The 56,627-nt window shown below is 64.7% G+C and carries 49 protein-coding genes and 2 pseudogenes (1 of these 51 running past the window's edge); 25 read left to right on the top strand and 26 right to left on the bottom strand.

All coding sequences use genetic code 11. The features are described from left to right. The 4 genes from rfbD to ACK6AU_RS07680 all read left to right on the top strand — a co-directional run. Nucleotides 1-658 carry the 3' portion of a dTDP-4-dehydrorhamnose reductase gene (rfbD, locus tag ACK6AU_RS07695; RefSeq protein WP_185697303.1) on the top strand. 224 nt of this gene lie to the left of the window's left edge, so 658 of the gene's 882 nt are visible here — the last part of the coding sequence; the start codon falls outside the window, past its left edge; it ends in the stop codon at nt 656-658. 34 nt (nt 659-692) lie between these two features. Beyond that, entirely contained in the window at nt 693-2,501 is a 1,809-nt protein-coding gene (locus ACK6AU_RS07690) for an ATP-binding protein (RefSeq protein WP_185697302.1), read from the top strand. 79 nt (nt 2,502-2,580) lie between these two features. Beyond that, nucleotides 2,581-3,987: a sigma-54-dependent transcriptional regulator gene (locus ACK6AU_RS07685; RefSeq protein WP_409298585.1), complete on the top strand. Its 1,407-nt coding sequence runs from the start codon at nt 2,581-2,583 to the stop codon at nt 3,985-3,987. Nucleotides 3,988-4,025: 38 nt separating this feature from the next. Continuing rightward, complete coding sequence (locus ACK6AU_RS07680) at nt 4,026-4,481, top strand: YiiD C-terminal domain-containing protein (protein WP_022644228.1); 456 nt, start codon at nt 4,026-4,028, stop codon at nt 4,479-4,481. A gap of 48 nt (nt 4,482-4,529) precedes the next feature. On the opposite strand, the gene cysQ is transcribed toward ACK6AU_RS07680, so the two are convergent. Beyond that, nucleotides 4,530-5,372, bottom strand: coding sequence for a 3'(2'),5'-bisphosphate nucleotidase CysQ (gene cysQ, locus ACK6AU_RS07675; RefSeq protein ID WP_185697300.1), 843 nt, complete (start codon nt 5,370-5,372; stop codon nt 4,530-4,532). Nucleotides 5,373-5,383: 11 nt separating this feature from the next. Next, nucleotides 5,384-5,950: an ADP compounds hydrolase NudE gene (nudE, locus tag ACK6AU_RS07670; protein ID WP_185697299.1), complete on the bottom strand. Its 567-nt coding sequence runs from the start codon at nt 5,948-5,950 to the stop codon at nt 5,384-5,386. A gap of 212 nt (nt 5,951-6,162) precedes the next feature. On the opposite strand from nudE, the gene yrfG reads away from it, so the two are divergent. Further along, nucleotides 6,163-6,831, top strand: a complete 669-nt coding sequence (gene yrfG, locus ACK6AU_RS07665; protein WP_185697298.1) for a GMP/IMP nucleotidase — start codon at nt 6,163-6,165, stop codon at nt 6,829-6,831. Nucleotides 6,832-6,876: 45 nt separating this feature from the next. Here yrfG and lysM read toward each other — a convergent pair whose 3' ends face one another. Next, nucleotides 6,877-7,317 carry a peptidoglycan-binding protein LysM gene (gene lysM / locus ACK6AU_RS07660; protein WP_185697297.1) on the bottom strand — a complete coding sequence of 147 codons (441 nt, stop codon included), beginning with the start codon at nt 7,315-7,317 and terminating at the stop codon, nt 6,877-6,879. Nucleotides 7,318-7,452: 135 nt separating this feature from the next. Between lysM and ACK6AU_RS07655 the strand changes: the two genes are divergently transcribed. The 3 genes from ACK6AU_RS07655 to ACK6AU_RS07645 all read left to right on the top strand — a co-directional run bounded on the left by ACK6AU_RS07655 (nt 7,453) and on the right by ACK6AU_RS07645 (nt 11,655). Then, on the top strand, nt 7,453-8,340 hold the full coding sequence (locus tag ACK6AU_RS07655; protein ID WP_409298581.1) for a LysR family transcriptional regulator: 888 nt from the start codon (nt 7,453-7,455) through the stop codon (nt 8,338-8,340). 267 nt (nt 8,341-8,607) lie between these two features. After that, nucleotides 8,608-10,956 carry an FdhF/YdeP family oxidoreductase gene (locus tag ACK6AU_RS07650; protein ID WP_409298579.1) on the top strand — a complete coding sequence of 783 codons (2,349 nt, stop codon included), beginning with the start codon at nt 8,608-8,610 and terminating at the stop codon, nt 10,954-10,956. A 225-nt stretch (nt 10,957-11,181) separates the two neighbouring features. Next, entirely contained in the window at nt 11,182-11,655 is a 474-nt protein-coding gene (locus ACK6AU_RS07645; RefSeq protein ID WP_185697294.1) for a YMGG-like glycine zipper-containing protein, read from the top strand. 170 nt (nt 11,656-11,825) lie between these two features. On the opposite strand, the gene ACK6AU_RS07640 is transcribed toward ACK6AU_RS07645, so the two are convergent. The 5 genes from ACK6AU_RS07640 to ACK6AU_RS07620 all read right to left on the bottom strand — a co-directional run bounded on the left by ACK6AU_RS07640 (nt 11,826) and on the right by ACK6AU_RS07620 (nt 18,104). Further along, nucleotides 11,826-12,254: a thioesterase family protein gene (locus ACK6AU_RS07640; RefSeq protein WP_185697293.1), complete on the bottom strand. Its 429-nt coding sequence runs from the start codon at nt 12,252-12,254 to the stop codon at nt 11,826-11,828. Between the two features lie 56 nt (nt 12,255-12,310). Continuing rightward, nucleotides 12,311-13,537 carry a 3-hydroxyacyl-CoA dehydrogenase NAD-binding domain-containing protein gene (locus tag ACK6AU_RS07635; RefSeq protein ID WP_409298576.1) on the bottom strand — a complete coding sequence of 409 codons (1,227 nt, stop codon included), beginning with the start codon at nt 13,535-13,537 and terminating at the stop codon, nt 12,311-12,313. 132 nt (nt 13,538-13,669) lie between these two features. Next, nucleotides 13,670-15,601, bottom strand: coding sequence for an ATP-dependent DNA helicase RecQ (locus ACK6AU_RS07630; RefSeq protein WP_409298574.1), 1,932 nt, complete (start codon nt 15,599-15,601; stop codon nt 13,670-13,672). A gap of 139 nt (nt 15,602-15,740) precedes the next feature. After that, entirely contained in the window at nt 15,741-16,871 is a 1,131-nt protein-coding gene (locus ACK6AU_RS07625) for a polysaccharide deacetylase family protein (RefSeq protein ID WP_409298572.1), read from the bottom strand. 69 nt (nt 16,872-16,940) lie between these two features. Then, a complete protein-coding gene (locus ACK6AU_RS07620; protein ID WP_409298570.1) occupies nt 16,941-18,104 on the bottom strand; it encodes a tetratricopeptide repeat protein in 1,164 nt (387 codons plus the stop codon). A gap of 234 nt (nt 18,105-18,338) precedes the next feature. Between ACK6AU_RS07620 and ACK6AU_RS07615 the strand changes: the two genes are divergently transcribed. Both ACK6AU_RS07615 and ACK6AU_RS07610 read left to right on the top strand, forming a co-directional pair. After that, a complete protein-coding gene (locus ACK6AU_RS07615; RefSeq protein WP_185697288.1) occupies nt 18,339-18,707 on the top strand; it encodes a DUF1493 family protein in 369 nt (122 codons plus the stop codon). Nucleotides 18,708-18,734: 27 nt separating this feature from the next. Next, entirely contained in the window at nt 18,735-19,589 is an 855-nt protein-coding gene (locus ACK6AU_RS07610; RefSeq protein ID WP_185697789.1) for a DMT family transporter, read from the top strand. A 112-nt stretch (nt 19,590-19,701) separates the two neighbouring features. On the opposite strand, the gene ACK6AU_RS07605 is transcribed toward ACK6AU_RS07610, so the two are convergent. Together ACK6AU_RS07605 and hslO are read right to left on the bottom strand one after the other, a co-directional pair. Further along, entirely contained in the window at nt 19,702-21,243 is a 1,542-nt protein-coding gene (locus tag ACK6AU_RS07605; RefSeq protein ID WP_185697287.1) for a phosphoenolpyruvate carboxykinase, read from the bottom strand. Nucleotides 21,244-21,424: 181 nt separating this feature from the next. Continuing rightward, nucleotides 21,425-22,327 carry an Hsp33 family molecular chaperone HslO gene (hslO, locus tag ACK6AU_RS07600; RefSeq protein WP_185697286.1) on the bottom strand — a complete coding sequence of 301 codons (903 nt, stop codon included), beginning with the start codon at nt 22,325-22,327 and terminating at the stop codon, nt 21,425-21,427. A gap of 99 nt (nt 22,328-22,426) precedes the next feature. On the opposite strand from hslO, the gene ACK6AU_RS07595 reads away from it, so the two are divergent. After that, the gene (locus ACK6AU_RS07595) at nt 22,427-23,239 is read left to right on the top strand and encodes a phosphatase PAP2 family protein (protein ID WP_409298567.1); all 813 of its coding nucleotides are present in this window, start codon (nt 22,427-22,429) and stop codon (nt 23,237-23,239) included. A gap of 48 nt (nt 23,240-23,287) precedes the next feature. Here the strand turns inward: ACK6AU_RS07595 and ACK6AU_RS07590 are convergent, their stop codons facing one another. After that, on the bottom strand, nt 23,288-23,698 hold the full coding sequence (locus ACK6AU_RS07590) for an RNA-binding S4 domain-containing protein (protein WP_409298565.1): 411 nt from the start codon (nt 23,696-23,698) through the stop codon (nt 23,288-23,290). Between the two features lie 368 nt (nt 23,699-24,066). Between ACK6AU_RS07590 and ACK6AU_RS07585 the strand changes: the two genes are divergently transcribed. Together ACK6AU_RS07585 and rimK are read left to right on the top strand one after the other, a co-directional pair. Then, the gene (locus ACK6AU_RS07585; RefSeq protein ID WP_185697283.1) at nt 24,067-24,549 is read left to right on the top strand and encodes an ATP-dependent zinc protease; all 483 of its coding nucleotides are present in this window, start codon (nt 24,067-24,069) and stop codon (nt 24,547-24,549) included. After that, the gene (gene rimK / locus ACK6AU_RS07580; RefSeq protein ID WP_185697282.1) at nt 24,546-25,451 is read left to right on the top strand and encodes a 30S ribosomal protein S6--L-glutamate ligase; all 906 of its coding nucleotides are present in this window, start codon (nt 24,546-24,548) and stop codon (nt 25,449-25,451) included. The genes ACK6AU_RS07585 and rimK overlap by 4 nt, the downstream gene beginning before the upstream one ends. Nucleotides 25,452-25,513: 62 nt before the next feature. Here the strand turns inward: rimK and ACK6AU_RS07575 are convergent, their stop codons facing one another. Continuing rightward, complete coding sequence (locus ACK6AU_RS07575) at nt 25,514-26,827, bottom strand: ATP-binding protein (RefSeq protein WP_409298562.1); 1,314 nt, start codon at nt 26,825-26,827, stop codon at nt 25,514-25,516. A gap of 101 nt (nt 26,828-26,928) precedes the next feature. Further along, nucleotides 26,929-27,669, bottom strand: a complete 741-nt coding sequence (ompR, locus tag ACK6AU_RS07570; RefSeq protein WP_185697280.1) for a two-component system response regulator OmpR — start codon at nt 27,667-27,669, stop codon at nt 26,929-26,931. 350 nt (nt 27,670-28,019) lie between these two features. On the opposite strand from ompR, the gene ACK6AU_RS07565 reads away from it, so the two are divergent. From ACK6AU_RS07565 to tauD, 7 genes are all read left to right on the top strand, one after another. Continuing rightward, the gene (locus ACK6AU_RS07565) at nt 28,020-30,344 is read left to right on the top strand and encodes a Tex family protein (protein WP_409298560.1); all 2,325 of its coding nucleotides are present in this window, start codon (nt 28,020-28,022) and stop codon (nt 30,342-30,344) included. Then, on the top strand, nt 30,344-30,727 hold the full coding sequence (locus ACK6AU_RS07560; RefSeq protein ID WP_185697278.1) for a PaaI family thioesterase: 384 nt from the start codon (nt 30,344-30,346) through the stop codon (nt 30,725-30,727). The genes ACK6AU_RS07565 and ACK6AU_RS07560 overlap by 1 nt, the downstream gene beginning before the upstream one ends. Nucleotides 30,728-30,943: 216 nt before the next feature. Beyond that, nucleotides 30,944-32,527, top strand: coding sequence for a glutamate--cysteine ligase (gshA, locus tag ACK6AU_RS07555; RefSeq protein WP_185697277.1), 1,584 nt, complete (start codon nt 30,944-30,946; stop codon nt 32,525-32,527). 216 nt (nt 32,528-32,743) lie between these two features. Continuing rightward, nucleotides 32,744-33,721: a taurine ABC transporter substrate-binding protein gene (tauA, locus tag ACK6AU_RS07550; RefSeq protein WP_409298557.1), complete on the top strand. Its 978-nt coding sequence runs from the start codon at nt 32,744-32,746 to the stop codon at nt 33,719-33,721. A 30-nt stretch (nt 33,722-33,751) separates the two neighbouring features. Continuing rightward, nucleotides 33,752-34,543 carry a taurine ABC transporter ATP-binding subunit gene (gene tauB, locus ACK6AU_RS07545; RefSeq protein ID WP_185697275.1) on the top strand — a complete coding sequence of 264 codons (792 nt, stop codon included), beginning with the start codon at nt 33,752-33,754 and terminating at the stop codon, nt 34,541-34,543. After that, nucleotides 34,540-35,376 (top strand): taurine ABC transporter permease TauC, encoded by an 837-nt coding sequence (tauC, locus tag ACK6AU_RS07540; RefSeq protein ID WP_409298555.1) that lies wholly within the window; start codon nt 34,540-34,542, stop codon nt 35,374-35,376. The genes tauB and tauC overlap by 4 nt, the downstream gene beginning before the upstream one ends. Nucleotides 35,377-35,469: 93 nt before the next feature. After that, nucleotides 35,470-36,309: a taurine dioxygenase gene (tauD, locus tag ACK6AU_RS07535; RefSeq protein ID WP_185697273.1), complete on the top strand. Its 840-nt coding sequence runs from the start codon at nt 35,470-35,472 to the stop codon at nt 36,307-36,309. Between the two features lie 57 nt (nt 36,310-36,366). On the opposite strand, the gene lpdA is transcribed toward tauD, so the two are convergent. Genes lpdA through ACK6AU_RS07495 form a run of 8 tightly spaced genes read right to left on the bottom strand, consistent with a single transcriptional unit; the run spans nt 36,367 to nt 45,096 of the window. Beyond that, complete coding sequence (gene lpdA / locus ACK6AU_RS07530) at nt 36,367-37,821, bottom strand: dihydrolipoyl dehydrogenase (RefSeq protein ID WP_409298552.1); 1,455 nt, start codon at nt 37,819-37,821, stop codon at nt 36,367-36,369. Further along, entirely contained in the window at nt 37,818-38,744 is a 927-nt protein-coding gene (locus tag ACK6AU_RS07525; RefSeq protein WP_185697271.1) for an alpha/beta hydrolase, read from the bottom strand. The genes lpdA and ACK6AU_RS07525 overlap by 4 nt, the downstream gene beginning before the upstream one ends. A 37-nt stretch (nt 38,745-38,781) precedes the next feature. Next, nucleotides 38,782-38,979, bottom strand: a complete 198-nt coding sequence (locus tag ACK6AU_RS07520) for a rubredoxin (protein WP_022644198.1) — start codon at nt 38,977-38,979, stop codon at nt 38,782-38,784. 7 nt (nt 38,980-38,986) lie between these two features. Continuing rightward, the gene (locus ACK6AU_RS07515) at nt 38,987-40,951 is read right to left on the bottom strand and encodes an alpha/beta fold hydrolase (protein WP_409298550.1); all 1,965 of its coding nucleotides are present in this window, start codon (nt 40,949-40,951) and stop codon (nt 38,987-38,989) included. 18 nt (nt 40,952-40,969) lie between these two features. Then, on the bottom strand, nt 40,970-41,290 hold the full coding sequence (locus ACK6AU_RS07510; RefSeq protein ID WP_022644195.1) for an acyl carrier protein: 321 nt from the start codon (nt 41,288-41,290) through the stop codon (nt 40,970-40,972). A 53-nt stretch (nt 41,291-41,343) separates the two neighbouring features. Next, entirely contained in the window at nt 41,344-42,300 is a 957-nt protein-coding gene (locus ACK6AU_RS07505; RefSeq protein WP_409298547.1) for an acyl-CoA desaturase, read from the bottom strand. A 31-nt stretch (nt 42,301-42,331) separates the two neighbouring features. Then, nucleotides 42,332-43,240 carry an acyl-CoA desaturase gene (locus tag ACK6AU_RS07500; RefSeq protein WP_409298545.1) on the bottom strand — a complete coding sequence of 303 codons (909 nt, stop codon included), beginning with the start codon at nt 43,238-43,240 and terminating at the stop codon, nt 42,332-42,334. Next, nucleotides 43,237-45,096, bottom strand: coding sequence for a fatty acyl-AMP ligase (locus ACK6AU_RS07495; protein WP_409298543.1), 1,860 nt, complete (start codon nt 45,094-45,096; stop codon nt 43,237-43,239). Before ACK6AU_RS07495 ends, ACK6AU_RS07500 begins: the two co-directional genes overlap by 4 nt. A 292-nt stretch (nt 45,097-45,388) precedes the next feature. Here ACK6AU_RS07495 and ACK6AU_RS07490 point away from each other — a divergent pair, with 292 nt between their 5' ends. Next, a complete protein-coding gene (locus ACK6AU_RS07490; RefSeq protein ID WP_409298541.1) occupies nt 45,389-46,435 on the top strand; it encodes a GlxA family transcriptional regulator in 1,047 nt (348 codons plus the stop codon). Between the two features lie 6 nt (nt 46,436-46,441). Here ACK6AU_RS07490 and ACK6AU_RS07485 read toward each other — a convergent pair whose 3' ends face one another. After that, the gene (locus tag ACK6AU_RS07485; protein WP_185697266.1) at nt 46,442-48,034 is read right to left on the bottom strand and encodes a DHA2 family efflux MFS transporter permease subunit; all 1,593 of its coding nucleotides are present in this window, start codon (nt 48,032-48,034) and stop codon (nt 46,442-46,444) included. A 76-nt stretch (nt 48,035-48,110) separates the two neighbouring features. On the opposite strand from ACK6AU_RS07485, the gene ACK6AU_RS07480 reads away from it, so the two are divergent. After that, nucleotides 48,111-49,298, top strand: coding sequence for an HlyD family secretion protein (locus tag ACK6AU_RS07480; RefSeq protein WP_409298538.1), 1,188 nt, complete (start codon nt 48,111-48,113; stop codon nt 49,296-49,298). 77 nt (nt 49,299-49,375) lie between these two features. Here ACK6AU_RS07480 and mgrA read toward each other — a convergent pair whose 3' ends face one another. Together mgrA and ACK6AU_RS07470 are read right to left on the bottom strand one after the other, a co-directional pair. Beyond that, on the bottom strand, nt 49,376-50,413 hold the full coding sequence (mgrA, locus tag ACK6AU_RS07475; protein WP_409298536.1) for an L-glyceraldehyde 3-phosphate reductase: 1,038 nt from the start codon (nt 50,411-50,413) through the stop codon (nt 49,376-49,378). 1,052 nt (nt 50,414-51,465) lie between these two features. After that, nucleotides 51,466-51,593, bottom strand: a pseudogene (locus ACK6AU_RS07470) (LysR family transcriptional regulator); the annotation flags it as partial. 17 nt (nt 51,594-51,610) lie between these two features. On the opposite strand from ACK6AU_RS07470, the pseudogene ACK6AU_RS07465 reads away from it, so the two are divergent. After that, a pseudogene (locus tag ACK6AU_RS07465) lies at nt 51,611-51,801 on the top strand (SDR family oxidoreductase); the annotation flags it as partial. Nucleotides 51,802-51,870: 69 nt separating this feature from the next. Then, nucleotides 51,871-52,128: a hypothetical protein gene (locus tag ACK6AU_RS07460; RefSeq protein WP_409298534.1), complete on the top strand. Its 258-nt coding sequence runs from the start codon at nt 51,871-51,873 to the stop codon at nt 52,126-52,128. A gap of 48 nt (nt 52,129-52,176) precedes the next feature. On the opposite strand, the gene betT is transcribed toward ACK6AU_RS07460, so the two are convergent. Both betT and epsC read right to left on the bottom strand, forming a co-directional pair. Continuing rightward, nucleotides 52,177-54,138, bottom strand: coding sequence for a choline transporter BetT (gene betT / locus ACK6AU_RS07455; protein ID WP_409298615.1), 1,962 nt, complete (start codon nt 54,136-54,138; stop codon nt 52,177-52,179). Between the two features lie 418 nt (nt 54,139-54,556). Continuing rightward, a complete protein-coding gene (gene epsC / locus ACK6AU_RS07450; RefSeq protein ID WP_185697262.1) occupies nt 54,557-55,483 on the bottom strand; it encodes a serine O-acetyltransferase EpsC in 927 nt (308 codons plus the stop codon). A gap of 190 nt (nt 55,484-55,673) precedes the next feature. On the opposite strand from epsC, the gene ACK6AU_RS07445 reads away from it, so the two are divergent. Then, on the top strand, nt 55,674-56,627 hold a 954-nt coding region (locus tag ACK6AU_RS07445), incomplete at its 3' end, for a D-cysteine desulfhydrase (RefSeq protein WP_409298532.1).

The raw sequence follows: 56,627 nt of genomic DNA, 5'->3' as shown, positions 1-56,627 counted from the left end.
ACTGGCCTACGCGATCAACGCCACCGCGCCCGGGATCTTCGCCCAGGAAGCCTTCGACCTGGGCATCCCCTTGATCCACTACTCCACCGACTATGTATTCGACGGCAGCAAGGACAGCCCCTACGTCGAGGAAGACGAGCCCAATCCGCTGAGCGTCTATGGCCAGAGCAAGCTGGCCGGCGAACGGGCCATCAACCTGGTGCAGGGCCAGCACCTGATCCTGCGTACCAGCTGGGTCTATTCCAGCCATGGCAAGAACTTCCTCCTGACCATGCAACGCCTATTGCAGGAGCGCCCGGAACTGCGCGTGGTGGCCGACCAGATCGGCGCCCCGACCTGGGCCGGCACCATCGCCAATAGCACCCGGGCCCTGATCGAGCGCTGGCAGGCAGGAAACCCCGGAGCCTGGGGCACCTACCACCTGACCGCTCATGGCCAGACGTCCTGGTTCGGCTTCGCCCAGGCCATCGGTGAACAGCTGCTGGCCCTGGACAAGCCCTGCGCGATACTGGAAGCCATTCCCTCCAGCGCCTACCCGACCCCGGCGCCACGACCGCTGAATTCGCGCCTGGACTGCAGCCGCCTGGAGCGGGAGTGGGGCGTGACCCAGCCGGACTGGCACACCGCATTGCGCGAGTGTCTTGCCGAGCAGGGCTAGGCATAATGCGCCTGTAACCACAGGCGCCGTTTCCATGACCCCACCCCTTCCCCGTCGTCCTCGCTGGCGCAGCCTGGCCCTGCTGGCGCTGTGCCTGGCACCGCTGCTGTGGCCACTGCAGCACTTGGCGGAACGCTACTACCGCAATGAGCTGGCCGGGCAGAACCGCCAGACCCTGGACCTGTACGTGGCCAACCTGCTGGGCACCCTGCACCGCTACGAGGTGCTGCCACAGATCCTCGGCGACCTGCCCGCACTACGGGCGGTACTGGGCGCCCCGGACGATGGCGTGACCCAAGGCAACGCCAACCGCCTGCTGAAGAACATCAGCGCCCAGACCGGTGCCGAGGTCATGTACCTGATGGACACCAGCGGCAACACCCTGGCGGCCTCCAACTGGGACAAGCACGACAGCTTCGTCGGGCGTAACTTCGCCTTCCGCCCCTATTTCAGCGAGGCCATGGCCGGGCGCCTGGGGCGCTTCTTCGGCCTGGGCACCACCTCGGCCAAGCGTGGCTATTTTTTCGCCGCCGCGGTGCGCGACGGCGAGCGCATGCTCGGCGTGCTGGTGGTCAAGGTGGACCTGGACCACACCGAGCGCCTCTGGGGCAAGACCCCGGAACAGTTGCTGGTGACCGACCACAATGACGTGGTGATCCTGACCTCGCGCCAGGAATGGCGATTTCGCGCGACCCGGGCCCTGAGCGAACAGGAACACCAGGCGATCGACGCCATCCAGCCCTACCCGACCCGCGACCCGCGTCCGTTGAACCTCAATCCCGATGCCTGGCTGACCCAGACCCAGAAGATCGAGGAGACCGGCTGGAGCGTCAGCATCCTCGCCCCGCGGACACTCATCGACCGCCCAGTACGAACCGTGGTGGCGGTGGGCGCCGCCGCGCTGCTGGTGCTGATGCTGCTGCTCGGGCTGATGATGCAGCGGCGCCGGCACTACCTGGAGCGGATCGCCTTCGAAGGCAAGGCGCGACGCGAGCTGGAGATGCGCGTGGCCGAACGCACCAGCGACCTGGAAAACCTCAACCGGCGCCTGAAACAGGAAGTGCTGGAGCGTGAGAACGCCCAGCAGGAGTTGGTGCGCGCCCAGGACGACCTGGTCCAGGCCGGCAAGCTCTCGGCGCTGGGCACCATGTCCGCCAGCATCAGCCACGAACTCAACCAGCCCCTGGCGGCGATCCGCAGCTATGCGGAGAACGCCGAGGTGCTGCTGGACCATCAACGCACCGACGATGCCCGGGCCAACCTCAAGCTGATCAGCGAACTGACCGGGCGCATGGCCTCGATCATCACCCACCTGCGGGCCTTTGCCCGGCGCGATCACCACGCACCGGAGAGCGTCGCCCTGCAGCCGGCCCTGGACGATGCCCTGGCCCTGCTGGCCAAGCGGCGCCGGGCCATGGATGTGGAGCTGATCCGCGACCTGCCGGCCGCCACCCTGTGGGTCGAAGCCGGGGAAACCCGCCTGCGCCAGGTGCTGGGCAACCTGCTGGCCAACGCCCTGGATGCCCTTACCGAAAAAGGCCCACCGCGCAAGCTGTGGCTGAGTGCCGAATCCACCGCCACGGGCGTCAACCTGTGCATTCGCGACAACGGCCCGGGGTTCTGCATGGAAGCCCTGGGCCGGGCTGGCGAGCCGTTCTATACCACCAAGACGCGAACCCAGGGCCTGGGACTCGGATTGGCGATCTGCGACACGCTGATGCGGGCTTTCGGCGGCGAGTTGTCGTTCGCCAACCATCGCGAAGGCGGTGCGCTGATCACTCTGCGCCTGCGAGCCGGGGCTCCAGGGGTCAGTCCGCAGCCGTCCGAGGATCGCGGAGTATGAGACACGACGCAGCCCGCAAGCCGATAATCCATGGACCGGCCAGGCATGGCTGGCCACGACACGACCTGGAAAGCCACCGATGACCCGTCCCGACAGCCTCGCCCCCCAATTGCAAGTGGTGTTGATCGACGACGACCCGCACCTGCGCCAGGCCTTGAGCCAGACCCTGGATCTGGCCGGGCTCAAGGTCCTGTCCCTGGGTGAAGCCCAGGGCCTGGCCGAGCGCCTGGAACGGGATTGGCCGGGGGTAGTGGTCAGCGATATCCGCATGCCCGGCATCGACGGTATGGAACTGCTGGCCCAGTTGCACGCCCAGGACCCGGAGCTGCCAGTGCTGCTGATCACCGGCCATGGCGACGTGCCCCTGGCGGTGCAGGCGATGCGCGCCGGGGCCTATGACTTCCTGGAGAAACCCTTCGCCAGCGATGCCCTGCTGGACAGCGTGCGCCGCGCCCTGGCCTGGCGCCGCCTAGTGCTGGACAACCGCTGCCTGCGCCTGGCCCTGAGCGATCGCCAGGAGCTGAACGCCCGGCTGGTGGGCCAATCGGCTCCCATATTGCGCCTGCGCCAGCAGATCGGCGCCCTGGCAGCGACCCGCGCCGATGTGCTGATCCTCGGCGAAACCGGGGCCGGCAAGGAGGTGGTGGCCCGGGCCCTGCACGACCTGTCGGGACGGCGCAACGGGCCGTTCGTCGCGATCAACGCCGGGGCCCTGGCGGAGTCGGTGGTGGAGAGCGAACTGTTCGGCCATGAGCCTGGAGCCTTTACCGGCGCGCAAAAGCGCCGCATCGGCAAGTTCGAGTTCGCCAATGGCGGCACGCTGTTCCTCGATGAAATCGAAAGCATGAGCCTGGATGTCCAGGTCAAGCTACTGCGCCTGCTCCAGGAACGGGTGGTGGAGCGCCTGGGCGGCAACCAACTGATCCCGCTGGATATCCGCATCATCGCCGCGACCAAGGAAGACCTGCGCCAGGCGGCGGACCAGGGGCGCTTTCGCGCCGACCTCTATTACCGCCTGAACGTGGCGCCGCTGCGGATTCCGCCACTGCGCGAGCGCGGCGAAGATGTGCTGATGCTGTTCCAGCACTTTGCCGATGAAGCCAGCAACCGCCACGGCCTGCCGGCCCAGGAACTGCAACCGGGACACCGGGCCCTGCTGCTGCGCCACGATTGGCCGGGCAACGTGCGCGAATTGCAGAACGTCGCCGAACGCTTCGCCCTGGGCCTGGAGCTGGCCCTGGACAACGGTGATCCAAGCCAGGCTCCGGCCGCGACCGCAACGCCGATCAGCGGCGGCCTGAGCGAACAGGTCGAGCATTTCGAAAAATCGTTGATCGCCGCCGAAATGACCCAGCCCCACAGCTCGCTGCGCAGTCTCGCCGAGGCCTTGGGCATCCCGCGCAAGACTCTGCACGACAAGCTGCGCAAGCATGGCCTGAACTTCGCAGACAGCGGCGCCGGACAACCCGGCGACGAATCGGAATGAACCACTCCCAGCCATCTCCCGACCCCCGAGGCCCGTGCATGAACCGCGACAGTCGATACCTGGAATCCATCCTCCACCATGACATTCCCCTGACCCGGGAAATGGGCCTGAAGGTGCTCGACTGGCAGGCGCAACAACTACGCCTGCAACTGCCCCTGGAGGCCAACGTGAACCACAAGAGCACCATGTTCGGTGGCAGCCTCTATTGCGGCGCGGTACTGGCTGGCTGGGGCTGGCTGCACTTGCGGCTCAGGGAGGAGGGAATCGAGGACGGGCACATCGTCATCCAGGAAGGGCAGATCAGCTACCCGCTGCCGGTCACCGGTGACGCCCAGGCGATCTGCGCGGCCCCGGAGGACAAGGTCTGGAAGAAATTCCTGTCGATGTACCAGCGCTACGGTCGGGCGCGCCTGACCCTGCACACCAAGGTGGTGAATGCCGGCAGCGAAGAAGACGCGGTGCTGTTCGCCGGCCAATACGTGCTGCACCGCTGAAACCGGCCTGCCCCGGGACTTCACCCGGGGCTCGGGCCGCCTGCGGTATCAGCTCTGCCCGTCCTGGGCGCCACAGAGTTCCAGCAGCCTGGCCCGCCAAGGTGCCTTGGCGGGCAATGCCACGAAGAAATCGTTGAGCAACGACTCCCGGGGCGGATAGCAGAACGGCGCGCCGGCAAGATCCAGCACTTCGCCCCCGGCGCCTTCGAGCACGCCCTGGGCCGCCGCCGTGTCCCATTGCGATGTGGGCGCCAGCCGTGGATAGCAGTCCGCCGTCCCTTCGGCCAGCAGGCAGAACTTCAACGAGCTGCCGATATTGGCCAGTTTCAGCTCACCCAGGGTGGCGCTCAAGCCACTGAGCAGGCGCTCTTGCGCCGGGCTCGAATGGCGTCGGCTGGCCACCACGGTGAAGGCCTCGCCAGCCACCGGTTGCTCGCGCACAGTGATCGCCCGCAGCGGCTGGCCGCGCTCGGCACGCCAGGCGCCCAGGCCGGCGCCACCCAGGTAGCAACGGCCATTGGGGGGCATCGCTACCACGCCGAACACCACGCGCCCCTGCTCGATCAGGGCGATGTTGACGGTGAACTCCTCGCTCCCGGCAATGAACTCCTTGGTACCGTCCAGCGGGTCCACCAGCCACCAGCGCTGCCAGCTGGCCCGGGTCGCCTGGGGAATGTCGGCGTCTTCCTCGGACAGCACCGGGATGTCCGGGGCCAAGGCCTTGAGACCGGCGACGATCAAGTGGTGCGCGGCCAGGTCGGCCGCCGTCACCGGGGATTCGTCGGCCTTGTGCTCGACCGCCACATCGGCGCGCCAGAACGGCAGGATGGCGTCGCCGGCACGCAGCGCCAACTCCATTACCGGAGCCAGGAAAGGATGGGGAAGCGTCATCGATATCTCACTCATGCTTGAAAGACCCCGCGCTGGCTCAGCAGGTCGCGGGCCAGGTACAACGCGGCCAGGGCCCGGCCTTCGCTGAACTGGGGATTCTGCGCCAGGGCGGACAACTCTCGCAGGTTGACCTTGTCGACCCGCATTGGCTCGGGCTCGTCACCCTCCAGGCGCTCTTCGTATAGGTCGGTGGCCAGCACCACCTGGATCTTCTGGCTCATGTAGCCCGGGGACAACGACAGCTCGGTCAGGTGCTCCAGCTGCCGCGCACCAAAGCCGGCTTCCTCCTTGAGCTCACGCTCGGCCGCCGCCAGCACATCCTCGCCAGGCTCGATCAGGCCCTTGGGCAAGGACAGCTCGTAGGCATCGGTGCCGCCGCAGTATTCCTCCACCAGCACCGCGTGCTCGGCATCGAGCATCGCCACGACCATCACCGCACCATAACCCGCGCCCCGTCCCACCAGCCGCTCGTAGGTGCGTTCGGCGCCATTGGCGAACCGCAGTTGCAGCTGTTCGACACAGAACAGGCGACTGGAAGCGACGATCTCTCGGGCGAGTACGGTGGGTTTCTGACGCATGGCGGGCTCCTTGGCGATAGCGGGTTACTATACAGCCTGTTTGAAAGTGACTGGGTTGCAGATTGCGGCGGCGCGCAGGCGCTGCGAGACCTATTGTTTACTGCGTGTGATCGCCCCTGGCGGGGCCGTTTTTCTACGCCGGGTGCACGGCCTTGGCCCCTCCCGCTTCGCCGGCCCTGGCGGTCGATCGTTTTCCACTGGAGAAGTAGTCAATGGCCCTGATGCCCTGGCGCGATATCGATACCGTCCTGCTGGACATGGACGGCACCTTGCTGGACCTGCACTACGACAACCATTTCTGGCTGGAGCACCTGCCCCAGCGCTATGCCGAGCTGCACGGGGTGAGCCGGGCCATGGCGGAACTGGAACTGCGCCCGCTGTTCGAGCGTAACGCCGGTCGGTTGCAGTGGTATTGCCTGGACTTCTGGAGCACCGAGCTGAAGCTGCCGGTACGCGAGCTGAAGCTGGAAACCGCCCACCTGATCGCCCTGCGTCCGGACGCCGACACCTTCCTCGCAGCACTGGGGCGCGCCGGCAAGCGGGTGGTCCTGATCACCAATGCCCATCGCGACTCCCTGTCGTTGAAGCTGGAGCGGATCGAGCTGGCACCCTACTTCGAACGCCTGATCAGTTCCCACGACTACGGTTTTCCCAAGGAGGATCCGCAATTCTGGGAAGCCCTGCAGGCCGATATCCGCTTCGACCCGACCCGCAGCCTGTTCATCGACGATACCTTGCCGATCCTGCGCAGCGCCCGGGACTTCGGGATCGCGCAATTGCTCGCGGTCAGCCAGCCGGACAGCCGCAAGGGGCCGAAGGACACGGAGGAATTCGCGGCGCTAGGGGATTATCGGGAATTGCTCGAGGGCTTGGTCGAGTAACAGGCCCGCATTCGCGCAGGCCTGTTGGCGACGCGGGCTATCGACTCACTCGGGAATGCGCAGGACCTGGCCCGGATAGATCTTGTCCGGATGGGACAGCAGGGGTTTGTTGGCCTCGAAGATCTTGTTGTACTTGTTGGCATCGCCGTATTGCGCCTTGGCGATGGCACTCAGGGTATCGCCCTTCTTCACGGTGACGAAGACCGCCGTAGCCGCGGCCGGGCCGCTGACGGTGATCTGGTCCTCGACGCTGCCGACACCGGCGATGTTGCCCAGGGCCAGGAGGATCTTCTCCTTCTCTTCCTGGCTCGCCACCTCGCCCTTGACGATGACCTTGTCGCCTTCCACCGTCGCCTGGACATTGGGGTTGCCCAGGCCGACCTTGGCGATGTGCTCCTTGAGCTGCTCACTGGCATTGGCGTTACCGGGGGTCAGCAGGTCGATCAGTTTCTCGCCCGCTTCCTTCACAAAGCTGAAAATGCTCATGTCGCACACTCCTTGGTTGATAGTTCCAGATGCGAAAGACTAGACCAGCCTGGCCGATCCAGGTTCCCGGCCGACCACTGACCCAGGCCGCGCTGGCACGGTAGAATCCCGGCCTTTTGCCGTACCGGAGCGAAGATGGACATCAAGCAGCTGAAATTCCTCATCGCCCTGGATGAAACCCGCCACTTCGGCCAGGCCGCCGCGCGCTGCCATATCACCCAACCGACCCTGTCGATGCGCCTGCGCAACCTCGAGGAAGAACTCGACCTGCCGCTGGTCAACCGGGGCCAGCGCTTCGAAGGCTTCACCGCGCCCGGCGAGCGAGTCCTGGCCTGGGCCCGCACCGTGCTCACCGCCTACGACGGACTGCTGGCCGAGGCCGCCGCCTGCCGGGGTAACCTGGTGGGCACCTTGCGCCTGGGAGTGGTACCGCTATCGAGCTTCGACCCGCAGCCGCTGATACAGCGCCTGCATGCCGAACACCCGCACCTGCGCTTCGAACTCTGCTCCCTGAGTTCCGAGCAGATTCTGGAGCAGCTGGCGAGCAATCGCCTGGACCTCGGGGTGTCCTACCTGGAACGCCTGGACGGCGAGCATTTCGACTCCCTGCCCCTGGCCCAGACCCACATGGGGTTGTTGTACGACCAGCGGCATTTCAGCTTCGGCGAACAGCCCCTGAGCTGGGAGGCGCTGACAGAATTGCCCCTGGGCCTGCTGACCAGCGGCATGCATTTTCGCCAGTCCATCGATCACAACTTCCATATCCGCGGGCTGCATCCGCAACCAGTCTTGCAAACCGACGCCGTCCATCAACTGGTACAGATGGTTCACGGCGGCCTGTGCTGTGCGGTGATGCCCCTGGGCAGCGGCCTGCAAGCCATGACCGAACACCTGCGCCTGCAGCCGATAGAAGATGCCCAGACCCTGGCCCGCCTGGGTTTGATCATGCGCCGCAGCGCGCCACGCTCGGCCCCGGCCGAGGCCTGCTTCGCCCTCTACCGTGAACTCCTCGACGGTCGTTGATCGACGCTATCTATCAAGGGATCAGTACTAGCAATTAGACGCGACACAATGCCGCGCTTAGGCTTGGCCACCAGTACGCCGCTGATCCCCCGATGAACGCCAAACGCCCGCCCTGCGCAGCGCCAGCTCCTGCGAGGCCCGCCCCCGTGCTCGCTTCTCGAGCTTGCGCCACTCCCGGCAAGGGCCGCGTCATCACCGTCACTACCTTGTCCACCTGCCGCATCGCAGCGCACTGCGGCCCGACAGCCCCGCGATGGAGAGTCGCCCGTGAGTACACATAACCAAGCCGACCAGAAACCCGTGGCCCGCTACAAGCCCTACAAGGGGCCGGCCGGCGGTTGGGGTGCCCTGATCAGCGTGGCCCAGGCCTGGCTGACCAGCGACAACGCCCTGAAGAACATCCGCATGATGCTCAAGACCAACCAGAATGGCGGCTTCGACTGCCCGGGCTGCGCCTGGGGCGACTCGCCGGAAAGCGGCATGGTCAAGTTCTGCGAAAACGGCGCCAAGGCAGTGAACTGGGAAGCCACCAAGCGCCGGGTGGACGGCGCCTTCTTCGCCAGGCACAGCGTCAGCTCCCTCTTGGAACAGAGCGACTACTGGCTCGAGTACCAGGGCCGGCTGACCGAGCCGATGAGCTATGACGCGCAGACCGACCGCTATCGCCCCATCAGCTGGGAAGACGCCTTCAGCCTGATCGCCCGGCACCTGCTGAACCTGCCGAGCCCGGACATGGCCGAGTTCTATACCTCGGGCCGGGCCAGCAACGAGGCGGCCTATCTCTATCAATTGTTCGTACGGGCCTACGGCACCAACAACTTCCCCGACTGTTCGAACATGTGCCACGAAGCCAGTGGCGTGGCCCTGGCGCAGAGCGTCGGGGTGGGCAAGGGCACGGTGACCTTCGACGACTTCGAGCACTCGGACGCGATCTTCGTCTGGGGCCAGAACCCCGGCACCAACCATCCGCGGATGCTCGAACCCCTGCGCGAGGCGGTGAAGCGCGGTGCCCAGGTAGTGTGCGTCAACCCGCTCAAGGAGCGCGGCCTGGAACGCTTCCAGCACCCGCAGAATCCCCTGGAGATGCTCACCAACGGCAACCGCCCCACCAACACCGCGTACTTGCGCCCGGCCCTGGGTGGCGACATGGCGTTGCTGCGCGGCATGGCCAAGTTCCTCCTGCAATGGGAACGCGATGCCCAGAAGGCCGGGACCGAAGCCGTGTTCGACCACGACTTCCTCAACACCCACACCGCCCAGGTGCTGGAATACCTGGGCACCCTCGACGACACCCCATGGGAGCAGATCGTCGAGCAGTCGGGCCTGACCCTGGTGGAGATCGAACAGGCGGCGCGCATGTATGCCAAGGGCAAGAACGTCATCATGTGCTGGGCCATGGGCATTACCCAGCATCGCCATTCGGTGGCGACCATCCAGGAAATCGCCAACCTGATGCTGCTGCGCGGCAACATCGGCAAGCCCGGCGCCGGCCTGTGCCCAGTCCGCGGCCACAGTAACGTCCAGGGCGACCGCACCATGGGCATCAACGAGCGGCCGCCGGTGGCCTTCCTCGACGCCCTGGAGCGGCGTTTCCAGTTCAAGGTGCCCAGGGACAACGGCCATAACGTGGTCGAGGCGATCCACGCCATGCTCGAAGGCCGTTCCAAGGTATTCATCGGCCTTGGGGGCAACTTCGCCCAGGCCACTCCGGATAGCGAGCGGACCTTCCAGGCCCTGCGCAACTGCGACCTCACCGTGCAGATCAGCACCAAGCTCAATCGCAGCCACCTGGCCCACGGCAAGGATGCACTGATCCTGCCGTGCCTGGGCCGCACCGACATCGACCTGCAAGCCGGCGGCCCGCAAGCGGTGACCGTGGAAGACTCCTTCAGCATGGTCCACGCCTCCAACGGCCAGTTGCAGCCGCTGTCGGTGCACATGCGTTCCGAACCCTGGATCCTCGCCGGCATCGCCTCGGCCACCCTGGGCAACCGCCCGGTGGACTGGAGCTGGCTGGCAGCCGACTACGGGCGCATCCGCGACCTGATCGCCGACACCATCCCGGGCTTCAAGGAATTCAACGAGCGGCTCAAGCACCCAGGCGGCTTCTACCTGGGCAACGCCGCCGGCGCCCGCCAGTGGAACACCCCTTCGGGACGCGCCAACTTCCGCGCCAACCTGCTGCCCAGGGACCTGATCGACGAACGCACCCGGGCCAGTGGCCAGTTGCCGGACCTGATCCTGCAATCGATGCGCTCCCACGACCAGTACAACACCACCATCTACGGCCTCGATGATCGCTATCGTGGAGTCAAGGGCCAGCGCGACGTGCTGTTCGCCAACGAGGCGGACATCATCCGCCTGGGTTTCAAGCCGGGGCAGAAAGCCGACATCGTGTCGTTGTGGAACGATGGCCGCGAACGGCGGGTCAAGGGTTTCACCCTGCTGGCCTTCGATATCCCGGCCGGCCAGGCCGCGGCCTACTATCCGGAGGTGAATCCGCTGGTGCCGCTGGAAAGCACTGGCGACGGCAGCCATACACCGACCTCCAAGTTCATCGCCATCCGCCTGGAAGCTGCCAGTGACAACGGCCTGATCATGGCCCGCTCGGCCTGATCCTCCACGCTTGCAACAGCGTTGCCCCAGGCACGAAAAAGGCCGCCCCTGCATGCAGGGAGCGGCCTTCGTCAAGTAACCGTAGACCTGCGAAAATCACTTAAGTTCCCCATTAAAAACAATAAGTTATGCGATTGTGTACAACTCGTGCTATTCGTCGGATTTCGTTTGTAAGCCTCGCGGTACAGCCTCAGGATCGCGCCGTCATCCCTTTGAGGCTCATGTATGAAGTTCTCCTCGATTCTCTTGTTGTCCCTTGGCCTGGTCAGCGGCGTCGCCTCTGCCGGTGGCACCACTGAAGCAGGTGTGGGCGGCGCATTGGGCGGGGTTCTAGGCTCGGTGGTCGGCCAGCAGCTGGGCGGCAATACCGGTTCGGCCATTGGCGCGGCCATCGGCGGCGCGGGCGGCAGCGCGGTGGGCGCCGACAAGCGCAGCCGTGGCCAGGCAGCCATCGGTGGCGCCTTGGGCGCGGCTGGCGGCAACGTCGTGGGCCGCAGCATGGGCGGCAGCACCGGCAGCCTGATCGGTGCGGCGGCCGGTGGTGGCGCCGGCGGTGCGCTGGGTAACTACATGGGTAACGAAAGCGCCCGGGAGGATCGCGAATACCGCCGCGATCGCGACCGCCGCTACTACCGCGACGGCCACCGTGGCCGTGGTCATGCCTATGGCCACCGCAAGCATCGTCACTACGACGACTGATCGGCCCGGCCCCCTGTAGCTGCTACGCACACTGGACGCGAGGCCAAGGGCCTCGCCAGACCAGACGCTGCGGTACTGGCCCCGAGGATCGAGCTCGGGCCTCTCCTACGGCGCCGGTCGCAGCCTGTGGCAGCGGCTACAGGGTCCGCAAGTCAATCAAGTTTCGAGACTCAGGCCAGCTGTTCCAGGGCTGCGCGCAGGACCGTTGGAATCGGCACCGGCTGGTTCGATGCCCGATCCACGAATACATGGACGAAGCGCCCCGCGGCGCATGGCTCCCCCTCCCCCAGCTTGAACACCGCCAGCTCGTATTGCACCGAGCTGTTGCCCAGCTTGCCGACCCGCAGGCCGACTTCGATACGTTCGGGGTAAGCGATGGACGCGAAATAATCGCAAGCCGAACTGACCACGAACCCCACCACCTCGCCCTCGTGGATATCCAGGCCACCCTGCTCGATCAGGTAGGTATTCACCGCCGTGTCGAAAAAACTGTAGTAGGTGACGTTGTTCACATGGCCATAGACGTCATTGTCATGCCAACGGGTGGTGATCGGCTGGAAATGGCGGTAGTCGCCGCGTTGTGGCACAGGCTCGGACATCAGGACGGTCTCCCATGGATTGAGCGATTGATCGCCGGGCATTTCACCCCAGGCGACTAAGCCTGGGCAAATCCTTTTCCTGCGCCAGACAGATCCTCGATCAACGGCGCCGGCCGCCAATGGGCACCATGCTCGGCCTCCAGGCGCAGCAACCGGAGCCGGATCTGCTCCAAGCCCTGGTTATCGGCCCAGGTCATCGGCCCGCCCCGCTCCCTGGGAAAGCCATAACCGTTGAGATAGACCAGGTCGATGTCATGGGCCGAGCCGGCAATGCCTTCCTGGAGGATCTTCGCCCCTTCGTTGACCAGGGCCAGCAGGCAGCGCTCGAGGATCTCCTCGGGGCCGATATCCCGCCGCTGGTAACCCAGGCCTTCGCTGACCTGCAGCACCAGCGCATCCACTTGCGGATCGTGTTCGGCCTGGCGGCTACCGGGCTCGTAGTGGTAATAGCCCGCGCCGCTTTTCTGACCGAAACGACCCAGTTCGCACAAGCGATTATCGACCTGGACCTGCGGCGCATCCTGCCCGGTACCGGCCAGTTGCCGGGCACGCCAGCCCAGGTCGATGCCCACCACGTCGTACATGCGAAACGGCCCCATGGCAAAACCGAACGCCTGCAAGGCAGCGTCTACCTGATAGGGAAAGGCCCCTTCCAGGAGCATCTTGCGGGCCTCGAGGACATAGGTGTTGAGCATGCGGTTGCCGATGAACCCAAAACAATTGCCAGCCACCACGCTGACCTTGCCCATGCGCTGGCCCAGGGCCAGGGCCGCGTCCAGCACCGCCGGTGCCGTCTTGGCCGCGCGTACCACCTCCAGTAGCTTCATGATGTGCGCCGGGCTGAAGAAATGCATTCCCAGCACCTGGGGCGCCCGTTGGGTGACGGCGGCAATGGCATCGATATCCAGCGCCGAAGTGTTGCTGGCCAGGATCGCCGATGGCTTGAGGGCGGTGTCCAGCTGGCGAAAGATCTGCTGCTTGAGCTCGAGGTTCTCGTACACCGCCTCGATCACCAGGTCCACCTCGGCCAGCTGTGGATAACCGTCGGCAATGCCGATCCGTGCCAGCCGCGCGTCGGCTTCAGCCTGCTCGATACGGCCCTGGCGCACACCGTGGGCATAGGTCTGGGCCACCGCCGCCAGCGCCTGCTGGAGCATCTGCGGGTCCTTGTCCAGCCACAGTACCGGCAGGCCGGCATTGGCCAGGCACATGGCGATGCCACGGCCCATGGTGCCGGCGCCAATCACCGCGGCGCGCTGAATATCGAATGCCTTCTGGCTCATGGCGGCTCTCCTTCCTGTAGGCGATCCTGGGTCAGGCACCACCATAGTCAGGCGAGCATCATTTTTGAAATTTATTCCTGTGATGCGCGACATTCAGCAGATGGATCGCCATCAGGAACAAGGCACCCGGCTTCAGGCCGGCAAATGGCTCTCGCACCATTGCCGCACCTCGGCGTAGGGGTAGTCCTCCAAGGCGGCGAAACCCGGGATGCCACGGGCCTTGAGCTTGGTGAACAACGGCACGCTGATGCCGCAGAGAAAACGCGTCAGGCGCTCTACCCCGGGAAGAGCCCCGGTGTGCTGCTGGTGCCTGTGGATAAAATCGCCACACAAGCCGGCGAAGTTCTTATCCACAAGCGCAGGCAGCGCGGGGGGCTCGGGCAAGCGCGCCACCTGGCCCCGGCACACCGAACAATGCCCGCACTGCCGAGGTGCCTGCCGGTCGCCGAAATACTCCGACAACCGATGCCCCAGGCACTGCTCGCTGGCGAACAGGTCGAGCATGGCGTGGATCCGCGCGATCTCGCCGGACTCGTGACGGGTGAAGTAGCCGTGCAGCTCGGCACTTAGCGCCGGCGCATCGAAGTCGCTCTGCAACAAACTGTAGACCTCGGTCATCTGCTTGCTTTCCAGCTCCACCCAGCCTTTTTCCTGGAAGTAGTCCAGGGCCTTCACCACCCGTTGGCGCGGCGCCTGGCAATGGTCGTAGAGCGCGTCGAAATCCACCGTGGCCCAGGTCCGGGCGCGACTGGAGGTGTGCAGGATGGCCTCGACGAAGTCCCGCCGTTCGCCTTCGAAACGCCCCAGCAGATCAGCCGGCTCCAGCAGCAACTTGAAGCGGTATTCGGCGAAATAGGCATAGCGCGGAGCGATCAGGCCACGCAGTTCCAGCTGCACCAGCAGGGTCTTGAGCGGCAACTGGCGAATATTGCTCTGGTCCGCCAAGGGGCCCAGCAACACTTCCCACTGCCCGGTGGGCGCCGCGGCCAGCAAGTCGTCGAGCACGCAATGGATCCCGCTCAGTTCCGGGGTATCGCCGTAAACGAAGTTCTCCAGCACGTTGAGACTGTCGCGGTTGGCCAGCACCAGGCAGTCCGAGGGTTGCCCATCGCGCCCGGCGCGGCCGATTTCCTGGCTGTAGTTCTCGATGGACTTGGGCAGGTCGAAATGCACGACGTTGCGAATATCGCTCTTGTCGATGCCCATGCCGAAGGCGATGGTGGCGACGATGCATTGGCTGTGCCCCTGCATGAAGCGGCGCTGGATCGCCTCACGCTGCTCATGGGGCAAACCGGCGTGGTAGGCCTGGGCGGCAATGCCCTGCTGGTCCAGGTACTCGGCGACCTGCTCGGCGGTCTTCTGCAGGGTCACGTAGACGATGCTCGGCTGTCCCTCCCGCTCGCCCAGCCACTGCACCAGCCGCCGGCGCTTGGCGGCCCCGGCGACCGGCTCCACCAGCAGGTTGAGGTTGGGTCGATAGAAACCGGTGGTCACCACATCGGCGGCGATGGCGAAGCGCGCCTGCATGTCGGCGATCACCTTGGGGGTGGCCGTGGCGGTCAACAGCAGGGCCTGGGGGATGTTGAACTGGCGCTGGTAGTCCGGCAGCTTCAGGTAGTCGGGCCGGAAGTTGTGACCCCACTCGGAAATGCAATGGGCCTCGTCCACCACCAGCAGGGAGATGGGCACCTGCTGCAGGAAGTTGCGAAAGCGTTCGTTCTTCAGACGCTCCACCGAGATCATCAGGACCTTCAGTTCCCCGGAGCGGGCGCGAGCCATCACCTGGTTGGCCTCGTCGCGGCCCTGGGCCGAATCGATGCTCGCCGCGGCGATGCCATGGCGCTGGAGAAAGGCCAGCTGGTCTTGCATCAAGGCCAACAGCGGCGACACCACCAGGGTCAGGTGCGGCAGCAGCAGGGCCGGCAGCTGGTAGCACAGGGACTTGCCGGAACCGGTGGGAAAGATCGCCGCCGCCGAGCGCCCGGCCAGCACCGCGCTGATGGTGGCCTCCTGGCCCGGGCGAAAGCCTGGATAACCGAAGACCTGTTCGAGGGTGCTGTACATGGGAGTCACTCCTTTGACCGCTGAGCGTCGTTGAAGACTAGCGCGGTGGGTCGGCGGATCGAGGAAAGGTCTTGGAGAAAAGCGCTACCGGATGATACCGGCACACCAGGGCGGTGGCCGGATCACTGGCAGGGAGCGGCTAGCGCAGGCTGCGGCAGTCCAGCCATTGCACGCCATTGTGCTGGTTGGCCTCGACCAGCAGCGGCACGGCCTGGGCCGCCTTGGGGTGGACGTCATGGAACAGCACGATGCCGCGCCGCCACAACAGCATCAGCGTCTGCACCCGCTGGGCGGCGGCCTGGGCGCTGACCTTCTTGCTCCAGTCCTGGGAGTCGATGTTCCACAGCATCAATTGCAGGCCGTGGCTCTTGAGGAAAACACCAGCGTCGCTGCGACGTTGCCCATAGGGCGGGCGAAACAGCGGCAGGTATTCCCCTTCCAGGGAGCGACCGACCAGGCTGGCGCTGTCGACCAGGGAATCCTGCCACCGGCTCCAGGAGGCATGGGACTTGTGTTCCCAGCCATGCAGGCCCACGCATTGACCGTTGTAGAGCTCGCGCAACTGCCCGGCCGAGGTCCGCTGCAAACGAGCCTGGAACGACGCTCCCAGGACGAAGAACAGCCCATGCAGGTCATGGGCTTGCAGCACCGCCGCCAGCTCATCGCTATGCCCACCGCGCGGGCTGGGACCATCGTCGAAGGTCAGCAGGAACTGCCGGTCAGCCAGTTCATCGCCCAGTCTTTCCGCCGGATCCATTCGCTGGATCTCGCTGCTGACCGTGGGAAACAGGGCCGCCAGGCGCAGTTGCTCATGCAGGTACTGCTGGTGGAAGCGCGAGCTGGCCTGGGCCCAGGCGTCGTAGGTGTCCTTGCTCTCGCCGGTGAAGCCGGCCACCAGTTGGCGCAACTCGGCGAGATTGCGCACGGGCTGGCAGAACGGTGCGCTGTCGCAATCGTGGCTGGCCAGGCGATAGTTGACCAGCAGCAACTCCCAGAAGCGCTGGCGCACCCGGTCGATGGACTTGAGGTCCAGCTGCCGTACCCCGAGACGTTGCTTCAGGGCTCCCTCATCCAGGCTCTCACTGGCCAGCAGGGCCTTGCCGAACATCAGGATTTCCGCCCGGGAGGCGGTGTCGAAATCCACCGAACTGGTCAGGGGCGTCGGCCAGCCACTGCGATCGATGGTAGCGAACACTAGAGGGCCTGCCGCCTGGGCCGAGACGCTGCACAGGCACAACGCCAACAGCCAGGGGAAAACACCATTGCGCATATCAATCTCCATGGATGCACGGGACGCTCCTGCCAGCGCGCCGCGCAAAAACAACATCCAGCCTGGGGCTCAGGGTTTTTGCAGCCGCTCTATGGCCTGGTCGTACACCGGGTTGGCCTTCTGCTCGCGGGCCTTGCGGTAATTCTCCAAGGCCATGGCCAACTGCCCAGCCCCCTCGAAAACCCGACCCATGTCGTAGTAGGCACTGGCCCGGATCGTCGCGGCCGCCGGACCGCTGGCCAGGGCAATGGCCTGGCGGTCGGCGCGTATGGCTTCGTCGGGCCGGCTGTTCTTGCGCTGGCTCAAGGCCAGGTTGCTGTAGGCCTGGGCAAAACCCGGCGCCATCTCGATGGCCTCGTGGTAATAGATACCCGCCCCGCCGAAGTCGCCCTTGCGGTAGGCCTCTTCGCCCTTGCGATTGAGCGCCTTGGCCTCGGCTGGTCCCATGTCCGCGGGCACTTGCTGGTCGCTGGTGCGCATCTGCTCGAGCAACGAATTCAGGTCGCTGTAGGTGCCGTTCGGTTCGCTGCTGGTCTGCGCCACCCGGTCGATATCCTCCAGCTGGCCATCGGCACTCAGGCGGAACACGGCCCAGAGGTTGCCCCGGCGCTGCTCCGGTACCCGATAGCTACGAATGAGGCTGGCACCACGATAGACGAAGACCTGGGCCCGGCTGCGGCCCAGGTGCAGGGACTCGGGATGGTTGCCATGGGTGAAGTCATGCACGGCATACAGGTAGGACTCGCCGGGCAGGCGCTCATCGAGGGTGATGGTCTCCGCGCCATGATGGTCGTCGCTGGTTCTTTCCAGCCGCGCCCCGGGTCCTTGGCTGGCAACGAACGACAAGGCCGCGCGGGAATAGATCAGCCGGGCATCCAGGTCTTCGCCCGGGGCATCCCAGGTCAGCACTACCCGCAGGCTGGAAGGTTTGTCCATTACCGGACTCAGGGCGTAGACCAGGCCCTGGCAGGGGCATTGGGTTCGCAGGTCGGCGTAACCGGGCTTGCGGATCAGCAGCCCGCCGGCATCGTCGGGGACGTCCAGCACCACCCGTCCCTGGGCATCGGAAGCCCCCGCGACCAGGCTCGTGCCCCGCTGCAACTGCACCTGGGCCTCGGCCGCAGGCGAGTCCTTGGCCACGGCGTCCAGCACCTGGATCGACAACGGCTGGGCGTGCACCGCGCTCATCACCATCCCTAGCCACAACACCGCCACCAGGCGCATACAAGCCATAGCAAAATCCCTGTAAACGAATCTGGCCGCAGCTCGAACTCGGCCCCTCCACCAGCGGCGCACCATACACATTTTCGCCCGCCAATGCTCGACCCAGGACAGGAAAATGCTGAGCAATGGGATGCAGTCGAAAATTCGCAGAGACTTGTGCGGATCTGCTGCGAAGGGCTTGAAAAGCCACCACCGGATCGTCTTACACTCCACCTCCTCCAAGAGCCGTAGCGAATCGCGACCATGCATCTGGCCCCCGGCTTTCCCGACGACGCGAGCATGCGCCAACTGATGCAACTGTTGCATGAGGAGATCGGCCTGCCCGAACGCAAGACCTTGCATCTGAAGACCGCGATCAACCTCGACCTGGGTTGCGACGGTGCCGATGCCCGGCATCTGTTGCTGGCCCTGGAAGAGCAGTTCGAGCTCGACCTCGCCGACTTCGACAGCTACCGCTACTTCCAGCCCGAAGGTTTCGATCCGCACCTCAAGCGCCGGGCCAAGGGCCGGGGCGACAAGCTGCCATTGACCATCGGCATGCTGTACCAGGCGATCAGGCTGCGCCGCTGGGACACCCGGGAGTTGGAAAGCCTCCAGGACCTACAACAATAAAACAAGGAAGAAGCCGTGGATGTACTGATGGGGCTGCTCGCCGCCGTGCTCTGGGGCGGCACCGATTTTCTCGTGGGCCTGAATGTCCGCGCCGTGGGCGCCAAGCGCGCCGTGTTCTTCAGCCAGACACTGGGCGTGATCCTCATGAGCCTGCTGCTGGCACTCTTCCCCGCCTTCCTGTTCAAGGCCCTGGCCGCGCCGCTGGATGTCTGGCTGATGGGCATGCTCGCCGCCTGCTTCACCCTCTCCGGCGCCCTGGCCCTGGGCAAGGCCTTCGCCCTGGGCAAGGCCGCCATCATCGCCCCGCTGGTGACCTCCTACGGCGTGGTCACCACCCTGTTGTCCTGGGCCAGCGGCGAGCACATCAGCCTGGTCCAGTTGCTGTGCATCCTGGTCTGCGTGGTGGGGGTGATTCTCTCCAGCATTCATTCTGGCCCCAAGCTGCCACAGAACACCGATGCCAGTCGCTCGATCGTCTACGCCCTGCTGTCGGCCTGCCTGTACGGCACCAGTTTCTGGCTGCAGGGGCGCTATACCCTGCCGCAGATGGGTCCGGTCAGCATGCTGTGGCTGGGTTACGTGGTGGGATCGAGCGTATCGCTGCTGATGATGCTCAAGGTCCAGGACGGCTTGAAGCTGCCTCCCCTGAAAAGCTGCGGCACCCTGGCCAGCTCCAGCCTGATGAACCTCGGCGCGTTCTTTGCCTTTTCCTGGGGCGCCATGCACGGCTCGGTGTCGGTGGTGACAGTGATCAGTACCTTGTCCGGCGGCATCGCCGCGGTGCTCAGCTACCTGTTCTTCAAGGAACGCCTGTCCAAGGTGCAAGTGACAGGAGTGGCGCTGGTGCTGCTGGGCGCCCTGGCGCTGCACTTGAAGGGCTGAGCCAGGGGTTAAAGCCAGGTAAACGTCCGCGCCCGGAACGCTGCCGCCCTGTCGATACGCCGCGCACAAAAAAGCCGCCCCGAAGGGCGGCTTTTTCATGGCAGGTCGAGGCTTACAGCTTCGGACCGGCAGCCTTGATGGCGTCGCTCACTTCGAACTTCTTGAAGTTCTCGATGAACAGGCCGGCCAGGGCCTTGGCGGCTTCGTCGTAGGCGGCCTTGTCAGCCCAGGTGTTGCGTGGGTTGAGCAGCTCGGTATCGACGCCCGGAACGGCTTTTGGCACGTCCAGGTTGATGATGTCCAGGTGCTCGGTCTCGGCACCGACCAGGGCACCGCTCTGGATCGCTGCGATCACGCCACGGGTGGTCGGGATGTTGAAGCGCTTGCCGACGCCGTAGCCACCGCCGGTCCAGCCGGTGTTGACCAGGTAGACCTTGGAGCCGAAGCCGTTGATGCGCTTGATCAGCAGCTCAGCGTATTCGCCAGCCGGACGCGGGAAGAACGGTGCGCCGAAGCAGGTGGAGAAGGTCGACTTGATGCCGCCGCCCGAACCCATTTCGGTGGAACCGACCAGCGCGGTGTAGCCGGACAGGAAGTGGTAGGCCGCCTGCTCGTTGTTCAGGATCGACACCGGAGGCAGGACGCCAGTCAGGTCGCAGGTCAGGAAGATCACCGCGTTGGGCTCGCCCCCCAGGTTGTGCTCGGAACGCTTCTCGACGTGCTCCAGCGGGTAGGCGGCGCGGGTGTTCTGGGTCAGGCTGGCATCGGCGTAGTCGGCCTGCTTGGCATCGTCCAGGACCACGTTTTCCAGCACGGCGCCGTGCTTGATGGCTTTCCAGATGACCGGCTCGTTCTTCTCGGACAGGTCGATGCACTTGGCGTAGCAGCCGCCTTCCATGTTGAACACCACGCCCTCGCCCCAACCGTGCTCGTCGTCACCGATCAGGTAGCGGCTTTCGTCGGCCGACAGGGTGGTCTTGCCGGTGCCCGACAGGCCGAAGAACAGGGTCACGTCGCCTTCTTCGCCGATGTTGGCGGCGCAGTGCATCGGCAGTACGTCGACGGCTGGCAGCAGGAAGTTCTGCACCGAGAACATCGCCTTCTTCATTTCACCGGCGTAACGCATGCCGGCGATCAGCACTTTCTTCTGGGCGAAGTTGAGGATGACGCAGCCGTCGGAGTTGGTGCCGTCACGCTCGGGCACGCATTCGAAGTTCGCGACGTTGAGGATCTGCCACTCTTCGCGACCTGCCGGGTTGTACTGCTGCGGGGTGATGAACAGGCAACGGCCGAACAGGTTCTGCCAGGCGGTCTGGGTGGTCATCTTGACGGCCAGGTAGTGCTCGGCGGCAGCCCCTACGTGGACGTGGGAAACGAAGTGTTCCTGGGCGTTGTTGAACGCCTCGACGCGAGCCCACAGGGCATCGAACTTGTCGGCCGGGAACTTGCGGTTGATCGGGCCCCAGGCGATCGCGTCCTGGGTGGAAGGCTCTTCGACGATGAAACGATCCGCCGGCGAACGGCCAGTGCGGTGGCCGGTCTTGACCGTCAGCGCGCCAGTATCGGCCAACTCGCCTTCACCGCGGGACAGCGCTTCTTTTACCAGCTCATCGACGCTCAGGTCGGTGTACACGGTGTTCTTGGCTTGCGTCATGAGGTTCCCCGTCGTCGGCCAATGGCCGATTGCTCAAACGTTTTGTAGTAGAAACTCGCGCACTACTACCGCGAAAAAAGTGCGCCGGATTATGCCAGAAAAGCCCGAAAATAGTAGGGTCCTCCCGTCAGCATGGCGTAATTCCGGCGTTGGCTAGGTGATTTACCTTCGCTGAAACGTTTTAGTGACGAGTATCTGACGGTGACTCGACGCCCGCACCGGCGAACAATTGCGTGATGTCGGCCGCGTCGAACAGATAGCGCTGGTTGCAGAACTGACAGTCGATCTCGACGCTGCCGCCATGTTCCACCACCAGTTGCTGTGCATCCTCCAGCCCCAGGCTGACCAGGGCATTGCCCGAGCGCTCGCGCGAGCAGCTGCAGCGAAAGCGCAGCGGCTGTACATCGAACAGGCGCACGGCCTCCTCGTGGTACAGGCGATGGAGCACGGTTTCGTTGTCCAGGCTAAGTAGTTCATCGGCGGTCAGGGTGCTGGCCAGGGCGGTGAGGTGCTGCCAGTTGGCAGCGCGCTCTTCAGGATCGCGCAGGCGGTCGGCCGGCAGTTGCTGCAGCAGCAGGCCACGGGCATTGCGGCCGTCGGCGTAGAGCCAGAAACGAGTGCCGGTCTGCTGCGACATGACGAAGTAGTTGGTGAAGCATTCGGCCAGGGTGGCGCCGTCCAGGTCGACGATCCCCTGGTAGCGCTGGCCCTGGGTCGGGTCCACGGTCAAGGCCAGGACGCCATTGGGCATCATGTCGGCCAGGGTCGCATCCGCCGCGATCTGCGCCGCGTCGTAGCGGGCCAGGCCACGGATCTCGCGCTCGCTGGAGCACTCGATCATCAGCAGGGGAACCGGGCCTTCGGAACGCGCCTGGAGAATCAGCAGGCCGTCGAACTTCAAGGTGCCGACCAGCAACGACGCCGCCGCCATCAACTCGCCCAGCAGTTGCGCCACCGGTTCGGGATAGGCGTGCTTGGCAAGGACTTCGGCGTAGCTGCGCTCCAGCGTCACCAGTTCGCCACGGGCGTCGCTCTCATCGAAGATGAAGCGTTGGGTGAAGTCGGTATCCGGCAAATCAGTCATAGGTCTGGGCATCTGAAAGGTGACAAAAAGGTTACAAGCACCGAAAATTGCGGTTTTGCACCATGAAGGTGCAGTTTTTGCGGTGATTGGAGATATTTTATGAACAATCCGGGTTTGTTCCAAGCAAGGTGGAACCTCGGCAAGCTGGTTCTGTGCAATGTACTCCCTTTGGCCCTGCTGGGTTTCTGGTTGTGGCCCACCGGGCAGATGCTTTGCACGATGTTCGACGAGTGGCTGTTTCACCTGCTCAACGCTCCCCTCGCCAACAACTCTACCTGGCTGCATATCTGGGCCGTGGCCAGCCTGCGGCCGTTCGACGTGGTGGTGGGCCTGATCATGCTCGGCCTGCTGATTCGCGGTGACTGGGTCTTCAAGGCGGTGGACGTACGTCGCGCCTTCTTCGGTTTCCTGTCGATCCTGATCCTGATGGTGGTGATTCGCGCGCTGTTTTCCAAGTTGGTGGCCGTGATGAACTGGCAGCACAACAGCCCATCCATGGTGCTCGAAGGCGCCGTGCACATGAGCGATTACTTCCCGGGCTGGGAAAAGACCTGGGAACTCAAGGACCGCTCCAGCCAGAGCTTTCCTGGCGACCATGCCTCGGTATTGCTGATCTGGGGCCTGTTCATGGGAGTGTTCAGCCGCAGCGTCGGCCAGTTCCTGGTGGTCTGGGGCCTGACCCTGCTGTTCATGCTGCCGCGCCTGGTCGCCGGGGCCCATTGGGGCCAGGACGACTACATCGGCGGCGTGCTGCTGGCCGTACTGGCCCTCGGCTGGGGCTACTACACCCCCTACGCGGCACGGATGTCGAACTTCCTGCTGCGCCTGAGCCATCCGCTGTTCAACCTGATGAGCCGGATGCCGGTGCTGTCGCGCATGAGCGTGGTCCGCGCCAGCAGCCTGCTGCGCTGAGCCAGCCGCTAAGGCGAGGGCAGCCTGGGCGGGTTCCCTCGCCCGCCATCATTCATGGCTGCCGCCATGGAACTTGAACAGGTCCCGACGCTGTTTCTTGGTGGGCTTGCCCTCGGTACTCACGCCCAGGACGCCCGCCTTGCGCTGGGCTGCGGCAGTCTCGCGCTTGGCGATGCTGGCCGGGGTCTCGACATAGAGCGTCTGCGCCTCGGGGGCGCCACGACGCACGATGGACAACGCCTGGACCACGACCGTGCGCTCGTCGAAACCGGTACGGACCTCATATTCGTCGCCAACCCGTGGCTCCTTGCCCGGTTTGCAGCGCTCGCCACGGTGATGCACCTTGCCGCTTTCAATGGCCGCCTTGGCCAGGGCCCGGGTCTTGTAGAAGCGTGCAGCCCAAAGCCACTTGTCCAGGCGTACCTTGTCCTCTTCTTCCTGCTGCTGCTTTTGCGCCACGGTGATTCCTCTCGATGAAAAATGTCGCAACGGTACAGCTCGCGGACGAGCTCTCGAAAACCTGACCGCTCACCTAAAATACCTCAGGTTGCACGAGGGATCGTCATGGAGATAGCTATCGCCATTTGCCGCCGATTCTGCGTGAATACCGCGGTCTCGGAACAAGACCCGGGACAGGCCGGGCGAACGTCCGGGAGATTGTCACAATGTATGCGGAGTCGGCAGTTAGAGTCGTCGCCGAGAAGGCTCGCCAGCAGCGCTCGGCATGCCCCCCGGCAAGCATGGAGTCCACCTGGCGCAGGCTCGACCCGACACCCGGCCTGTATCAGAACCCTGGTCCGGAAAGACCCATTACGGATGTTCCTTTATTGAAGACCTTTGATCATTTGACCGTTGTCGGTCTACGCGAGTGGGTGGCGCTTCCCGATCTGGGAGTGGCCGGCTTGCGCGCCAAGATCGACACCGGCGCCAGCACCTCCAGCCTGCATGCCACCGAGATCGAGCCGTTCGAGCGCGACGGCCAGCCGTGGGTGCGCTTCAACGCGCATCTGGGCAGCGTGGTGCAATTGCGCCACCGGCGCTGCGAAGCGCCATTGGTGGCGATGAAGACCATCAAGAGCTCCAACGGCCAGGCCCAGGTCCGCTATGTGATCAGCACCACCCTGGCCCTGGGCGATCATGTGTGGCGTGTGGAGTTCACCCTCGCCTGCCGCAAGGCCATGCGCTATCGGTTGCTGCTGGGCTCCAAGGCCCTGGTCGATGGCCAACTTGTAGTCAATCCCGGCCTCAAATACGTACAAGACAAACCGGTGTTCCCGGTATCCACTACCTCTGCCACAGGTGTTGCATGAAGATCGCCGTGCTGTCGCGCAATCCGCGTCTGTATTCCACTCGCCGCCTGGTCGAAGCCGGCGCTGAGCGTGGCCATGAAATGGTAGTGATCGATACCCTGCGCGCCTACATGAACATCGCCAGCCACAAGCCGCAGATCCACTATCGCGGCAAACCCCTGGAGGGTTTCGACGCGGTGATCCCGCGAATCGGCGCCTCGGTGACCTTCTATGGCTGCGCGGTGTTGCGCCAGTTCGAAATGATGGGGGTATTCCCCCTCAACGAGTCGGTGGCCATCGCCCGTTCCCGGGACAAGCTGCGCTCGCTGCAACTGCTGTCGCGGCGCGGCATCGGCCTGCCGGTGACCGGTTTCGCCCACTCCCCGGACGACATTCCCGACCTGATCGAGATGGTCAACGGCGCCCCGTTGGTGATCAAGGTGCTGGAAGGCACCCAGGGCATCGGCGTGGTGCTGTGCGAAACCGCCACCGCCGCGGAGTCGGTGATCGAGGCGTTCATGGGCCTGAAGCAGAACATCATGGTCCAGGAGTACATCAAGGAAGCCGGCGGTGCCGACATCCGCTGCTTCGTGGTGGGCGACAAGGTGATCGCGGCCATGAAGCGCCAGGCCAAGCCCGGGGAATTCCGCTCCAACCTGCACCGTGGCGGCAGTGCCAGCCTGATCAAGATCACCCCGGAAGAACGCATGACCGCACTGCGGGCGGCCAAGGTCATGGGCCTGAGCGTGGCCGGGGTGGACATCCTGCGCTCCAATCACGGGCCGCTGGTGATGGAGGTCAACTCCTCCCCGGGCCTGGAAGGCATCGAGACCACTACCGGCAAGAACGTGGCGGGGATCATCATCGAGCACATCGAGAAGAACGGCGGGCCGAACATGACCCGCACCAAGGGCAAAGGATAAAGGCCGCTACAAGCGGCGAGCTTCAAGCGGCAGAGCTTGCCGCTTGAAACTGGCCGCCGCCGCTAATCCGCATCACGTGGCAACAACAGGCCCAGCGGCAGCCTTACCCGCGCCTCCAGCCCGCCGTCCGGGCGGTTGCGCAGTTCGACGTTACCGCCATGCATGGCGGCGATCCGCTTGACGATGGCCAGCCCCAGGCCAGTGCCCTTGCCACCCCGGGCACGGTCGCCACGGGTGAAAGGGTTGAAGATCGCCTCCAGCTCCGAAGGATCGATCCCCGTGCCACGGTCCATCACGCTCAGCACCACATAGGGCGCGCTGACGTCGCCAGACAGGTGAGCGGCAACCTCCACATCCGTCCCGGCATGGTTCAGGGCGTTGCCGATCAGGTTGTTGAGCAGGCGCTTCATCGAGACCCGACGCAGGGGGAACGGCTGGATCGGCTCCAGGTGCAGGCGCACTCGCTCCTGGCTCTGGTTGTAGGGCGCCGCCACTTCCCGCACCAGGTCGTTCAGGTCCACCTCCTCCACCGACTCGTCGCGGCCATCGCGGATGAACGCCAGGAACTGGTCGAGAATGGCGTCCATGTCCTCGATGTCGCGCACCATGTCGTCGGTCAGTTCGGTGTGATCGCCCATCAATTCCAGTGACAGGCGCAAGCGGGTCAGTGGCGTACGCAAGTCATGGGAGACCCCGGCCAGCATCAGTTCGCGCTCGCGCCCGGCCTGTTCCACATCCTCGGCCATCTGGTTGAAGGCGCGGTACACCTCGGTCATCTCGCTCGGGGTGTCGCTGATGGGCAAGCGCACGCTACGTCCCTGGCCCAGTTGTCGGGCGGCATAGACCAGGCGCTTGAGCGGCTGGTTGAGCTGGCTGACGAAAATCCATGCCGACGCGGTGGACAGCAAGCCGATGGCCAGGAACCAGCCCAGCACGCTCCAGATCTTCTGCCCACGCAACGGGTGTGGATACAGCGGCACCTTGAGCCAGCCATCGCCCAGGCTCGGCGCTCGCACCCAAAGCGCCGGCGGCGCATGCATGCGTAGCCGCACCTCGGTGTCGGCCCCCAGTTCGGCCTGCATCTGCCGCTGGTAGATCTCACTGTACGGCCAATGCTGTTCACCGGCCGGCACGCCGCTGCCGATCACCTTGATCAGGCCGGCGGCCTCGGCGATCTGGTCGCGGTTGGATTCATCCGCGGCCCAATAGGCGCGCAAGGTCAGGGCCACGCCATGGCTGTACTGCCGGTCCACCAGCACGTCCTCGTTCATCAGCAGATAAACCAGGGTCAATGCCTTGGAGAACAGCACCACGATCAGCACCAGCCACAGGGTGCGGGAGAAGAAACTCTGGGGGAACCACAGGGGGGTTTTCATGACAGCCAATACACACTTTGCAGGAGCGAGTCGCGCTCGCAGCGTTGCGGAATGCGAACGCCCGGACCAGGGCCCGGGCGCTCGCTCCTACAAATCACCGATCACTTGGTCGCTGTGCCATCCGGCACGAACACATAACCCACGCCCCAGACGGTCTGGATATAACGTGGCTTGGAAGGATCGGGCTCGATCATCCGGCGCAGGCGGGAGATCTGCACGTCGATGGAGCGCTCCAGGGCGTCCCACTCGCGGCCACGGGCCAGGTTCATCAGCTTGTCGCGGGTCAGCGGCTGGCGGGCATTCATCACCAGCGCCTTGAGTACCGCGAACTCACCGGTGGTGAGCATGTGCACCTCGTCGCCGCGCTTGAGCTCGCGGGTGGCCAGGGATAGCTCGTAGTCACCGAAGGTCACGCTTTCGTCTTCGCTGCCCGGGGCACCAGGGACAGGTGCCGATTGGCGACGCAGCACGGCTTTGACCCGGGCCATCAGTTCGTCGGGGTTGAACGGCTTGGCCAAATAGTCGTCGGCGCCCAGCTCCAGGCCCTTGATACGGCTTAATTCGTCACCCTTGGCGGTGAGCATGATGATCGGGATCTGGTTGTTCGCGCCACGCAGGCGGCGGCAGGCGGTCAGGCCATCCTCGCCAGGCAGCATCAGGTCGAGGACGACCAGGTTGAACACTTCACGCCCCAGCAGGCGGTCCATCTGCTCGGTGTTCGGGACCGCACGGGCACGGTAGCCCTTGCTGACGAAGAAACGCTCCAGCAGGCTGCTCAGCCCCGGGTCATCGTCAACAATAAGAATTTTTTCGCCTTCAGCAGTGTGTGCAGTGCTGCTCATTGGATGCTCCTCTAATCTCGGTGCGCATTATGGCGTAGCTGCCGCTATGCGCACCGTGTGCATTGTTAGCAGATTTTTCCTCCATAGCCAGCAAACCCGCTGTCGGCCCGAGGTCGGCGATCGCTTCGCAGCTGGGTATAATGCGCCGCCTTTTGTGTCGGGCACCCCTTGATCAGTACCCAGCGGTCGCTTTGTTTTTTTGCCACGACCGGCAGTATTTCCACGATTTCACGGGTCAACAGCCAGCCTTTTGATCCAGGTGGCGGCGCGTACCAGGCCGCTCAACCAGACTCGCCGGGCTTTTTCGTCGTACCCGCGAGCCTGCTTTCACACATTTGCCAGGTGGTTTTATGGACAGCATCAACAGCCGCATTGCCGAGGAACTCGGCGTACGCCCACAACAGGTCGAAGCGGCCGTCGCCCTATTGGATGAAGGCTCCACCGTGCCCTTCATCGCCCGTTACCGCAAAGAAGTCACCGGCAGCCTCGATGACACCCAGCTGCGTCATCTGGAAGATCGCCTGCGCTACCTGCGCGAACTCGACGAGCGCCGCGCCAGCATCCTGGCCAGCATCGAGGAACAGGGCAAGCTGACCCCGGAACTGGCTCGCGAAATCAAGCTGGCCGACACCAAGACCCGCCTCGAAGACCTCTACCTGCCGTACAAGCAGAAGCGCCGCACCAAGGGCCAGATCGCCCTGGAAGCCGGCCTCGGCGCGCTGGCCGATGGCCTGTTCAACGACCCGAGCCTGGCTCCGGAAGCCGAAGCCGCACGCTTCGTCGATGCACAAAAAGGCGTGGCCGACATCAAGGCCGCCCTGGAAGGCGCCAAGTACATCCTCATGGAGCGCTTCGCCGAAGACGCCGGCCTGCTGGACAAGCTGCGCAACTTCCTCAAGCAGGAAGCCACCCTCAGCGCGCGCGTGGTGGCAGGCAAGGAAGAAGAGGGCGCGAAGTTCCGCGACTACTTCGAACACGACGAACCGCTCAAGAGCATGCCATCGCACCGCGCCCTGGCGATCTTCCGCGGGCGCAACGAAGGCATCCTCGGTTCCGCGCTGAAGGTCGGCGACGAGCTGCCAGGCACCCTGCACCCGTGCGAGGCCATGATCGGCCAGCACGTGGGCATCCAGAACCAGAACCGCCCGGCCGACAAGTGGCTCGGCGAAGTGGTGCGCTGGACCTGGAAGGTCAAGCTCTACACCCACCTGGAGACCGACCTCTTGGGCGAGCTGCGCGACGGCGCCGAGACCGAGGCGATCAACGTCTTCGCCCACAACCTGCACGACCTGCTGCTGGCCGCCCCGGCCGGCCCGCGCGCCACCCTGGGCCTGGACCCGGGCCTGCGCACCGGCTGCAAGGTGGCGGTAGTGGACGCCACCGGCAAGCTGCTGGACCACGCCACCGTCTACCCCCACGTACCGCACAACAAGTGGGACCAGACCATCGCCACCCTGGCCGCCCTGTGCGCCAAGCACTCGGTGGACCTGATCGCCATCGGCAACGGCACCGCCAGCCGCGAGACCGACAAGCTGGCCGCCGAGCTGATCAAGAAATACCCCGCCATGCGCCTGACCAAGGTCATGGTCTCCGAAGCCGGCGCCTCGGTGTACTCGGCCTCGGAACTGGCGGCCAAGGAATTCCCGGACCTGGACGTGTCGATCCGTGGCGCGGTGTCCATCGCCCGCCGCCTGCAGGATCCGCTGGCGGAGCTGGTGAAGATCGATCCGAAGTCCATCGGTGTCGGCCAGTACCAGCACGACGTCTCGCAGCTGAAACTGGCCCGTGGCCTGGACGCGGTAGTAGAAGACTGCGTGAACGCCGTGGGCGTCGACGTCAACACCGCCTCCGTGGCCCTGCTGGCGCGGATCTCCGGCCTCAACGCGACCCTGGCGCAGAACATCGTCAGCCACCGCGACGAACACGGCGCCTTCAAGACCCGCGCCGCCCTGAAGAAAGTCGCCCGCCTGGGTGAAAAGACCTTCGAGCAGGCCGCCGGCTTCCTGCGCGTGATGAACGGCGACAACCCGCTGGACGCCTCGGCGGTGCACCCGGAAGCCTATCCGCTGGTGCAACGCATCGCCGCCGACACCGGCCGTGATATCCGCTCGCTGATCGGCGACAGCGGCTTCCTCAAGCGCCTGGACCCATCGAAGTTCACCGACGAGACCTTCGGCCTGCCCACCGTCACCGACATCCTCCAGGAACTGGACAAACCCGGTCGCGACCCGCGCCCCGAGTTCAAGACCGCCGAGTTCCAGGAAGGCGTCGAGGACCTCAAGGACCTGCAACTGGGGATGATCCTCGAAGGCGTGGTGACCAACGTCACCAACTTCGGTGCCTTCGTCGACATCGGCGTGCACCAGGACGGCCTGGTGCACATCTCGGCGCTGTCGGAGAAGTTCATCAAGGACCCGCGTGAAGCGGTGAAGGCCGGCGACGTGGTCAAGGTCAAGGTCATGGAAGTGGATATCCCGCGCAAGCGCGTGGGCCTGTCGATGCGCATGAGCGACACCCCCGGCGAGAAGATCGATGGCGCCCGCGGCAGCCGTCCGGGGGCGAGCCCGCGCCCTTCCCAGGGCAATGCCCCACGCAAGGAAACCGCCACCGCGGCGCCGGCCAATAACGCCATGGCCTCGCTGTTCGCCAACGCCAAGCAGTTGAAGAAACGCTGATGGAGGTTCCAGCCAACCTCACCGAAAGCGCCTTCAGCCAACTGCTCGGCTGCCGCCTGCAACGCCTGGAGGTCGGCGAGGCGGATGTGGCCCTGGAGCTGACCCCGCAATTGCGCAATCGCGGGCAAAAGCTCCACGGCGGGGCGATCTTCAGCCTGGTGGACATCGCCATGGGCCTGGCCTGCTCCAGTACCCATGGCTTCGACCAGCAGAGCGCCACCATCGAGTGCAAGATCAACTACATCCGCGCCGTCGCCGAAGGTGAGGTGCTGTGCCGGGCCCGGGTGATCCACCCCGGCCGCCGTACCCTGGTGGTCGAGGCAGACGTGATCCAGGGCGAAAAACTGGTCGCAAAAGCGCAAGGCACCTTCGCGGTCCTATAGCTGCCCGTCATCGAATTGGGTTAATTTCGGCGCTGCGAAAGCGGCGTCGGGGTTTTCCTGCCCACGCTAGAGCCAGATTCAGGGACGGAGCACTGGCGTTTTCAGGTGAGTCGGCTTGACTCAGGAACCAGGCGAAAACGCCAGTTTTAACTCCACCCTTGTAGACCGTCCTGCCCACCCCCATATTGGGGCGACTGACGCGTGAAGGAATCCAACTTGAGCGAACTTCTCAACCGCCGCCTGGCCCTGCTCGGCGAGCGCGCTAACCTTTCCCTGCTCGAGCAGTGCCTGCACGGCATCGAACGTGAATGCCTGCGGGTCACCGGCGAAGGCCGCCTGGCCCAGACCCCGCATCCGGAAGAACTGGGTTCCGCGCTGACCAACGAACAGATCACCACCGACTATTCCGAGTCGCTGCTGGAGTTCATCACCCCGGCCCTCAAGGACCCGGCGGACACCCTGGCCAGCCTCGACAAGATCCATCGCTTCGCCTACAGCAAGCTCGGCAACGAGTACCTGTGGAGTCCATCGATGCCGTGCCCGTTGCCGGCCGAGGAAGACATCCCGATCGCCTACTACGGCACCTCCAATATCGGCCAGCTCAAGTACGTCTACCGCAAGGGCCTGGCCCTGCGCTACGGCAAGACCATGCAGTGCATCGCCGGTATCCACTACAACTTCTCCCTGCCGGAACAACTCTGGCCGCTGCTCAGGGAAGCCGAGGGCTTCGTCGGCACCGACCGTGACTACCAGTCCGCCGCCTATATCGCCCTGATCCGCAATTTCCGCCGCTACAGCTGGTTGCTGATGTACCTGTTCGGCGCCTCGCCGGCCCTGGATGCGGGTTTCCTGCGGGACCGCTCGCACCAGCTGGAGCAGTTCGACGCCCAGACCCTGTACCTGCCCTATGCCACCAGCCTGCGCATGAGCGACCTGGGCTACCAGAGCAAGGCCCAGGCCGGCCTGACCCCTTGCTACAACGACCTGAACAGCTACACCGACAGCCTGCGCAAGGCGGTGGCCACGCCCTATGCGCCCTACGTGGAAGTCGGCACCCACAAGGATGGTGAGTGGGTCCAGCTGAACACCAACATCCTGCAGATCGAGAACGAGTACTACTCCAACATCCGTCCCAAGCGCGTGACCTATACCGGCGAGCGGCCGATCCAGGCCCTGATGGCCCGGGGCGTGCAGTACGTGGAAGTGCGCTGCCTGGACATCAACCCGTTCCTGCCCCTGGGCATCGACGTGCAGGAAGCCCGCTTCCTCGACGCCTTCCTGCTGTACTGCGCCCTCAACGACAGCCCGCTGCTGGAAAGCACCGAATGCGGCAACGCCACCTCGAACTTCCTCAGCGTGGTCAAGGAAGGCCGGCGCCCTGGCCTGCAGCTGCAACGCCGCGGGCAAGCGGTGGACATGAAGGAATGGGCCGCCGAGCTGCTGGAGAACATCGCCCCGCTGGCCGCCCTGCTGGACCAGAGCCACGGCAGCGATGAACACAGCAAGGCGCTGGACGCCCAGCTGGCCAAGGTCAAGGACTCGTCCCTGACGCCATCGGCCCAGGTCCTGGCGGCCATGACCGAGCACAAGGAGAGCTTCAGCCAGTTCTCCCTGCGCCAGAGCCTGGCCCACGCCGAGCATTTCCGTAGCCAGGCCCTGGCCAAGGAAGATCAGGCAGCGTTCGAAGACGCGGCGCGCAAGTCCCTGGAACAGCAGGCCGAACTGGAACAGAACGAAGTGGGCGATTTCGACGTCTTCGTCGGCGCCTACCAGGCCAGCATCCTGGCCATCAGCAACTGATAGATACACCGCGCTGCATGCATCGCGAGCAAGCTTCGCTCCTACACGGCACCGTCCTGTAGGAGCGAGCGGGCGACGATCCGACTTGCCCGTGCTTCCCCTCTTCAACTCGTTCTCTCTTTCTAAGCTAATTCTAAAACGTTATTTATTTTATAATTCTTAGATCATTTAGGCTCCTCCCACGCCGATCAACGGCCGCCTATGAGGAGCTTTATCGTGAAACTGCATTTCCCCCTTCGCCTCCTGGCGGCCGCCTCCCTGGCCGCAGCGAGTTTCCTTGCCCAGGCGGCCGATCTCACCGTCGCCTACCAGACCACCGTCGACCCGGCCAAGGTCGCCCAGGCCGACGGTCGCTACGAAAAAGCCACCAAGGCCGGCATCGACTGGCGCAAGTTCGACAACGGCGCCGACATCATTGCCGCCATCGCCTCCGGTGACGTACAGATCGGCTACCTGGGCTCCAGCCCCCTGACCGCAGCCGTCACCCGCAAGGTGCCGGTGGAAACCTTCCTGATCGCCACCCAGATCGGCGCCGCCGAGGCCCTGGTGGCTCGCGACGGCTCCGGGATCAACACCCCCCAGGACCTGGTGGGCAAGAAGATTGCCGTGCCCTTCGTCTCCACCGGCCACTACAGCCTGCTGGCGGCGCTCAAGCACTGGGACATCGACCCGGCCAAGGTCCAGGTACTCAACCTGGCGCCGCCGGCGATCATCGCCGCCTGGAAGCGCGGCGACATCGACGCCACCTACGTCTGGGACCCGGCCCTGGGCGTGGCCAAGGAAAACGGCAAGGTGCTGATCACCTCGGGCGAGCTGGCCAAACTCGGCGCGCCGACTTTCGACGCCTGGATCGTGCGCAAGGATTTCGCCCAGAAGCACCCGGAAATCGTCAGCGCTTTCGCCAAGGTGACCCTGGATGCCTACGCCGACTACCGCAAGGACCCGCAGGCCTGGCTGGCCAACCAGGGCAACATCGACAAGCTGGTGAAGCTCTCCGGAGCCAAGGCCAGCGACATCCCCCTGCTGCTGCAAGGCAACGTCTACCCGCTGGCCGCCGACCAGGTCGCAAGCCTCGGCGCGCCGACCACCAAGGCCATCACCGACACCGCGGTATTCCTCAAGGAACAAGGCAAGGTCGAAGCCGTGCTGCCGGACTACGCCCCCTACGTCAGCGCCCGGTTCATCAGCAACTGAGGCTGCGCGTTCGCAAAGGAGACAGCCGTCATGGCTTTGCTACAACTGGAGCGCATCAGCGCACAGTACCCCGGCGCCGCCGAAGCGGTGCTGGCCGATATCTCCCTGACCCTGGGGCCACAGCAACTGCTGGTCGCCCTGGGGCCCTCCGGCAGCGGCAAGACTTCGCTGCTCAACCTGATCGCCGGTTTCGTCGAGCCCAGCGCCGGGCGCATCAGCCTCGATGGCGTGCCGGTGCAAGGGCCCGGCGCCGAGCGTGGCGTGGTGTTCCAGGACGATGCCCTGCTGCCCTGGCAGGACGTGCTGGCCAACGTCGCCTTCGGCCTCGAACTGGCTGGCGTGGCCCGCGACAAGCGCGAAGCCCGGGCCCGGGAAATGCTCGCCCTGGTGGACCTGGCCGGTTTCGACAAGCGGCGCATCTGGCAGCTCTCCGGGGGCCAGAAGCAACGTGTCGGCCTGGCTCGCGCCCTGGCCGCCGATCCACGGCTGCTGCTGATGGACGAGCCTTTCGGCGCCCTGGACGCCTTCACGCGCGAGCAGATGCAGGAACTGTTGCTGCAAGTCTGGCGACGCACCGCCAAGCCAGTGTTCCTGATCACCCACGACATCGAGGAAGCGGTGTTCCTGGCCACCGACCTGATTCTCCTGGCGCCCAACCCAGGCCAGATCGTCGAGCGCCTGCACCTGGACTTCGGCCAGCGGTATGCCGCCGGCGAGTCGGCCCGGGCGATCAAATCCGATCCACGCTTCATCGAAACCCGCGAGCACGTGCTGGCGCGGGTGTTCTCCCAACGCACCAGCCCGCAGCAGGAGCGCCCATGAGCAGCTACGAGATTCCCGCCACCGCCAGCCACGAGGCCCACTCCAGGCCACTGGCGGCGCGGCGCAGCCTGAGCACCCGCTGGATCAGCGTGCTGACCCTGGTCGGCCTGCTGGCGCTGTGGTGGGCGGTCACCGCCAGCGGCCTGGTGGAACCGCTGTTCCTGCCCTCGCCTGGGGCCGTGGTGCAAAAGGGCTGGTTGCTGGCCACCAGCGGCTACATGGACGCCACCTTGTGGCAGCACCTGGCCGCGAGCCTGCAACGTATCGGCCTGGGCCTTAGCCTCGCGGTGCTGACGGCGATCCCGGTGGGCATCGCCATCGGCGCCAGCCGCGTCGCCCGGGGCGTGCTGGACCCGCTGATCGAGTTCTACCGGCCGATCCCGCCTTTGGCCTACCTGCCCTTGATCGTGATCTGGTGCGGCATCGGCGAGCTGTCCAAGGTGCTGCTGATCTACCTGGCGATCTTCGCCCCGATCGCCATCGCCACCGCCACCGGCGTGCGCACCGTCGACCCGGCCAAGCTGCGGGCGGCGCAGTCCCTGGGGGCGACCCGGGTCCAGCTGATCCGCCATGTGGTCCTGCCCAGCGCCTTGCCGGACATCCTCACCGGAATCCGCATCGGCCTCGGCGTGGGCTGGTCGACCCTGGTGGCCGCCGAACTGATCGCCGCCACCAGCGGCCTTGGGTTCATGGTGCAGTCCGCCGCACGGTTCCTGGTCACCGATGTGGTGGTGCTGGGGATCCTGGTGATCGCGGTGATCGCCTTCGCCATGGAGATGGGCTTGCGGGCCCTGCAGCGCAAGCTGGTGCCCTGGCACGGTCAGAGCCACTGAGCAGCCTTGGACGAAGCCAGCAACATTCAGATCGATACAGATAAAACCGAATCCGACCACGCCGACCGTTCGGCGCCGCATACGAGAACCCGCATGAGCCTGACCATCACCCCCTTGAGTTCCGCCCTCGGCGCGCAGATCGACGGCATCGATATCAGCCAGCCGCTGGACGACAAACAGCGCGACGCCATCGAGCAGGCCCTGCTCGAGCATCAGGTGCTGTTCTTTCGCAACCAGCCGATCACCCCGCAGCAGCAGGCGCGTTTCGCCGCCCACTTCGGTGACCTGCATATCCACCCGATCTACCCCAACGTACCGGAACAGCCGGAAGTGCTGATCCTCGACACCGCCGAGACCGATGTGCGCGACAACGCCATCTGGCACACCGACGTCACCTTCCTGCCGACCCCGGCACTGGGCGCGGTGCTCAGCGCCAAGCTGCTGCCCAAGTTCGGCGGCGACACCCTGTGGGCCAGCGGCATCGCTGCCTACGAGGCGCTGTCGGAACCGATGAAGAACCTGCTGCAAGGCCTGACCGCCACCCACGAGTTCATCAAGTCCTTCCCCCTGGAGCGCTTCGGCAATACCCCCGAGGACCTGGCGCGCTGGGAAGAAACCCGGCGCAAGAACCCACCGCTGTCGCACCCGGTGATCCGCACCCACCCGGTGAGCGGGCGCAAGTCGCTGTTCGTCAACGATGGCTTCACCACCCGGATCAACGAACTGTCGGACAGTGAGAGCGAAGCCATTCTCAAGCTGCTGTTCGCCCACGCCACGCGCCCGGAATTCACCATTCGCTGGCGCTGGCAGGAAAACGACGTGGCGTTCTGGGACAACCGCGTGACCCAGCACTACGCCGTGGACGACTACCGTCCACAGCGCCGGGTGATGCAGCGCGCGACCATTCTCGGGGATGCGCCGTTCTTCCGCTGAAACGCGGCGGCGCTGACAGGTCCCGGCCCCGCTGACCACGGGGCCGGGCCCGGCTCGCTAGTTGACGCTGGCGGCCGGTTTCTTCTTGCGGTTGCCGATGTGGATGGCGTGGCCATTCACCGACAGCGCCGCCTCATGCAGGGCCTCGGACAGGGTCGGATGGGAGAACACCATCATTCCCAGGTCTTCAGCGCTGGTGCCGAACTCCATGCCGATGGCGCCTTCCTGGACCAGCTCCGCTGCGCCTGGCCCGATCACATGCACGCCCAGCACTCGGTCGGTGCCAGCGTCGGCGATCACCTTGACCAGCCCCGCGGTGTCGTTGGCCGCCATGGCCCGGCTGCTGGCGGAGAAGGGGAAGGCGCCGATGTTCAGCTCGACGCCCGCGGCCTTGAGCGCCTGTTCGGTCTGGCCGACCCAGGCGATTTCCGGGTGGGTATAGATCACTGAGGGAATCAGCTCGTAGTTGAGCGGATGCGAATGCCCGGCAAGGCTTTCGGCGACCATCACGCCCTCTTCCGAGGCCTTGTGCGCCAGCATCGGCCCGCGCACCACGTCACCGATGGCATACACCCCGGGAACGCTGGTCTGGCACTGGCCGTCGACATGGATGAAACCACGTTCGTCCAGTTGCACGCCGCTGTCGGCGGCCAGCAGGTCGGTAGTCAAGGGACGCCGGCCAACGGCGACGATCAACCGGTCGAAGGTCTGCTGCTTGTCCTCGCCAGCCTCGGTCAGGCTGACCTTGACGCTATCGCCTTGCACCTCGGAAGCGGTCACCCGGGCGCCGAGGCGGATATCCAGGCCCTGCTTGCCGAGGATCTTCTGCGCCTCCTTGGCGATCTGCGCATCCACTGCCGGCAGGAAGCTGTCGAGGGCCTCGAGCACCGTCACCTCGGCGCCCAGGCGGGCCCAGACCGAACCCAGCTCCAGGCCGATGACCCCGGCGCCGATGACCCCGAGGCGCTTGGGCACGCTGGTGAATTCCAGGGCGCCGGTGGAGTCGACGATCACCTCCCCGGTCAGGGGCGCTGCCGGGATGTCGATCGGCCGCGAACCGGGGGCCAGGATGACGTGCTCGGCGCTGATGCGCTGGGTGCTGCCGTCGGCGGCAGTGACCTCCACTTCCTTGTTGGCCAGCAGCTTGCCGTGGCCTTCCAGCACCGCCACGCCATTGGCCTTGAACAGCGAGGCGATGCCGCCGTTGAAGTTGCGTACCACGTTGTCCTTGCGGGCCAGCATCGTCGCCACGTCCATCTGCGGGTTGCCGATGCCGATGCCGTGCACCTCGAAGCCGTGGCGCGCCTCGTAGTAGTGATGGGAGCTGTCGAGCAGCGCCTTGGAGGGAATGCAGCCTACGTTCAGGCAGGTACCGCCCAGGGCGGTCTTGCCGTCCTTGCCCTTGTAGCGCTCGATACAGACCGTCTTCAGTCCCAGTTGCGCCGCGCGGATCGCGGCTACATAACCACCGGGGCCCGCGCCGATAACGATCACATCGTAACTTTCACTCATAGGTTGCCGTCCTTTGCACAGACAAAATCGACCACGGCTCCCATGGTCGCCCTGTCCTTGAGAATTTTCAGATGACCAAGCCCGCGGGTCTGCAGGACCTGCCGGTGCCGCAACCCCTGGGCGAAGGATTGCAGGTCGTCCGCCGGAACCTCCTGGTCCTGCTGGTCATGGACCAGCAGCACCGGGATGTCTACCTGTTGGCCGTAACGGCTGACCGCCAGGCTGCCCATGTCTTTCTGATAGCGTTGCTCGACCAGGCGTTGCATGCGCTGCCTGACGTCGTCGTTGATCCACAGGAACGCCGCGAAACGCCGGACGACGTTTTCAATGTCGGCCGGCGCCGCCACCAGCACCGCGCGCTGGAAACCCTTGCCGATGTCGGTGCTCAAAGCGTAGCCCGCTGCGGCGCCCCCCAGGGAATGACCGATCACGGTATCGAAGGGGCCCAACTGCTGCTGGACCTGGTCGAGCATGCTGACGAAGGTCGGCAGCGACGCCTGCCGGCCACCGCTGCCGCCATGGCCGATGCAGTCGAAGGACAAGACTTCGCAGCCCTGCTCCAGCAATAGCGGGATCAAGTACTGCCACTGGGTACTGGCACCACTCCAGCCATGTACCAGTACCACCCGGCGCCGGACCTGCGAAGGCGTCCAGCGAAAGCAGCGCAAGCGCCCGTCCCCGGTTTCCAGGTCCTGCACCGTGGCACTGGGCAGCGTCCGCGGGAAATGCTGGCGCAGTCGCTGTGGCGTGGTGAAGATCTTCAGCGCCCGCTGCGCAGCCCGCTGCGGAAGAAGCCGCGACTCAATCCAGAAACTGCAGCGCAGCGCGCCCAGGACCGTGTTGTAGATGCCCTTGAACAGCACCTTCCTGAAACTGCTGCGCCGGGCCCTGGCCACCACCGGCGGGTGTTCTTGAGTCGCCATCTTCCTTCCTCATCGACTACAGATTTCAAGCGTCGGGTTACAGCTTCACCATGTTGAAGTCCAATTTGCCCACGCCACATTCAGGACAGGTCCAGTCATCGGCGATGTCGTCCCAGGCGGTGCCCGGAGGCACCCCCGAATCCGGATCTCCCAGCCGTTGATCGTAGATCCAGCCGCAAATCAGGCACATCCACAGGCCGGACTCGGCCACAGCGTTTTCAGCATAGGTCGTCATATCGTTCTCATGCGCTGGCCTGGGCCACTTCGGCCACCTTGATGTTCTCGGCGAGGAACCGCGCCACCTGCTCCAGTACCGCGGCATCGGAGAGGATCCGCACATGGCCGAGGCCGGATACCGGCTCCAGCTTGGCCCACGGCATCAGCGTGGTGATCTGCTGCGCCTCGCAGAACGGTACGGTCGGGTCCTCCTGGTCGTGCAGCACCAGCATCGGCAGTTGCAGGGCGTTGCCCAGCGCCGGGATGTCCCAGTGCTGGACCGGCACGCCATTGCGCTTCCACAGTTCGCGGTGCATGGCCTGGACGATCTGCGGCTTGAGCTGCAGGTAGCCGTTGGCCCAGCGGTCGATCACCACCGGCAGGTTGGCCGGCGAGCCCAGGAGGCACATGGCCTTGATCCGATGGGTCTCGGCCAGCTCGGCCAGGGCGCCGGTGGCGGCGATACCGCCCAGGGAATGGGCGACGATGCCCACCACGTCACCCAGGGCGACGATGGCGGCTTTCACTGCGTCCTTGAACTCGGTCATGGTGCTCAGCGAGCCCGGCGAGATGCCGTGGGCCGGTGCATCGAAGGTCGCGACCTTGAAGCCCTGGCGCTGCAGTACCCGGGTGAAGGAGTACATGCTGCGGCTGTCGGCGCCCCAGCCATGGACCAGCAGGATGGTCTCCTCGCCCGTGCCCCACTGGTAGCCATGGGGAACGCCGGGGATGCCCTTGATGTGGAAGCGCTGGGCCCCCAGGGGGCTCATTTCCTTGTCCGGCTGCTTGATGTATTCGCGGGTGTAGCCGAACAGGTCGGTGGCCCTGGCGCCGGCGCGATCGGGGGACAGCGAGCCCAGCACGCTCATGTAGCTGCGCAGGGCCTGCTGCTTCATGGTCATCGGGCCACTGTAGCCGGTGCGGGTGTCGGCTGCTCCCGGCGACTGGTCGAAGGACTCGTAGAAGCCATTGACCGGATCGTACAGGTGGCAATGGCGCGCCACATGCCAGACGTCCTGCACGGTCAGGGGTTTCTCCCGGACCATCCCGGGGAAGGCGGACTTCAGTGCAGCCTGGGCCTCGGGCAGGTTGTAGTGGGGAATGATCGGGGCCACGTGGTGAGCGGTGTGCACCGAGATGTAATGGGTCAGGAACAGCAGCCACTTCGGATACATGTAGTCGGTGGTCAGCAGCAGGCGGCTGCTGTTGAAGCTCCAGTGCTCCTTGGTCAGGAACGGAGTCTCGTCACTGATGTGATGCATCATGGTGGTCAGGCTGAACCAGGCGTGGATCGCCAGCCAAGGGGCGACGAAATACAGGAACAGCCCGGTGAAACCGGTGAAGTACACCAGGGTCGGCAGGTAGATCACCGCGGCCACGACCATGAACAGGATCGAACGACGCACTTCGTTGCGCGCCTCGAGCTTGGGGAACATCTCCGGCCGGAACCCCGAGTGCCGCTGGTAGTTCACCGTCCCCAGCCAGAACAGCCAGGTGCGGGTGCTGCTGTAGACCAGCTTGTCCCACCAGGGCATGGCGTCGTATTGCACGCGCAGCACCGGGCGCCAGTCGACGTCCATCTCCAGGTTGTTGGTGTTGGCGTGGTGCATGTTGTGCATGTGTCGCCAGCCGTGGAACGGGTACAGCAGGGGCAGCAAGGCGATGTGCCCCAGGATGTGGTTGAAGCTGCGGCTGCGGGAAAACGAGTTGTGCCCGCAATCGTGGGCCACGCAGAACAGACCCCAGCCCCCCAGGCCGGCAATCAGCCACAGCGGCAGGTAGAAAGCCCAGTGCACATGGGCGACCGCCACCACCGCGCCGATATAGAGCGCATAGCTGACGACGAAGCTGAGCATCCCGCGCCAGACGCGGGGCGTATATAGGTGCTTGGGAATGGCGTCGGTCAGACGCAGGCCCTCGATCTCCTGTGAACGTCGGAGCAGCTCGTTGAATTTGTCCGTTTTTTGCGTGGGCATCTGTACAAAGGCCATGGCCTAGCTCCTGCGAAGTCAAACTTCGGATGTGGTCAGTTCACTGGCCAGGTATTTGGACAGGTCATCGATGCTGGAGTATTCGAACAGCAACGCCGGCGACAGGCGTTGTTCCATGAACTTCTCCAGGTCGCCCGCCACCTTCACCGCCACCAATGAATCCAGGCCATAGGCCTCGAAGGTGCGCGCGGTATCGACCTGCGATGGTTCGATCTTCAGCAGGGTCGCCATGCGTTGCACCAGCCAGTGCTTGATGTTTTCCTCGTTGAGTTCCACCGGAGCCTGTTTCTTCTCCGAAAAACTCAAGGTGCTCAGCAAATTGGAAATGAAGTTGGACATAGGTTTCTTCCTTGATGAGTGGGGGGTGTTGTACGACCTGGGAATCCCGCTGTTCAGGATGAGGCCTGACGCTTACGGACCTTGTCGATCATTGCCTGGGAGGGTGAACGCAGGTCTGAGACCAGTCTCAGCTTGCCCATTAACGCCAGTGTCCAGCCCGACAGGTCGGGCTCCCACCAATGCACGCCATGCCGGTACCAGGCAGGAAATGCGTGGTGATTGTTTTGCAGCCCCTCGCCGAAGGTGAGGAACGCGATGAGCCAGTTGTTGGTGCTCTGGTCGTGGGTCACGAACGGCCGGCTGCCATAGCGATGGCAGATCGAGCCCACGCACCAGGCCGCCTGGTTGGCGATGAACAGCCGCGCCAGGCCACCGAAGATCAGGCCGCTCCAGGCGCCCTCCCAGCTCTGGGTGACCAGGCCGCCGATCGCACCGGGCAGCAGCACGCCCAGGACCACCCAGAGCAGGTAGGTCTGGTTGTAGAAGAACAGCCGCCGGTCACGCAGGATGTCGGGGGCGAAGTAGTTCCAGCTGGAGATGTCCGGGGTCAGCATCCATGGCATGTGCGCATGCCACAGGCCCTTGGCCCGGCCCCAGCGGTCCTCGCCCAGCAGGTTGGGCGAATGCGGATCGCCCTGCTGGTCGCTGTAGGTGTGGTGGCGCCGATGGGTGGTGACCCAGAACAGGATCGGCCCCTGGGCCGCCATCGAACCGGCGATCAGCATCAAGCCGCTCATCAGCCGCGAGGTCTTGAACGCCCGGTGCGCCAGGTAACGGTGGTAACCCATGGAAACCCCGAACATCTGCACCGCGTAGAACACCCCGAAGAGGATGAAGTCCAGGGCATGGACCTGGCCGGTGACCCACAGGCGGATGGCCTCGAAGGTCCCGAACAGCGGCACCAGCATCACGGCCAGGGCGATACGCACCTTGGTTTTCGCCGCCTGGGGACTCAGTTGGGCAACCCCGCCGATCTCGGGAGTAGCCGTGGTTGAACGTATTTCGTCCATGAATAGCTTCCTGTGAGGTGAGTACCGACTATCAGCTTTCCGAGGGTTCCGCCGCCGTGCTCGGGCCAGGACGCTTGACGTCCCAGACCAGCCCGCACAGCGCCAGCGTCTCGATGAACAGCCCACCGATATCCAGCTGCCAGGGCTTGAGGCCGGCATGGGCCAGCGCCGGGAAGGCATGATGGTTGTTGTGCCAGCCCCCCCCGACGGTGGGGATCGCCAGCCAGAACACGTTGCGGCTGGTATCCCGAGTCTTGTGATCGCGACCGCCGACCTTGTGGGCGAAGGAGTTGATGCACCAAGTGGCGTGGTCCACCAGGAAGATCCGTACGAAGCCACCCCACAGCAGGCCGCTCAGGGCGCCTTCCCAGCTACGGGCGATCAGCCCGCAGGCCAGGGTCGGTAGCAACAGGCCAAGGATGATCCACAGGTAGTAGCGCTGGTTGACCTGCATGACCAGGCGATCGCGCAGCAGGTCGGGGACGAACTGGCTCCAGTTCTGCTTGCGCAGGCTGAACAGCCAGCCCAGGTGGGCATGCCACCACCCCTGGAGACTGCCGGCCAGGCCTTCCTTGAGAGCCCGCGGTGAGTGCGGGTCGCCTTCCTTGTCGGTGAATGCATGGTGCTGGCGATGGGTCGCGGCCCAGAACAGGATCGGCCCCTGGGCCGCCATCGACCCGGCGATCCCGAAGAACGCGGTGACCACCGGGCCGGCCTTGAACGCGTGGTGGGAGAAGAAGCGGTGCATCCCCACCTCCACCCCCAGGGCAGTCAGCAGGTACATGCTGGCCAGGGCGCCGACTTCCAGCCAGCCGATGCCCTGGTGCCAGGCCAGGACCAGGGCGGCCACGGTGCCGACCGCCGGCACGCCGACAGTCAACCAGGCCAGCTGGCGCTCGCGCTGGCCGGTACGATCGATAGGAGGATTCATCGCGGTCATGACAGGGCATCCGTAGCAGTTTTGAGAGGTTGTGCCGCCCCGCGCCCGGCGCCGTATCGCGCCAGGCTGCCGTCGAGCAGGGCCTTGCGGGTGGCCTGGCGCTGGACCTTGCCGCTGGTGGTCAGCGGAATGCCGCCCATGGGCGCCAGGTGAATGCACGCCGGAGCCACGCCGAACTGGCTGACCAGGGCGCTGGTGAGCACCTGGCGCAGTTGTTCCTGCTGGGCTTCGTCGAGCTTCTCGCTGCGCTTGATCTCGGCCACGATCGCCAACTGCTCTTGCTGGCCGTTGTCCAGGCCCACCGCCACGCAGCCATTGCTGCGAATGCGCGGGTCGGCGCTCTCCACCGCCAGCTCCAGGTCCTGTGGATAAAGATTGCGCCCGGCGATGATGATCAGATCCTTGAGGCGCCCGGTGACGAACAGCTCGCCCAGGTGCAGCGCACCCAGGTCGCCGGTGCGCATGAAATGCCCCTCGACGCCTGGCAGGCGAGCGCGGAACACCTGCTCGCTCAGCACTTCCTTGCCCCAGTAGCCGGCCCCGACGTTGCCGCCCTGGACCCAGATCTCGCCGACCTGGCCGTCCGCCACGGGCAGCAGGCTGACCGGGTCGACGATCGCCAGATGCAGGCCCGGCGCCACCCGGCCACTGCTGACCAGTGGCAAGGCCAGGGCATGGTCGGCCTCGACCACCGCCAGGGTGCCGGTGGCCAGCTGGTCCCGGTCGACCTGGACGCCGAACGCCGGTTCGTCATGGGGCTTGCCCGAGACCAGTACCGTCGATTCGGCCAAGCCATAGCAAGGCCCCAGCGCCGCCGGATCGAAGCCGGCGGCGGCGAAACGCTCGGCGAAACGCGCCAGGGTGCCTTGCCGGACCGGTTCGGCCCCGCAGTAGATGGCCTTGAGCTTGCTCAGGTCGAGCGCGGCCAGCTCGGCATCGCTGATGCTGTCCACGCACAAATCGAAGGCGAAGTTCGGCGCGATGGTCACGCTGGCGCCGAAGCGCGACACCGCATCCAGCCAGCGCAACGGCCGCTGGACGAAATGCCCGGGGCTGATGAGCACGGTCGGGAAAGCGTCGTAGATCGGCTGCAGGATCCCGCCCATCAAGCCCATGTCGTGGTAGGGCGGGAGCCAGCTGCAACCCACCCGCTGTTGCGCCGGCCCCATCCACTCACTGGCGCTGCGGCAGTTACTGTAGAGATTGGCGTGGGTCAGCATCACGCCCTTGGGCGCCGAGGTCGAACCCGAGGTGTACTGCAGCAGCGCCAACTGGCCGGGAGGGAGGTCCCCGGCGCTCCAGGCCGAATCCGTGGCAGCCAGTTGCTCCGGGTCGACCCATTGCGGCGCCGGCAGCTCGCCGCTGAGCAGGGCGTTGACGCGCTCCTGGGAACGCATGAAACGCGCGCTGGTAAGCACGATCTGCGGGTGCGCGTCGGCACAGATCAGCGCCAACCGCTCCAGCCCCCGGGTACCCACGGGCGGGAACGCCGGGATCGCCACGGCGCCGGCCAGGAACAGGCCGAACAGGGAAACGATGTAGTCGATGCCGGTCTCGAACAGCATCAGCACCCGCTTGCCCCGGGGCTCGAAGATCTGCAGCGCGCCCGCCAGTTGTTGGCTACGCTTCCAGAGTTCCGCGTAGCTGATGGCGACCTGCTCCTGCTCGCCGTCGAGCAGGTGGATGAAGGCTATCGCCTCGGGTTGGCGCCAGGCGCGGTAGGCCAGCACTTGGGTAACCGAACTTAAACATTCGATACCCAGGTTTTCAGCCAGCGATTGATCATTGGCTTCTAGTTGTGCTGAAAAGGTCTGATTGACATCGCTTAGATAGTCACGAGGCACGGCGTAGTTCATTCAAAATCCTTTTTAAATGGAGAGCCTTATATCGACCTGATGGTCACTTATTATTTTCAGCACTAAGGAACCGAACAAACACCCCCTCATCGATAGGGAGCTATTACAGAGGCAGTAGTTAAGATGTCATTTTGCTGACAGAACAACGCAATCACTTGGTGACTGCATATTTTTATGTCCCGCGACAACTAACGTGGGCGGAGAAAGTGAAACCTGGATGCGTTGTGAAGTCTGCCACCGGCTTGTATATTTTGCTAATGCGCAAATGGACAGTTACAGGGAGAAAATGGACATGGATGTGCTCACTGTTATCGCATTGGAAGGAGCTATGGGGTCGAGTGTCGCGATCACGCTGGACGTGTTGCGCACCGCCAACCAGGTCGCCGAAGTCATGGGGCGCCCCACCATGACCTGGCAAATCATCGGCAGCAGCGAGTCGGTAAGAATGAGGAACGGCATGCGCCTGGATGCGCAGCCGCTGGAGCGAGTCCAGGCCATCGAGGGCAGCATGCTGGTCATTCCCGGGCTGGGCCTGGAGAACACCCAGGAGCTGAATCTGTTCGGTTGCCGCACCGAAAAACGCCAGCCAGGCCTGAGCCTGTCCACGGAGCTCCTCGCCCGGCTCGACCATGGCGACATCCGCAAGCTGAGCCAGCTGGTCCGGGAACATCACCTGCGCGGGCAGCAGACAGCGGCCTCCTGCTCGGCGGTTTTCGTCCTCGGCGAAGCGGGCATCCTGCAGGACCGGACCGTCACGACCCACTGGCAACTGTATGACACTTTCAAACAGCGTTATCCCGAGGCGATACTCGATACCAAACGCATGCTTATTCATGACGGAAATATGATTACCGCCGGAGCAGGCATGTCGCAAATGGACTTGATGCTATATATATTGCGCAACAAGATGGGTAATCAAGTTGCTGAATTAACCATGCGCTACTTGTTGATAGATGGGCGCCCAGCACAATATCACTACATGGCCCTATCAAACTTGCAGACAGAGAGCCGCGAAGTCCTGATGCTGGAAAAGTTCATCGAGGATTGCCTGCCGAACATTCCCCCGCTGAGCACTATCGCCGAACATCTGCGAATCACCGAGAAAACCTTGTCCCGCAGGATTCGCAGCGCCACAGGTAAACCGCCCATGGCTTTCATCCAGAAAGTTCGCCTGCAGCATGTTCAGAGTTTATTGGAAACAACCAATATGAGTATTGAAGAAGTTGCCTTCAAAGTGGGTTATGCCGACTCCACGGCACTGCGCCGGCTGATGTGGAAAAACATGGGCTGCACTCCCAGCCAACTGCGCAAGGCCAGGTCCGGCCCGCCCATCATGTAGGCCTGCTCAGCGCTCTTCCTCGGCTGCGGGGGCGGCCGGGGGCACCTTGCACAGCGGCACCAGCAACAGCGCCACCACGAACATCATGGCCATCAGGCGGAACACATCGCCAAAGGCCAGGGTCAGGGCTTCGCGTCCCACCAGCCGGCCGAGGATGCCCTGGGCCATGAGGAACGCATGACTAGGGTCCGGGGTGTCGGCGGCGATCTTCAGCGCCAGCTGGCCCATCAGCTCTTGGGCCGCCACCGCCTTGGCGCCAAGGGACTCCGACAGGTGCAAGACCTGGGTCCGCGCATCGTCCTGCAGCCAGGTGTTGACCGTGGCGATACCGATGGCCCCACCCAGGTTGCGCATCAGGTTGAACAGGCCGGATGCCTGGCGCAGCTCCACTCCCTGGAACGAACTCAGGGCCATGTTGACGCTGGGCACGATGCACAGCATCAAGAACAGGCCGCGCGCCACCTGGGGCACCAGCAATTCGTCGAACCCCCAGTTGGAAGTGATCCGCGAGGTCAACCACAGGCTCAGGGCCAGGCCCAGGAACCCCACCGAGATGATCAGGCGCCGGTCGACCTTCTCCGAGGCCCGGGCGGCAATGATGGTGCTGAACAGTTGCCCGATGCCCACGACGAACACCGTGGTGCCGATCTCCAGGCTGTCGAAGCCGCGCACCCGCCCCAGGAACACCGGCACCAGGTAGGTCGAGGAGTACAGGCCGAAGCCGATCACCAGGTTGAGCAGGCAGGCGATGGAAAAGGTGCGATCGCGAAACGGCCGCAACGACACGATAGGGTTGTTCGAATACAAGGAACGCTCGATGAACAACCCGAAGGACACCAGGGACACCCAGGCCGAGATGACGATACCGGTATCGCTGAACCAGTCCTTGCGCGGTCCCTCTTCCAGCACGTACTCCAGGCAGCCCAAGGCCAGGGCCATGGCCGCGAAATGCAACCAGTCGATGCGCCGCAGCATGGGCAGGTCGGGGCGGTCGACATCGATCAGCAACGCCGCGCCGATGCAGATCACCAGGCCCGGCAGCACGTTGATGAAGAAGATCCAGCGCCAGTCCAGGTAGAAGGTCACCAGCCCGCCCACGGTGGGGCCGAGGGTCGGCGCCAGGACCGCGGTCATGCCGAGGATGGCCGGGACCATCGCCCGCTGCTTGCCTTCGAACAACACGAAGCCGACGGCGAACACCGTCGGCACCATGGCCCCGCCAGTGAAGCCCTGCAGCGCCCGCAGCACGATCATCGACTCGATGTTCCAGGCCATGCCGCAACCGACGCTGAACAAGGTGAAGAGCGCCGCGCTGGTCGCGAACAGCCAGCGGGTGGAAATCGCCTGGGCAAGGAAGGCCGAGAAGGGGATCATGATCAGTTCGGCGATCAGGTAGGCGGTCTGCACCCAGCTCACCTCATCGGGACCGGCGCTCAGGCCGGCCTGCACATCGTTGAGCGAAGCGGCCACGATCTGGATGTCGATCAGGGCCATGAACATGCCGAAGGCCATGATGGTGAAGACCAGGAACTTGCGTCGCAGGGTCGCTTGAGCCGGCTGCTCGCCCGCGCCAGGGAGGTCGGATGCGCTTGTCGTCACGTGGTTGCTTCCCTGTAGTATTGCGGTCGTCATGTGAATATTATGATCGTAATTCAAAACCGCATGGAGCTTCAACATGGAGCAGAGCACCCAGACCCAGAACGCTATCCTGCAAGCCGCCCAGGACACGGAGAAGCCGCGCAAGCGCTCCAGGCGGCCGCTGATCGCCGGCGCCGTCGCCCTGACCCTGGTGGCGGTTGGAGTGGGTTGGGTGCTGATGGCACCGTCCACCGAATCCACGGACGATGCCTATATCGCCGCCGACGCCACCTCGGTCGCGCCACGGGTCCACGGCCTGGTGACCGAGGTGCTGGTCAAGGACCATCAGAGCGTCACCGCCGGCCAGCCCCTGGTGCGCATCAACAGCGAAGAGTTCGACAGCCGGGTGACCCTGGCCGAAGGCGAGCTGGCCGATAGCCTGGCCCAGGTCGCCCTGGCCCAGGCGGCACTGACCATCCAGGACGCCGAGCAGCGCCTGGCCAATACCCGGGTGCTGGCGGCCCGCACCTCGATCCGCACCACCCAGGCCGAATCCAAGCGTGCCGGAGCCGAACGCAATCGCTTCGACACCCTGGTCACCACCGGCGCCGTGGCGCGCAACGAAGTGGAGAAATACAGCACCCAGGCAATCTCCGCCGAGCAGAACCACGCCCATGCCCAGGCCATGCTGCAAGTGGCCGAGAACGACCAGGCCGTGACTTCGGCCCAACGCGAGCGCCTGCAGGCGCAATTGCAGATGGCCAAGGCCAAGGTGGTGACCGCCAAGGCCCGGCTGGAGCTGGCGCAGCAGGACCAGAGCCACGCCACCATCTATGCCCCCATGGACGGCACCGTGGGCAATCGCCAGGTCCAGGTGGGCGACTACGTGCAACCGGGCTCGCGCCTGCTGACCCTGGTCCCGCTGCACGAGCTCTACGTCCTGGCCAACTTCAAGGAAACCCAGACCCAGCACATGCTTGCGGGCCAGCCAACGCGCATCAAGATCGATGCCCTGCCGGGAGTCAGCATGACCGGCACCGTGGAAAGCCTGGCCCCGGGCTCGGGCTCGACCTTCGCCCTGCTGCCCTTCGAGCCGGGCACCGGCAACTTCACCAAGATCGTCCAGCGGGTGCCAGTGCGCATCCGCTTCGATGCCGACCAGCCAGGCCTGGAACGACTGCGTCCGGGCCTGTCGGTGATCGCCAAGGTCGACCTGGACCAACCCCGGCTGCGCAACGCAGGCGGTACCCACTCCGAGCTCAAGGTCAGCGCCAACAGCCAGTGAAGCTCACGCCCACTGCCGGTCGCCATGCTCCAGGCGACCGGCAGGCGCCAGGACCATGGCCCTGGCGGCGGCACACACTACTCGGCGGTGGAAGGTTTTTCCCACAGGTTGATCCGCCCTTCCCGGGCGAAATGATCGATTTCCGCCAGCTCCTCCACGCTGAAGCCCAGGTTCTGCAAGGCCCCGACGTTCTCGATGATCTGCTCGGGCCGGCTGGCGCCGATCAGCGCCGAGGTCACCCGCGGATCCCGCAGGGTCCAGGCCAGGGCCAATTGGGCCAGGCTCTGCCCACGGTTCCTGGCGATATCGTTGAGGGCCCGCACATGGGCGATGTTGGTCTCGGACAAGTGAGAGGCCTGCAATGATCCGCCGCCTGGGCGGTTGACCCGCGCATCCTCCGGAATACCGTCCAGGTACTTGTCGGTGAGCAACCCCTGGGCCAGCGGGGTGAAGGCGATCACGCCCACGCCGAGCTCCTCGGTGGTCTCCAGCAGGTCCCTTTCCACCCAGCGATTGAGCATGTTGTAGGCCGGTTGGTGGATCAGCAGCGGCACCTTCCACTCCTTGAGCAAGGCGACCATCTCCCGGGTCTTGGCTCCAGAGTAGGAAGAAATACCGATGTACAGCGCCTTGCCCTGTTGCACCGCGCTGGCCAGGGCGCTGGCGGTTTCCTCCAGGGGCGTGTCCGGGTCGAAGCGGTGGGAATAGAAGATATCCACATAGTCCAGGCCCATGCGCCGCAGGCTCTGGTCCAGGCTGGCCAGCACGTACTTGCGCGAGCCACCGCCCTGGCCATAGGGCCCGGGCCACATGTCCCAACCGGCCTTGCTGGAAATGATCAACTCGTCGCGATAGGACTGGAAATCCTCGCGCAGCAGACGGCCGAAGTTGATCTCGGCACTGCCATAGGGCGGGCCGTAGTTGTTGGCCAGGTCGAAATGGTTGATGCCCAGGTCGAAGGCCGTGCGCAGCAAGGCGCGCTGGGTATCGATCGGCGTGCTGTCGCCGAAGTTGTGCCACAACCCCAGGGACAGGGCCGGCAGCACCAGGCCACTGCGGCCGACACGGCGATAGGGCATGGCGTCGTAGCGATGTTCAGCAGCTGAATAAGTCATCGAATCCTCATCTGGACTGGGGCCACCTTTCGATGGCCGGTTCCGGCATGGCGGCCGGCGCAACGGCCAGCCTCCTCCTTTTGTTGTGAACCACCCGGGCCCTGGCAGTTCCGCAAACCAGCTGCGACCTTGGCCGCAAGCTCTCATACTATTTTCGTACCGAATTTCGTACTGAAAATCCGCTAGAAAACCACCTGTCGAACAAAAATCGATCAGCAAAGTACCGGTGTCAGGGCGCATCAGGTCCATGCGTCGCAAACACCGACATACCCAGTATTTATTGGACTAAATCCTCAAAAACCTGAATGAGCGAACGGAAAGACCCATCCGAACCGGCCGATCTCGTACTACGCAAGCCAATTTGCAAACCCTCGGAATCGCTTGACCGATGAATCTCGCCCGGCGCATGAAAAAATAAATTACGTACCATGTAGCACAATACGAAATCGTGATCAGGGGCTAATGGCAATTTGCCTTTTTCACCCCTGGCCAGTGCTCAAAAGTGGCCCACCAGGTCCAGGGGGGCAAAAACCGCATGCAAGGGCAGTCAAGGGGAAGTACGGGGTAGCGGTAGCTGGTCCTTAGTCGCGGGTGGCGAAAAATGCGTCGAAAGCCACGCGCCTGGCAGCTCGCATCCATTGTTTATAGACGGCAAAAACCACTCCTGCCCGGTCCGTGGCAGCCACCGTCGACAGGAAAAAAACAGCCAGTGGCCAGGCTATGGAAGGGTCGCTCCAGGCGCCTCTTAAGCGCGGGGGTATGGGTCAGCCGGCTTCGGCGAGGGCTTGGGCCAGCCAGTCGACGAACACCCGCACCCGTGGCGACAAGCTGGCGGTCGTGGAGGATCGGCCAGATCTTGCACATTCCCCGAGCCAGGGAATCGGCCACGGGGTAGCGCGCGCATTGCATGATGCCCAGCCCGGCCAGGGCCGCGGGCCGCAGACTGGGGCGCCGGACACCGAGCCCGCGCCATCGAGGGCCATTTCGCGCCAGCCACCATGAACGCCAAGGGCAACGGCCCGCCGACACTACGGAGGCATGGCTCACCGCCCGGTGCCGGGGCAGGCTTCGAACCGGCCGAGGGCATGGGTCAGGGCAGGTTCAAGTCCTCGGCGGCCAGGGTGAAGCTGCTGCGCTCATAGATCTGCACGCACACTGTCATCGCTTTGACTTGATCCACAGGCAGCTCCGGAAGTGCCCGGGCCAGTGGGCACCGAGTTGTTCCTGCAGGACAAGAGCGAGGAGCCGTACACCCCTTCGCCAAGCTGCCGCCCCTGAAGCGCCTGGGCCAGCCACAGGACATCGCCGCCATCGTCGCCTTCCTGGCCAGCCCCGCGGTCGGCTGGGTCAATGACCAGGCGCTGCGCGCCAACGGCGGGCGGGTTTGAGACCTATGCTGGATAACAGGGCCGCCGGACTCTTTCCGGCCAGTCGGCTGGCGCCAGGAGATGCCCCTCATGCACACCACCATCGTCATTGCCTTCGGCCTGCTCCTGCTGGCCCTGGTGCTGTATATCGGTGAACGGCTGGGCTTTAGCCAACAGACCCTGGGCTGTGTCTTTTGCGGGTTGTGGCTGGCGCTGAGCGTGCTCAACGGTGCGGTGGGAGTGGTCAGCGCCCAGCAGCCCCTGGTCTCGGAACTGCTGGTCGGCTGCCTGGTGTTCGCCCTGCCGGTGGCGGCCCTGGGGCTGTACCTGGCCATGAACGGCGCCTGAGCCGCAGGCCGGGAGCGACCAAGCAACTCCCGGCCGGCAGGCCCTGATTCAGCGCACCAGGTGCAGGAACTGCATGTGGCGTTCGTACTGGTCGAGGATGTCGTTGATGATCTGCTCCTTGCTGTAGCCCATCAGGTCGTAGTCCTGGCTCCCCTCGGACAGGTGCACCTCGGCACGGTAGTAACGGCGGTTGCGCAGCTCTTTCGGGCCCATGCCGCCCCGGGCGAAGGACGGCGTGAAGTAGCCGCGCATTTGCACCTGGTAGACGAACGGATGCTGGTCGCCGTGGCCGATCTCCAGGCTGACGCTGTCATTGGCCGGGTCGGGCTGGGTGATGACGTTCAGCCCCTTCTCGACGAATACCGCCGTCACTTCCTCGATGGCCGGGCGCACGGTCTGGTCGAGGAAGCGATACACCTCGTCCCGCGACGGGAAATGCACCGCCTGGCTCAAGCGCTGGCGCCAACCGCCGCGACCGCGACGTGACGGCGCCACCGGCGCCAGGGAGTGCAGCTGGGCGATACGCTTTTGCGACTCCATGTAGAACGCCTTGTGCAGGCCCCACATCATCAACAGCAGGATCAGCGAGAACGGCAGCGAAGTCAGGACCACCGCCGACTTCAGCGAATCGACGCTACCGGCGAACAGCAGCCCGCTGGTGACCAGGGCGGTCATCGCGCCCCAGAACACCCGCAGCCATTTCGGGCCGTCTTCGTCCGCGCTGCCGCCCCGCGCCGACAGGGTGGAGAGCACCACGGTGCCGGAGTCCGCCGAGGTGACGAAGAACACGAAGCTGATGAACACCGTGACCGCGATCACGGTCTTGCTCCAGGGGTAGGTTTCCAGCAGCAGGTAGAGGGTCATGGACGGGTTGTCGATGGCCGACATGCCCAGGGCGCTCATGCCGTGGTTGAGCACCTGGTCGATGGCGCTGTTGCCGAAGATCGACATCCACGCCAGGGTGAAGCCCAGGGGAATCAGCAGCACGCCGAAGACGAACTCACGAATGGTCCGGCCCCGGGAAATCCGCGCGATGAACAGCCCCACGAAGGGCGACCAGGCAATCCACCAGGCCCAGTAGAACACCGTCCAGCCACCCAGCCAGTCGCTGGGCTTGTCATAGGCATAGACATCGAAGCTCTTGGCCGGCAGCGCGCCCAGGTAGTCACCCAGGTTCTGGATCAGGGTATTGAGCAGATGCTGGGTCGGGCCGGCGAACAGCACGAACAGCAGCAGCGCCACCGCCAGCAGCATGTTGATGTCGGACATCACCCGCACGCCCTTGTCGACCCCGGATACCGCCACGGTGATCGCCGCGCCCATCATCAGGGTGATCAGCAAGACCTGGATCCACTGGGTGTGGGCGATGCCGAACAGGTAGTCGAGGCCGGAGTTCAGGTGCAGTACGCCAAACCCCATGTCGGCGCCCAGGCCGAACACCGTGGCGATGATGCCGAAGCCATCCACCGCGTAGCCGATGGGGCCATTGATGCGCTTGCCGATCAGCGGGTACAGCGCCGAACGCAGGGCCAGCGGCAGGTTATGCCGGTAGGCGAAATACGCCAGGGCCATGCCGACGAAGGCGAACACGCCCCAGCCATGCAGGCCCCAGTGCAGGAACAGTAACTGCATGCCCTGGCGCGCCGCCTCCACCGTACCCGCCTCGCCCTTGGGCGGCTGGAGCATGTGGGTCAGGGGTTCGGAAACGCAGAAGAAGAACAGGGTGATGCTGATCCCGGCGGCGAACAGCATGCCGGCCCAGGACAGGTAGCTGAACTCGGGCTCGTCGTGGTCGGCACCGAGCTTGATCTTGCCGTAGCCGGACAAGGCGGTGACCACCACGAAGACCAGGTACAGGGTCATGGCCAGCATGTAGTACCAGCCGACCGTATTGGCCGCCCAGTTCTGCGCGGCCAGCAGCCAGGCACCGGCCTGTTCCGGCAGGCCGATCACCACCACGCCGAAGATCAGGATGAAGCTGGCGGCGAAGTAGAACACCGGGGGATTCATGCGAACCAGGCTGTTCGCGGGGGTGGATGATGCACTCATGAATGGTGCACCTCGAGGGGGTGAAACATGGCTGAAAGGTACGGACTCAGCAAAGGCAAGCCTCCTGTTGTGAGCGGGCAGCGAACCACCGGTTTAACTTGAACGAGCGTTCAAGTTAAACATGGATAAGGGGTTCAGGACCAATTGCAGGGCTCAGCGGTACTGTCAGTACGCTAGCTCAAGGAAGGGTATGACGTATGCCGGGCGCAATCGTTCAGCGCTGCGGCCGCATCGGAGGCGAGAAAGCCCGGCCGGCCCCGGAAGGCGCTACCGGGCATGCGCAGCCGCTTCGTGTCGCCACCGGCTGCGCACGGGCAAGCGCCCGCAAATTGGCGGTGGCAGGGCCAGCGGGCCGCGCAGGCCCGCCAGCGGCCACAGGTTACTTCTGCGAACCGTCGTCGTGCTGCAGGTTGGCCTGGGTCAGGTTGCAGCCCGCCGGCACGCTGCGGGTCAGCCAGACGTTGCCGCCGATGGTCGAGCCCTTGCCGATGGTGATGCGCCCGAGGATGGTCGCACCGGCATAGATCACCACATCGTCCTCGACGATCGGGTGGCGCGGATGGCCCTTCTGCAACTGGCCGTCCTCGTCCGCCGGGAAGCGCTTGGCCCCCAGGGTCACCGCCTGGTAGATGCGCACCCGCTCGCCGATGATCGCGGTCTCGCCGATCACCACGCCGGTACCGTGGTCGATGAAGAAGCTCTTGCCGATCTGCGCCCCAGGGTGGATGTCGATGCCAGTGGCCGAGTGGGCGATTTCCGAGCTGATCCGCGCCAGCAATGGCAGCCCGGCCCCATACAGATGGTGCGCCAGCCGGTGATGGATCACCGCCAGGATGCCCGGGTAGCACAGCAGCACTTCGTCGACGCTGCGGGCCGCCGGATCACCGTGGTAAGCGGCCAGCACGTCGGTATCGAGCAATACGCGCAGGCCGGGCAGGGCCAGGGCGAAATCCTGGATCAGGCGAATCGCCCGGGCATTGACGTCGGCATCGCTTTCACCGTTCTGCCGGGCCACGTAGCGCAGCTCCAGGCGCGCCTGGGCCAGCAAGGCGTTGAGCGCCGCGTCCAGGGTATGGCCGACGTAGAAATCCTCGCTCTCCTCGCGCAGGTCCACCGGCCCCAGGCGCATGGGGAACAGGGCGCCGCACAGGGCCTCGAGGATCTCCGCCATGGCCGCCCGCGACGGCAGCTCGCGGCCCCCCTGCTCGCCGCTGACCCGACCGTTGCGGCTACGCCACTGATCACGGGCATCGCGCAGTTGACCGACGATGGTCTGCAATTGCCAATGGCTGGAACGCTCGCTCACGATAAGACTCCTAGACTCGGGCGGCCGGACTGTCAGGCCGCGCAAACGGCGATCACTTTACGCCCGGACACGACCACCCTTAAGAACTAATTGTGCGCACATAAGCATTTTTTGGCATAAGCGATCGGCGGTTGCCCGGCCAAATATCGCTGCCTATAGTCGATGCACCTTCCCTGTTCCGTGCGGACTCATGATCAAACAACAGCTCGCCCGTTTCGACCGCCTCGACCTGCTCGGCCACGCCACCGCCCTGGAAAAGCTCCAACGCCTGTCGGCCTGGACCGGCCGCGACATCTACATCAAGCGCGACGACACCACGCCCCTGGCCATGGGCGGCAACAAGCTGCGCAAGCTCGAATACCTGGCGGCCGATGCCCTGGCCCAGGGTGCCGACACCCTGGTCACCGCCGGGGCCATCCAGTCCAACCACGTACGCCAGACCGCGGCCCTGGCCGCCCAACTGGGCCTGGGTTGCGTCGCCCTGCTGGAGAACCCCATCGGCACCGACGATGCCAACTACCTGGGCAACGGCAACCGCCTGCTGCTGGAACTGTTCGATGCCAAGGTCGAGCGGGTGGACAACCTCGACCAGGCCGACGAGCAGCTCCAGGCCCTGGCAGAGCGCCTGCGCAGCAACGGCAAGAAGCCCTACCTGGTGCCCATCGGCGGCTCCAACGCCCTCGGTGCCCTGGGCTACGTGCGCGCCGGCCTGGAGCTGGCGCAACAGATCGAGGACAGCGGCCTGCGCTTTGCCGCCGTGGTCCTGGCCTCTGGCAGCGCCGGCACCCACAGCGGCCTGGCCCTGGGCCTGAGCGAAGCCTTGCCGCAACTGCCGGTGATCGGCGTCACCGTCTCGCGCACCGAGGAAGACCAGCGGCCCAAGGTCCAGGGTTTGGCCGAGCGCACCGCCGAACTGCTGGGCGTGTCGTTGCCGCCGAGCTTCAACGTGCAACTGTGGGACGAATATTTCGCCCCGCGCTACGGCGAGCCCAATGCCGGCACCCTGGCCGCGATCAAGCTCCTGGCCAGCCAGGAGGGCTTGCTGCTGGACCCGGTCTATACCGGCAAGGCCATGGCCGGCCTGCTGGACGGCATCGGCCGCCAGCGATTCGACGAGGGTCCGATCCTGTTCCTGCACACCGGC

This window comes from Pseudomonas sp. KCJK8993, assembly GCF_046230915.1.
GTDB classification, from domain to species: domain Bacteria; phylum Pseudomonadota; class Gammaproteobacteria; order Pseudomonadales; family Pseudomonadaceae; genus Aquipseudomonas; species Aquipseudomonas piscis.
This window is presented reverse-complemented; position numbering and strand designations above follow the sequence as displayed.

What these genes read in the sequence shown, in the direction of transcription:
- ACK6AU_RS07595 (WP_409298567.1), top strand. Translation starts at nt 22,427, where the DNA reads ATGAACAATCCGGGTTTGTTCCAAGCAAGGTGGAACCTCGGCAAGCTG.
- ACK6AU_RS07685 (WP_409298585.1), top strand. Translation starts at nt 2,581, where the DNA reads ATGACCCGTCCCGACAGCCTCGCCCCCCAATTGCAAGTGGTGTTGATC.
- ACK6AU_RS07565 (WP_409298560.1), top strand. Translation starts at nt 28,020, where the DNA reads ATGGACAGCATCAACAGCCGCATTGCCGAGGAACTCGGCGTACGCCCA.
- ACK6AU_RS07680 (WP_022644228.1), top strand. Translation starts at nt 4,026, where the DNA reads ATGAACCGCGACAGTCGATACCTGGAATCCATCCTCCACCATGACATT.
- ACK6AU_RS07515 (WP_409298550.1), bottom strand. Translation starts at nt 40,951, where the DNA reads ATGGCCTTTGTACAGATGCCCACGCAAAAAACGGACAAATTCAACGAG.
- ACK6AU_RS07625 (WP_409298572.1), bottom strand. Translation starts at nt 16,871, where the DNA reads ATGCGCAATGGTGTTTTCCCCTGGCTGTTGGCGTTGTGCCTGTGCAGC.
- betT (WP_409298615.1), bottom strand. Translation starts at nt 54,138, where the DNA reads ATGAATCCCCCGGTGTTCTACTTCGCCGCCAGCTTCATCCTGATCTTC.
- ACK6AU_RS07560 (WP_185697278.1), top strand. Translation starts at nt 30,344, where the DNA reads ATGGAGGTTCCAGCCAACCTCACCGAAAGCGCCTTCAGCCAACTGCTC.
- rimK (WP_185697282.1), top strand. Translation starts at nt 24,546, where the DNA reads ATGAAGATCGCCGTGCTGTCGCGCAATCCGCGTCTGTATTCCACTCGC.
- ACK6AU_RS07500 (WP_409298545.1), bottom strand. Translation starts at nt 43,240, where the DNA reads ATGACCGCGATGAATCCTCCTATCGATCGTACCGGCCAGCGCGAGCGC.
- ACK6AU_RS07690 (WP_185697302.1), top strand. Translation starts at nt 693, where the DNA reads ATGACCCCACCCCTTCCCCGTCGTCCTCGCTGGCGCAGCCTGGCCCTG.
- ompR (WP_185697280.1), bottom strand. Translation starts at nt 27,669, where the DNA reads ATGAGCAGCACTGCACACACTGCTGAAGGCGAAAAAATTCTTATTGTT.
- ACK6AU_RS07605 (WP_185697287.1), bottom strand. Translation starts at nt 21,243, where the DNA reads ATGACGCAAGCCAAGAACACCGTGTACACCGACCTGAGCGTCGATGAG.
- ACK6AU_RS07635 (WP_409298576.1), bottom strand. Translation starts at nt 13,537, where the DNA reads ATGAGCCAGAAGGCATTCGATATTCAGCGCGCCGCGGTGATTGGCGCC.
- ACK6AU_RS07525 (WP_185697271.1), bottom strand. Translation starts at nt 38,744, where the DNA reads ATGGCGACTCAAGAACACCCGCCGGTGGTGGCCAGGGCCCGGCGCAGC.
- hslO (WP_185697286.1), bottom strand. Translation starts at nt 22,327, where the DNA reads ATGACTGATTTGCCGGATACCGACTTCACCCAACGCTTCATCTTCGAT.
- ACK6AU_RS07505 (WP_409298547.1), bottom strand. Translation starts at nt 42,300, where the DNA reads ATGGACGAAATACGTTCAACCACGGCTACTCCCGAGATCGGCGGGGTT.
- ACK6AU_RS07495 (WP_409298543.1), bottom strand. Translation starts at nt 45,096, where the DNA reads ATGAACTACGCCGTGCCTCGTGACTATCTAAGCGATGTCAATCAGACC.
- ACK6AU_RS07620 (WP_409298570.1), bottom strand. Translation starts at nt 18,104, where the DNA reads ATGGCTTGTATGCGCCTGGTGGCGGTGTTGTGGCTAGGGATGGTGATG.
- nudE (WP_185697299.1), bottom strand. Translation starts at nt 5,950, where the DNA reads ATGCGTCAGAAACCCACCGTACTCGCCCGAGAGATCGTCGCTTCCAGT.
- ACK6AU_RS07655 (WP_409298581.1), top strand. Translation starts at nt 7,453, where the DNA reads ATGGACATCAAGCAGCTGAAATTCCTCATCGCCCTGGATGAAACCCGC.
- yrfG (WP_185697298.1), top strand. Translation starts at nt 6,163, where the DNA reads ATGGCCCTGATGCCCTGGCGCGATATCGATACCGTCCTGCTGGACATG.
- ACK6AU_RS07480 (WP_409298538.1), top strand. Translation starts at nt 48,111, where the DNA reads ATGGAGCAGAGCACCCAGACCCAGAACGCTATCCTGCAAGCCGCCCAG.
- ACK6AU_RS07615 (WP_185697288.1), top strand. Translation starts at nt 18,339, where the DNA reads ATGCATCTGGCCCCCGGCTTTCCCGACGACGCGAGCATGCGCCAACTG.
- ACK6AU_RS07575 (WP_409298562.1), bottom strand. Translation starts at nt 26,827, where the DNA reads ATGAAAACCCCCCTGTGGTTCCCCCAGAGTTTCTTCTCCCGCACCCTG.
- ACK6AU_RS07460 (WP_409298534.1), top strand. Translation starts at nt 51,871, where the DNA reads ATGCACACCACCATCGTCATTGCCTTCGGCCTGCTCCTGCTGGCCCTG.
- ACK6AU_RS07510 (WP_022644195.1), bottom strand. Translation starts at nt 41,290, where the DNA reads ATGTCCAACTTCATTTCCAATTTGCTGAGCACCTTGAGTTTTTCGGAG.
- tauD (WP_185697273.1), top strand. Translation starts at nt 35,470, where the DNA reads ATGAGCCTGACCATCACCCCCTTGAGTTCCGCCCTCGGCGCGCAGATC.
- lysM (WP_185697297.1), bottom strand. Translation starts at nt 7,317, where the DNA reads ATGAGCATTTTCAGCTTTGTGAAGGAAGCGGGCGAGAAACTGATCGAC.
- tauB (WP_185697275.1), top strand. Translation starts at nt 33,752, where the DNA reads ATGGCTTTGCTACAACTGGAGCGCATCAGCGCACAGTACCCCGGCGCC.
- ACK6AU_RS07640 (WP_185697293.1), bottom strand. Translation starts at nt 12,254, where the DNA reads ATGTCCGAGCCTGTGCCACAACGCGGCGACTACCGCCATTTCCAGCCG.
- ACK6AU_RS07490 (WP_409298541.1), top strand. Translation starts at nt 45,389, where the DNA reads ATGGATGTGCTCACTGTTATCGCATTGGAAGGAGCTATGGGGTCGAGT.
- cysQ (WP_185697300.1), bottom strand. Translation starts at nt 5,372, where the DNA reads ATGACGCTTCCCCATCCTTTCCTGGCTCCGGTAATGGAGTTGGCGCTG.
- ACK6AU_RS07645 (WP_185697294.1), top strand. Translation starts at nt 11,182, where the DNA reads ATGAAGTTCTCCTCGATTCTCTTGTTGTCCCTTGGCCTGGTCAGCGGC.
- ACK6AU_RS07630 (WP_409298574.1), bottom strand. Translation starts at nt 15,601, where the DNA reads ATGTACAGCACCCTCGAACAGGTCTTCGGTTATCCAGGCTTTCGCCCG.
- ACK6AU_RS07520 (WP_022644198.1), bottom strand. Translation starts at nt 38,979, where the DNA reads ATGACGACCTATGCTGAAAACGCTGTGGCCGAGTCCGGCCTGTGGATG.
- mgrA (WP_409298536.1), bottom strand. Translation starts at nt 50,413, where the DNA reads ATGACTTATTCAGCTGCTGAACATCGCTACGACGCCATGCCCTATCGC.
- ACK6AU_RS07610 (WP_185697789.1), top strand. Translation starts at nt 18,735, where the DNA reads ATGGGGCTGCTCGCCGCCGTGCTCTGGGGCGGCACCGATTTTCTCGTG.
- tauC (WP_409298555.1), top strand. Translation starts at nt 34,540, where the DNA reads ATGAGCAGCTACGAGATTCCCGCCACCGCCAGCCACGAGGCCCACTCC.
- lpdA (WP_409298552.1), bottom strand. Translation starts at nt 37,821, where the DNA reads ATGAGTGAAAGTTACGATGTGATCGTTATCGGCGCGGGCCCCGGTGGT.